The 56,243-nt window shown below is 75.5% G+C and carries 48 protein-coding genes (2 of these 48 cut by a window edge); 15 read left to right on the top strand and 33 right to left on the bottom strand.

The genetic code is table 11. From position 1 onward, the window contains the following. Window positions 1–216, top strand: partial view of a protein kinase gene (locus ACGF15_RS17520; RefSeq protein WP_392799876.1) — the end only. Its footprint begins 612 nt before the window's first position; the window shows 216 of its 828 coding nt (coding positions 613–828); its start codon lies beyond the left edge, outside the window; the stop codon is at window positions 214–216. Between the two features lie 192 nt (window positions 217–408). Here the strand turns inward: ACGF15_RS17520 and ACGF15_RS17515 are convergent, their stop codons facing one another. From ACGF15_RS17515 to ACGF15_RS17505, 3 genes are all read right to left on the bottom strand, one after another. Continuing rightward, complete coding sequence (locus ACGF15_RS17515) at window positions 409–1,782, bottom strand: AAA family ATPase (RefSeq protein ID WP_392799873.1); 1,374 nt, start codon at window positions 1,780–1,782, stop codon at window positions 409–411. 173 nt (window positions 1,783–1,955) lie between these two features. Next, entirely contained in the window at window positions 1,956–3,299 is a 1,344-nt protein-coding gene (locus tag ACGF15_RS17510; RefSeq protein WP_392799870.1) for a metallophosphoesterase, read from the bottom strand. 12 nt (window positions 3,300–3,311) lie between these two features. Continuing rightward, window positions 3,312–3,566, bottom strand: a complete 255-nt coding sequence (locus ACGF15_RS17505; RefSeq protein ID WP_256525548.1) for an SCO4848 family membrane protein — start codon at window positions 3,564–3,566, stop codon at window positions 3,312–3,314. Between ACGF15_RS17505 and ACGF15_RS17500 the strand changes: the two genes are divergently transcribed. Then, on the top strand, window positions 3,565–4,956 hold the full coding sequence (locus ACGF15_RS17500) for a D-alanyl-D-alanine carboxypeptidase family protein (RefSeq protein WP_392799867.1): 1,392 nt from the start codon (window positions 3,565–3,567) through the stop codon (window positions 4,954–4,956). The genes ACGF15_RS17505 and ACGF15_RS17500 overlap by 2 nt on opposite strands. Here the strand turns inward: ACGF15_RS17500 and ACGF15_RS17495 are convergent. The 3 genes from ACGF15_RS17495 to trpS form a co-directional block, all read right to left on the bottom strand. Further along, window positions 4,904–5,983, bottom strand: coding sequence for a YihY/virulence factor BrkB family protein (locus ACGF15_RS17495; protein WP_345614564.1), 1,080 nt, complete (start codon window positions 5,981–5,983; stop codon window positions 4,904–4,906). The genes ACGF15_RS17500 and ACGF15_RS17495 overlap by 53 nt on opposite strands. A gap of 108 nt (window positions 5,984–6,091) precedes the next feature. Next, on the bottom strand, window positions 6,092–6,670 hold the full coding sequence (locus tag ACGF15_RS17490) for a 2'-5' RNA ligase family protein (protein WP_345614563.1): 579 nt from the start codon (window positions 6,668–6,670) through the stop codon (window positions 6,092–6,094). A gap of 242 nt (window positions 6,671–6,912) precedes the next feature. Then, complete coding sequence (trpS, locus tag ACGF15_RS17485) at window positions 6,913–7,905, bottom strand: tryptophan--tRNA ligase (RefSeq protein WP_392799956.1); 993 nt, start codon at window positions 7,903–7,905, stop codon at window positions 6,913–6,915. A 396-nt stretch (window positions 7,906–8,301) separates the two neighbouring features. Here trpS and rocD point away from each other — a divergent pair, with 396 nt between their 5' ends. Continuing rightward, window positions 8,302–9,519: an ornithine--oxo-acid transaminase gene (gene rocD / locus ACGF15_RS17480; protein ID WP_345614575.1), complete on the top strand. Its 1,218-nt coding sequence runs from the start codon at window positions 8,302–8,304 to the stop codon at window positions 9,517–9,519. Here the strand turns inward: rocD and ACGF15_RS17475 are convergent. The 3 genes from ACGF15_RS17475 to ACGF15_RS17465 all read right to left on the bottom strand — a co-directional run bounded on the left by ACGF15_RS17475 (window position 9,509) and on the right by ACGF15_RS17465 (window position 12,715). Further along, on the bottom strand, window positions 9,509–10,690 hold the full coding sequence (locus tag ACGF15_RS17475) for a glutathionylspermidine synthase family protein (RefSeq protein WP_345614561.1): 1,182 nt from the start codon (window positions 10,688–10,690) through the stop codon (window positions 9,509–9,511). The genes rocD and ACGF15_RS17475 overlap by 11 nt on opposite strands. Before the next feature lie 8 nt (window positions 10,691–10,698). Then, the gene (locus tag ACGF15_RS17470; RefSeq protein ID WP_345614560.1) at window positions 10,699–10,995 is read right to left on the bottom strand and encodes a hypothetical protein; all 297 of its coding nucleotides are present in this window, start codon (window positions 10,993–10,995) and stop codon (window positions 10,699–10,701) included. A gap of 346 nt (window positions 10,996–11,341) precedes the next feature. Beyond that, entirely contained in the window at window positions 11,342–12,715 is a 1,374-nt protein-coding gene (locus ACGF15_RS17465) for a hypothetical protein (RefSeq protein WP_376427727.1), read from the bottom strand. Between the two features lie 105 nt (window positions 12,716–12,820). On the opposite strand from ACGF15_RS17465, the gene ACGF15_RS17460 reads away from it, so the two are divergent. Next, window positions 12,821–14,260 (top strand): molybdopterin-dependent oxidoreductase, encoded by a 1,440-nt coding sequence (locus tag ACGF15_RS17460; protein ID WP_392799862.1) that lies wholly within the window; start codon window positions 12,821–12,823, stop codon window positions 14,258–14,260. Window positions 14,261–14,615: 355 nt separating this feature from the next. On the opposite strand, the gene ACGF15_RS17455 is transcribed toward ACGF15_RS17460, so the two are convergent. Genes ACGF15_RS17455 through ACGF15_RS17445 form a run of 3 tightly spaced genes read right to left on the bottom strand, consistent with a single transcriptional unit; the run spans window position 14,616 to window position 16,731 of the window. Continuing rightward, on the bottom strand, window positions 14,616–15,398 hold the full coding sequence (locus ACGF15_RS17455) for a methyltransferase domain-containing protein (protein WP_345614557.1): 783 nt from the start codon (window positions 15,396–15,398) through the stop codon (window positions 14,616–14,618). Then, window positions 15,395–16,012, bottom strand: coding sequence for a DUF2064 domain-containing protein (locus ACGF15_RS17450; RefSeq protein ID WP_345614556.1), 618 nt, complete (start codon window positions 16,010–16,012; stop codon window positions 15,395–15,397). Before ACGF15_RS17450 ends, ACGF15_RS17455 begins: the two co-directional genes overlap by 4 nt. Then, entirely contained in the window at window positions 16,009–16,731 is a 723-nt protein-coding gene (locus tag ACGF15_RS17445) for a glycosyltransferase family 2 protein (protein WP_345614555.1), read from the bottom strand. Before ACGF15_RS17445 ends, ACGF15_RS17450 begins: the two co-directional genes overlap by 4 nt. Before the next feature lie 123 nt (window positions 16,732–16,854). Between ACGF15_RS17445 and ACGF15_RS17440 the strand changes: the two genes are divergently transcribed. After that, window positions 16,855–17,667: a response regulator transcription factor gene (locus tag ACGF15_RS17440; protein ID WP_362609673.1), complete on the top strand. Its 813-nt coding sequence runs from the start codon at window positions 16,855–16,857 to the stop codon at window positions 17,665–17,667. After that, window positions 17,664–18,779 (top strand): HAMP domain-containing sensor histidine kinase, encoded by a 1,116-nt coding sequence (locus tag ACGF15_RS17435; protein WP_362609675.1) that lies wholly within the window; start codon window positions 17,664–17,666, stop codon window positions 18,777–18,779. Before ACGF15_RS17440 ends, ACGF15_RS17435 begins: the two co-directional genes overlap by 4 nt. Before the next feature lie 136 nt (window positions 18,780–18,915). On the opposite strand, the gene ACGF15_RS17430 is transcribed toward ACGF15_RS17435, so the two are convergent. Further along, window positions 18,916–19,914 carry an NAD-dependent epimerase/dehydratase family protein gene (locus ACGF15_RS17430; protein ID WP_345614552.1) on the bottom strand — a complete coding sequence of 333 codons (999 nt, stop codon included), beginning with the start codon at window positions 19,912–19,914 and terminating at the stop codon, window positions 18,916–18,918. Window positions 19,915–20,169: 255 nt separating this feature from the next. On the opposite strand from ACGF15_RS17430, the gene ACGF15_RS17425 reads away from it, so the two are divergent. Further along, window positions 20,170–20,766, top strand: a complete 597-nt coding sequence (locus ACGF15_RS17425; RefSeq protein WP_345614574.1) for a DM13 domain-containing protein — start codon at window positions 20,170–20,172, stop codon at window positions 20,764–20,766. Window positions 20,767–20,830: 64 nt separating this feature from the next. Here the strand turns inward: ACGF15_RS17425 and ACGF15_RS17420 are convergent, their stop codons facing one another. Then, on the bottom strand, window positions 20,831–22,249 hold the full coding sequence (locus ACGF15_RS17420; RefSeq protein WP_362609678.1) for a PLP-dependent aminotransferase family protein: 1,419 nt from the start codon (window positions 22,247–22,249) through the stop codon (window positions 20,831–20,833). A 46-nt stretch (window positions 22,250–22,295) separates the two neighbouring features. On the opposite strand from ACGF15_RS17420, the gene ACGF15_RS17415 reads away from it, so the two are divergent. Further along, a complete protein-coding gene (locus tag ACGF15_RS17415) occupies window positions 22,296–22,793 on the top strand; it encodes a carboxymuconolactone decarboxylase family protein (RefSeq protein WP_392799856.1) in 498 nt (165 codons plus the stop codon). 11 nt (window positions 22,794–22,804) lie between these two features. Continuing rightward, window positions 22,805–23,572 carry an isocitrate lyase/phosphoenolpyruvate mutase family protein gene (locus tag ACGF15_RS17410; protein ID WP_392799853.1) on the top strand — a complete coding sequence of 256 codons (768 nt, stop codon included), beginning with the start codon at window positions 22,805–22,807 and terminating at the stop codon, window positions 23,570–23,572. A 178-nt stretch (window positions 23,573–23,750) separates the two neighbouring features. On the opposite strand, the gene ACGF15_RS17405 is transcribed toward ACGF15_RS17410, so the two are convergent. From ACGF15_RS17405 to ACGF15_RS17365, 9 genes are all read right to left on the bottom strand, one after another. Then, a complete protein-coding gene (locus ACGF15_RS17405) occupies window positions 23,751–24,044 on the bottom strand; it encodes a hypothetical protein (protein WP_345614548.1) in 294 nt (97 codons plus the stop codon). A gap of 392 nt (window positions 24,045–24,436) precedes the next feature. Beyond that, entirely contained in the window at window positions 24,437–25,396 is a 960-nt protein-coding gene (locus tag ACGF15_RS17400; RefSeq protein WP_345614547.1) for an ABC transporter substrate-binding protein, read from the bottom strand. A 73-nt stretch (window positions 25,397–25,469) separates the two neighbouring features. Next, window positions 25,470–27,467 (bottom strand): ABC transporter permease, encoded by a 1,998-nt coding sequence (locus ACGF15_RS17395; protein WP_392799850.1) that lies wholly within the window; start codon window positions 27,465–27,467, stop codon window positions 25,470–25,472. A gap of 46 nt (window positions 27,468–27,513) precedes the next feature. Then, window positions 27,514–28,614: a glycine betaine/L-proline ABC transporter ATP-binding protein gene (locus ACGF15_RS17390; RefSeq protein WP_345614545.1), complete on the bottom strand. Its 1,101-nt coding sequence runs from the start codon at window positions 28,612–28,614 to the stop codon at window positions 27,514–27,516. Next, the gene (locus ACGF15_RS17385; RefSeq protein WP_362609690.1) at window positions 28,611–30,140 is read right to left on the bottom strand and encodes a GMC oxidoreductase; all 1,530 of its coding nucleotides are present in this window, start codon (window positions 30,138–30,140) and stop codon (window positions 28,611–28,613) included. Before ACGF15_RS17385 ends, ACGF15_RS17390 begins: the two co-directional genes overlap by 4 nt. Window positions 30,141–30,162: 22 nt before the next feature. Then, entirely contained in the window at window positions 30,163–31,650 is a 1,488-nt protein-coding gene (locus ACGF15_RS17380; protein WP_362609693.1) for an aldehyde dehydrogenase family protein, read from the bottom strand. Window positions 31,651–32,059: 409 nt separating this feature from the next. Beyond that, window positions 32,060–33,049 (bottom strand): malate dehydrogenase, encoded by a 990-nt coding sequence (locus tag ACGF15_RS17375; RefSeq protein WP_362609696.1) that lies wholly within the window; start codon window positions 33,047–33,049, stop codon window positions 32,060–32,062. A 425-nt stretch (window positions 33,050–33,474) separates the two neighbouring features. After that, entirely contained in the window at window positions 33,475–34,035 is a 561-nt protein-coding gene (locus ACGF15_RS17370) for a DUF3017 domain-containing protein (RefSeq protein ID WP_392799844.1), read from the bottom strand. A gap of 50 nt (window positions 34,036–34,085) precedes the next feature. Next, window positions 34,086–34,946 (bottom strand): bifunctional methylenetetrahydrofolate dehydrogenase/methenyltetrahydrofolate cyclohydrolase, encoded by an 861-nt coding sequence (locus tag ACGF15_RS17365; protein WP_345614540.1) that lies wholly within the window; start codon window positions 34,944–34,946, stop codon window positions 34,086–34,088. Between the two features lie 377 nt (window positions 34,947–35,323). Between ACGF15_RS17365 and ACGF15_RS17360 the strand changes: the two genes are divergently transcribed. After that, a complete protein-coding gene (locus ACGF15_RS17360) occupies window positions 35,324–35,896 on the top strand; it encodes a hypothetical protein (protein ID WP_345614539.1) in 573 nt (190 codons plus the stop codon). A 148-nt stretch (window positions 35,897–36,044) separates the two neighbouring features. Here ACGF15_RS17360 and purH read toward each other — a convergent pair whose 3' ends face one another. Together purH and purN are read right to left on the bottom strand one after the other, a co-directional pair. Continuing rightward, complete coding sequence (gene purH, locus ACGF15_RS17355) at window positions 36,045–37,619, bottom strand: bifunctional phosphoribosylaminoimidazolecarboxamide formyltransferase/IMP cyclohydrolase (protein ID WP_392799841.1); 1,575 nt, start codon at window positions 37,617–37,619, stop codon at window positions 36,045–36,047. Beyond that, window positions 37,606–38,223, bottom strand: coding sequence for a phosphoribosylglycinamide formyltransferase (gene purN / locus ACGF15_RS17350; protein ID WP_345614537.1), 618 nt, complete (start codon window positions 38,221–38,223; stop codon window positions 37,606–37,608). Before purN ends, purH begins: the two co-directional genes overlap by 14 nt. Window positions 38,224–38,445: 222 nt before the next feature. On the opposite strand from purN, the gene ACGF15_RS17345 reads away from it, so the two are divergent. Beyond that, window positions 38,446–39,174: a hypothetical protein gene (locus tag ACGF15_RS17345; protein ID WP_345614536.1), complete on the top strand. Its 729-nt coding sequence runs from the start codon at window positions 38,446–38,448 to the stop codon at window positions 39,172–39,174. Window positions 39,175–39,432: 258 nt separating this feature from the next. Here the strand turns inward: ACGF15_RS17345 and ACGF15_RS17340 are convergent, their stop codons facing one another. Next, the gene (locus ACGF15_RS17340) at window positions 39,433–41,088 is read right to left on the bottom strand and encodes a DUF6350 family protein (RefSeq protein WP_392799953.1); all 1,656 of its coding nucleotides are present in this window, start codon (window positions 41,086–41,088) and stop codon (window positions 39,433–39,435) included. 183 nt (window positions 41,089–41,271) lie between these two features. On the opposite strand from ACGF15_RS17340, the gene ACGF15_RS17335 reads away from it, so the two are divergent. Next, entirely contained in the window at window positions 41,272–42,813 is a 1,542-nt protein-coding gene (locus ACGF15_RS17335) for a sigma factor-like helix-turn-helix DNA-binding protein (protein WP_392799836.1), read from the top strand. Between the two features lie 597 nt (window positions 42,814–43,410). Here the strand turns inward: ACGF15_RS17335 and ACGF15_RS17330 are convergent. Next, on the bottom strand, window positions 43,411–43,779 hold the full coding sequence (locus tag ACGF15_RS17330) for a DoxX family protein (RefSeq protein ID WP_345614533.1): 369 nt from the start codon (window positions 43,777–43,779) through the stop codon (window positions 43,411–43,413). Between the two features lie 308 nt (window positions 43,780–44,087). Between ACGF15_RS17330 and ACGF15_RS17325 the strand changes: the two genes are divergently transcribed. Beyond that, on the top strand, window positions 44,088–44,987 hold the full coding sequence (locus ACGF15_RS17325; protein ID WP_345614532.1) for a LysR family transcriptional regulator: 900 nt from the start codon (window positions 44,088–44,090) through the stop codon (window positions 44,985–44,987). A gap of 294 nt (window positions 44,988–45,281) precedes the next feature. On the opposite strand, the gene sucD is transcribed toward ACGF15_RS17325, so the two are convergent. The 5 genes from sucD to ACGF15_RS17300 all read right to left on the bottom strand — a co-directional run bounded on the left by sucD (window position 45,282) and on the right by ACGF15_RS17300 (window position 52,356). Further along, window positions 45,282–46,166, bottom strand: a complete 885-nt coding sequence (gene sucD / locus ACGF15_RS17320) for a succinate--CoA ligase subunit alpha (protein WP_345614531.1) — start codon at window positions 46,164–46,166, stop codon at window positions 45,282–45,284. Between the two features lie 21 nt (window positions 46,167–46,187). Further along, complete coding sequence (sucC, locus tag ACGF15_RS17315; protein WP_345614530.1) at window positions 46,188–47,369, bottom strand: ADP-forming succinate--CoA ligase subunit beta; 1,182 nt, start codon at window positions 47,367–47,369, stop codon at window positions 46,188–46,190. A 333-nt stretch (window positions 47,370–47,702) separates the two neighbouring features. Next, on the bottom strand, window positions 47,703–48,899 hold the full coding sequence (locus ACGF15_RS17310; protein ID WP_392799831.1) for a VWA domain-containing protein: 1,197 nt from the start codon (window positions 48,897–48,899) through the stop codon (window positions 47,703–47,705). Then, window positions 48,896–51,262 carry a DUF5682 family protein gene (locus ACGF15_RS17305; protein WP_392799828.1) on the bottom strand — a complete coding sequence of 789 codons (2,367 nt, stop codon included), beginning with the start codon at window positions 51,260–51,262 and terminating at the stop codon, window positions 48,896–48,898. The genes ACGF15_RS17310 and ACGF15_RS17305 overlap by 4 nt, the downstream gene beginning before the upstream one ends. Next, entirely contained in the window at window positions 51,220–52,356 is a 1,137-nt protein-coding gene (locus ACGF15_RS17300; RefSeq protein WP_345614527.1) for an AAA family ATPase, read from the bottom strand. The genes ACGF15_RS17305 and ACGF15_RS17300 overlap by 43 nt, the downstream gene beginning before the upstream one ends. A 273-nt stretch (window positions 52,357–52,629) precedes the next feature. On the opposite strand from ACGF15_RS17300, the gene ACGF15_RS17295 reads away from it, so the two are divergent. Both ACGF15_RS17295 and ACGF15_RS17290 read left to right on the top strand, forming a co-directional pair. Then, window positions 52,630–54,012, top strand: a complete 1,383-nt coding sequence (locus ACGF15_RS17295; RefSeq protein ID WP_392799825.1) for an SWIM zinc finger family protein — start codon at window positions 52,630–52,632, stop codon at window positions 54,010–54,012. A gap of 68 nt (window positions 54,013–54,080) precedes the next feature. Continuing rightward, entirely contained in the window at window positions 54,081–55,772 is a 1,692-nt protein-coding gene (locus tag ACGF15_RS17290; protein WP_392799822.1) for a DUF5691 domain-containing protein, read from the top strand. A gap of 432 nt (window positions 55,773–56,204) precedes the next feature. On the opposite strand, the gene ACGF15_RS17285 is transcribed toward ACGF15_RS17290, so the two are convergent. Continuing rightward, window positions 56,205–56,243, bottom strand: the 3' portion of a protein-coding gene (locus tag ACGF15_RS17285) for a cobalamin B12-binding domain-containing protein (protein WP_256525507.1). Its footprint extends 369 nt past the window's final position; only the last 39 of its 408 coding nucleotides appear in the window; its start codon lies off the right edge, out of view; it ends in the stop codon at window positions 56,205–56,207.

Genomic DNA, 56,243 nt, shown 5'->3' with positions numbered 1-56,243 from the left:
GCCGCACTGTTCATCAGCGCGACGGGATGGCGGCACGTGGCGTACCCGGACGACGCCCCCCGGGAGGTTCAGCGGCGAGCCGTCGTCGCGGGCCCTCACCGCCACGTGGACGTGCCCGGGGTGCTGGGCGTTCTCATCCCCCACATGCTCAGCCGTTCGCCCGCTGACCGGCCTACCAGCGCCGAGGTCTGCGAGGGGCTGAGCGCGGCCCTGTAAGGGTGGGTCGCAGCCCCGGTCACGCGCTTCCCCGTGGCGCGTGGGCGGGGCTTCTCCGTTCGCGCTCGTTGCGGACGAAGTACGCCACGGTCGTGGTGGAGACCTCAACGCCGCCAGCACGCTCTACAACCGGCGCTTGGCCCGCTGTACCACCGTCGCCGCATTCGGCGGAAGACGCCGCCCGCCGGACGTTCATATGAGGGACATCGAGCAGTTCGACGAATACGGACGTGTCCATGAAGTCGGCGACAAGCAGTCGGAGCCCGTGTCCCGAGGGTGGACGGCATCCGGTAGCCGCCCCTTGGTGACCGCATCGCCCAGGTCACCCGCGGCCAGCAGATCGACGTAGCCGGGCAGGTCCGTCAGACGGGTCAGCACGCTCTCGCCCGAGGCGGGATCCCTGCTGCACACCACGACGCCCGAGTGGTCCTGTGCGGCAAGGGAGTTGAACAGCGCCGGGCTGTGCGTGGTGAAGAGGACGTCGATGCTGCGGCGCTCCGACTCCTCCTTCATCAGGCGCAGTACACGCGCCGCCTGGGTCGGGTAGAGGCCGTTCTCGATCTCCTCGATCACCAGGTGCCGCTGAGCCCGCAGCGGTTCCTCGGCGCCGTCGGAGACCGGAGCACTGAGCAACGCCGTGCCGAAGGCCAGAAAGCGGAGCATCCCGTCGCTCAGGAGCCTCGCCGGCACGTCGTGCTCCTTGCCGTGATAGCCCGTCTCGCGCAGAACCAACTGCACGTCACCGAGGGGCGTGTCCACGCTGCTGATGCCCTTGACGGGGTACTCCGGCATCCCGGCCACGAGGTCGGTGAGCCTGTCGAACGCGGCGGAATCGGTCTCGCTCAACGACTCCACGGCCGCGCTGAGGTTGTCCGCACTGCGGCGGAGTTCGGTGTCCCGGGCGTTGACGTACTGCCTCATGAGGTGCGGTACCGGGTCCAGCAGGAAGACCTCGCGCAGCACCGGGAGCACCGCCCGAGCGGCTCGGTGCACCAGCTTGGCGGCCTCCGTCGTGAGGGGGAGCCGCACCGGGACCTGGCTCGTCAGCAGTCGGTCGGCGGCGAAGGGGATACCCGGGTCGAGCCCTCGGCGGCCGTTGAAGCACCGCACCTTCAGATCGCTCCGGCGGTGGTCGGGCGGATCACTGGCCAGGAGCGAGCGCCCGGCCGCGAGTCTGCGTCCGCCGTACTGCACGCCCTCCACGGCCGTCAGTTCCTCACGCAGGATCCGCACCTCGGGGCGCACCGCGACCTCCAGATCGAGGTCGAACACCTCCGCGCCGGACCGCACCCGGCAGCCCAGGGAGAAGCTGTCCCGCCCGAGGGGCGTGCACCCCTCGACTCCTCCCCGGATCGGCTCGTCCCCTCCGCTGCGCGGCCCGTCCAGCACGTCGCGGACCGGCTCGCCGAGGGCGAGGCGGGACAGCACCATCAGCCCGTCCAGGGCGTTCGACTTGCCACTGCCGTTGCGTCCGATCAGCACCGTGAGGTCGTGCAGGGGCAGGCACTGGCCGGTGAAGCTCTTGAAGGAGGTCAGGCGCACCTCCTCAAGACGGGGGGTCTCCACCGGGGCACCTCACACAGGTCGGTCGGGACGGTCCTCGCCCAGCTAAGCAGCAGTGCCGGTGCACCGTCCAACGCCGGCGGGTGACACGCCCCGACCGGCCGTGCGGCCCCGCAGGGCGGCTCCCGCGCGGCCGGGGGCCCCGGCCGGCCCCGCCGGCCCCCGCCGCCCGGGGCTCAGGCCTGGCGGGAGGCGAGCTGGACGAGGGTGATGTCCGACTCGGCGCCGACGCGGACCGGCGGGCCCCAGGCGCCCGCGCCGCGGGTGACGTAGAGCTGGGTGTCGCCGTAGTGCTCCAGCCCGGCGACCGTCGGGTTGGCCAGCGCGGCGAGGTGGTTGCCGGGCCAGAGCTGCCCGCCGTGGGTGTGGCCGGAGAGCTGGAGGTCCACGCCGTGCTCCACGGCGTCGTGGATCACCACGGGCTGGTGGGCGAGCAGGACGGCGGCGCGGGCCCGGTCCCGGTCGCCCAGTGCCGCGGCGAAGTCCGGGCCCTGGCCGAAGGACTCGCCCGCGACGTCGTCCACGCCCGCGAGGTCGAAGCCGCCCGCGATCTCGACGCGTTCGTTGCGCAGCGGGCGCAGGCCCAGCTCGCGCACATGGTCGACCCAGGCGTCGGCGCCGGAGAAGTACTCGTGGTTGCCGGTCACGAAGAACGAGCCGTGGCGGGCCCGGAGCTGCGTCAGCGGCTCGGCGGCCGGGCCGAGGTTCTCGACCGTGCCGTCGACCATGTCGCCGACGATCGCGACCAGGTCCGGCTGCGCCGCGTTGATGGCGTCCACGATGCGCTGGGTGTGGGCCCGGCCCAGGATCGGGCCGAGGTGGATGTCGCTGACGACCGCGATCCGGTAGCCGTGCGCGGCGCGCGGCAGCTTGGCCAGCGGCACGGTGACCCGCTTGACGCGGGGGCCGCGCAGTACGCCGTAGGTGCCGTGGCCGACGGTCCCGAGCGCGGCGGCCGCGGCGGCGCCGCCGACCACGCGGGAGACGAACAGGCGCCGCGAGGGACCGGCGGGCGGGTCAGCGCGGGGCGGGGCGGTGTCCGGGCCGGGGGCCGTCGCGGCGGGCGGGCCGGCCGGTGCCGGGGGCGCGGCGGGGGCGGGGGCCGCTCCGGCGCCCGCCCCCGCCCGTCCGGCGGCGGCGCCCACGGCCACCTCCGCGGGCGCGGCGGCTTCGGCACCGGGCACGGACGCTCCGCGCCCGCGGCGGGCGAGGAACCGCAGCAGCAGCGGGCGGACGGCCTCGCCGACGAGCAGCGCCAGGATCACGTAGAGCAGGACCGGGAGCCAGAGGTAGCCGGGCCAGGCCAGGACCTGCTCCAGCCAGAAGGGCGCGTCGACGCGCCCGGCGGTGAACGCGCCGACGGTCAGCACCGGCAGCACCCAGATCGCCGCCGTGCCCAGGCGGCGGACCGTGCTGCGGGGAGCGGTGGTGTCGCGGACCAGGCGGCGCCACACGTACCAGTGGGCTCCGGCGAACACGGCGACGACCAGAATGATCACGAGCACGGCGACAGCCACCATGGACGGTTTCCCCTACCCCTTGTCGGTGCGCTCACGGCGCAGGGCGCGCACCCCGCGCAACCCGATGGCCCCTACAACCGTCCCCAGGACAAAGGACGTCACGGCCAGCAGCAGATGGACCCAGAAGTAGCCGGTCGCCTCGCCCGCGTCGTCGAAGGCCAGCCCGCTCCCGTCCTTGTAGAGATTCCTGACGAAAGAGATCCAGATGAACCAGCTCCACGCCCCGAAGGCGAGCAGGAACCAGGACACCGGGCGGCTGAGCTTCATGGGTCAAGTATCGCGGGCGCCGGGCCGGCCCGTGCCCCGGGGTGCTCCGTCTCGGCGTCGGCCCCGGCGGGTCAGCGGGCCGATCTCCATATTTTCCGGTGCGCCCTGTACGTTCTCGTCCGTGTCTGCTCTGTCTGCCGCCCTCAAAGCCGCTGTGCGGCGGGCCGCGCCGGTGGTCGCCGCCGCCGCGCTGGTACCCGCCCTGACCACCGCTCCCGCGCTCGCCGCGGTGCACGACGAGAAGCCCAAGGAGAAGAAGCAGCCGCAGCCCCCCGCCGCCATGTCGACCGTCGGCGGTGTCCAGCTCGGCAAGCCGGGCACCCAGGTGAACCTCCGTGCCGGTGCGCCCGTGCTGCCGAAGGAGGTCACCGGGCGGTCCTGGATCGTCGCCGACGCCGAGAGCGGCCAGGTCCTCGCCAGCCACAACGCCCACTGGCGGCTGCCCCCCGCCTCCACCATGAAGATGCTGTTCGCCGACACGCTGCTGCCCAAGCTGCCCAAGGACGCCGAGCACACGGTGACCGACGAGGACCTCGCGGGCGTCGGGGAGGGCAGCAGCCTGGTGGGGGTGAAGGAGGACCACAGCTACTCGGTGCACGACCTGTGGCTCGGGGTGTTCCTCCACTCCGGGAACGACGCGGTGCACGTGCTGGCCGCCATGAACGACGGCATCGACAAGACGGTCCGGGACATGCAGGCGCACGCCGAGGAGCTCCAGGCCCTGGACACCACGGTGGTCTCCCCGGACGGCTACGACGAGCCGGGCCAGGTCTCCTCCGCCTACGACCTGACGCTGATCGCCCGCAGCGGGCTCCAGAAGAAGGACTTCCGGGAGTACTGCTCCACGGTGACGGCGCAGTTCCCGGGCGAGCAGAAGCCGGGCAAGAAGCGGGAGAGCTTCGCCATCCAGAACACCAACCGCCTGCTCACCGGGGAGAGCGGGGTGAGCCCGTACAAGGGCATCGCGGGCGTCAAGAACGGCAACACCACCCACGCCGGCTCCACGTTCACGGGCGTCGCCGAACGGAACGGCCGGGTGCTGCTGGTCACGGTGATGAACCCGGACTCCGAGGAGAGCCAGGCGGTCTACAAGGAGGCGGCCCGCCTCCTGGACTGGGGCTTCGCCGCCTCGGGGAAGGTGACGCCGGTCGGGGAGCTGGTCGCCCCGCGGTCGGCCGAGAAGCCGAGCGACGTCGAGCCGGTGCGCGAGGACGCGGACGGCGCGAGCGGGCCGTCCGACCCGGTGGCCGCCGCGCAGACCGGGTCGAGCGGCATGGGGATCGCGCTGGCCGTCGCGGGCGGGGTGCTGATCCTGCTGGCCGCCGCGGCGTTCCTGGTCAAGCGCCGCTGGCCCCTGCCCGACCGGGGGGAGGACCCCCCGCGTCCGTGACGGGCCGGGTGACGGTGACGGGTCCGGTGGGCGTCTCGACGCCGTCGCCGGGGCCGTCGGCCGCGTCCCGGGGCCGGCCCCCGCCGCCGCCCGTGGACCCGCCGTCGCCCTCGGAGCCGCCCTCGGCCCCGTCGGCGCCCTCGCCCCCGCCCGCGGACCCGTCGGCGTCCGCGGCCTGCCTGGAGGGGGTGGCGGTCCAGGCGGCGCAGGCCAGCAGCAGCTTCGCGGTGAAGTTGATCCACAGCAGCAGGGCGATCGGCACACCGAACGCGCCGTACATGCTCCGCGAGGCCACCCCGCTGATATAGCCGCTGAGCAGCAGCTTCAGCAGCTCGAAACCGGCGGCGCCGATCAGTGCGGCGACCACCAGGCGGCGGCGGGGCGGCCGGACCCCGGGCAGCAGGGTGAGCAGGTAGAGCAGGATCAGGAAGTTGGCCATCACGGCGACGGCGATCGCGGCCGCCCTCAGCAGCGCTCCCCCGGCGCCGTCCCCGCCGATGCCCAGCACGTCCGCGGCCCGGCCGACGGCGGACGAGCCGAGGGTGGAGGCGGCGAAGGAGGCGAGGCCGATGCCGCCGAGCCCGGCGAGCACCCCGAGGTCCTTGGCCTTGCGGACGATCGGGTTGCCCTCGTCCTCGTCGTCGCGCTCCCACACCGCGCGCAGGCACTCCCGCATGGAGCCGATCCAGCTCACGCCCGTCAGCAGCAGCAGCGCACCGGCGACCACCCCGACCGTGGCGGCGTTGCTGACCAGGGCGTCGATGTCGAGCTGGTCGGAGATGCCGGGGACCTGCTCCGACAGCTTCTCGTCCAGGGTGTCGAGCGCGTCCTGGTCCAGGGTGGCGGCCACGATCGCCGCGGCGACCGTGATCAGCGGGAACAGGGCGAGGAAGCTCAGGAAGGTGATGGCCGCGGCGAGCCGGGTCCAGTGCACCCGGTCGAGGGTCTCGTAGCTGCGCCAGGCGTGGGTGCGCATCAGGCGCTCCACGAGAGGGCCGACGACGGGGAGCTTGATCAGCCAGTCCATGCGGCTACGCCTACCCGTTGGGCACGCGCGCAGTACCCGCGACCCGCCGGGAGGGGAGGAGTCGAACAGAGCGCCGGGCGCGGCGGTGCTCCCGGGACGCCGCGGGGCTCAGGTGGTGGCGTGCTCGTCCACCGGGGAGCCCTGCGCGGGGACCCCGGCGATCCCCCCGCCGAAGGCGAAGGTGCGCAGCTTGCGCCAGACCGCGTCGGCGCCCTGCTCGTACAGGGCGAAGGAGGAGCAGGTCCACTGGGCCGCGTACTCGGAGAGCTCCGCGTAGGCCCGGTCCATGGCCTCCTCGGAGATGCCGTGGGCGACCGTGACGTGCGGGTGGTAGGGGAACTGGAGCTCGCGCACCAGCGGCCCGGAGGCGTCCCGCACCCGCTCCTGGAGCCAGGAGCAGGCGGAGCCGCCCTCGACGACCTGGACGAAGACCACGGGTGACAGCGGCCGGAAGGTGCCCGTGCCGGACAGCCTCATCCGGAAGGGACGGCCGCCCGCCGCGACCGCCGCCAGGTGCGCCTCGACGGCGGGCAGCAGCGCGGCGTCCACCGCGGTCGGGGGCAGCAGGGTGACGTGGGTCGGGATGCCGTGGGCGGCGGGGTCCCCGAAGCCCGCGCGGCGGTCCTGGAGCAGGCTGCCGTGTGGCTCCGGGACCGCGATCGAAACGCCGAGCGTTACGGTCCCCACGTCGTTCTCCTCTGCGTACTCGGTCGTCGTTCTGCCGGTCCCCGGTCCGCGCCGCCCGGGGCGCTGCCGGGTCGTTCGCGGACCGGGTGGGTCCGCCGCCAGTGTGGCGGCTCCACCCGTGTCGTGGCCAGAGCCCTCGGACTCGGGCCGGTGGTCCCGGCCCCGCCGCGGGAGTGCTCCGTGACGGGACCGTGACGGCCCGCGTCCGCGGCGGGGGCCGTCCGTGGGCCGCCCCGGTGGCCTCAGTGCTTGGCCGGGACGAATCCCACCTTGTCGTATGCGCTGGCCAGGGTCTCCGCGGCCACGCTCCGTGCCTTCTCCGCCCCCTTGGCGAGGAGCGAGTCCAGCGTCTCCGGGTCGTCGAGGTACTGCCGGGTCCGGGTCCGGAACGGTGTGACGAAGTCGACCATCACCTCGGCCAGGTCGGTCTTGAGCGCACCGTAGCCCTTGCCCTCGTACTTCTGCTCCAGTTCCGCGACGGAGGCACCCGTGAGGGTGGAGTAGACGGTGAGCAGGTTGCTGACGCCGGGCTTGGCCTCGGCGTCGTAGCGGATCACGGTGTCGGTGTCGGTCACCGCGCTCTTCACCTTCTTCGCCGTGGTCCCGGGCTCGTCGAGCAGGTTGATCAGGCCCTTCGGGGTGGAGGCCGACTTGCTCATCTTGATCGACGGGTCCTGGAGGTCGTAGATCTTCGCGACCTCCTTCAGGATGTGCGGCCTGGGCACGGTGAAGGTCCGGCCGAAGCGGCTGTTGAAGCGCTCGGCGAGGTCGCGGGTCAGCTCGATGTGCTGGCGCTGGTCCTCGCCGACGGGGACCTCGTGCGCCTGGTACAGCAGGATGTCCGCGACCTGGAGGATCGGGTAGGTGAACAGGCCGACCGACGCCCGGTCCGCGCCCTGCTTGGCGGACTTGTCCTTGAACTGCGTCATCCGGGACGCCTCGCCGAAGCCCGTCAGGCAGTTCATCACCCAGGCCAGCTGCGCGTGCTCGGGCACATGGCTCTGCACGAAGAGGGTGCAGCGCTCGGGGTCCAGCCCGGCGGCCAGCAGCTGGGCGGCCGCCAGGCGGGTGTTGGCGCGCAGCTCCGCGGGGTCCTGCGGGACGGTGATCGCGTGCAGGTCCACGACCATGTAGAAGGCGTCGTGGGTCTCCTGGAGCGCCACCCACTGGCGGACGGCACCGAGGTAGTTGCCGAGGTGGAACGAGCCGGCGGTCGGCTGGATGCCGGAGAGCACACGCGGGCGGGCCGGCGGGGCGGAGCCGTCCCCCTGCGGGCGGTGGTCTGCGGCGGGCGTCAGGTCAGAGGAGGCCATGCGGACCATTGTCTCAGGTGCGCGGCGCCGCTCGGCCGCCCGTCCCGGCCCGCGGGCGCCCCGTCCCGCACGGGGCGCGGCGCCCGGCGGGGCGGCCCCGTCCGGGCGCCGTCCGCGCGCCGGGCGAGCGACGATGGAGGCGGGGGCCCGTCCCCGCGGCCGGGTCCGCCGCCGAACGGCCCGCACCGACGATCGGAGCACCCCGTGTCGACCGCCTCCTCCCCCTCCCCGGCGCCCCTGCCCGACACGGCCGCGCCGGGCCCGACCGCCTCCGCCCCCTCCGCCGGGCCCCCTCGCCCGGACGCCACGGCCTCCGCGATCGCCGCCGCCGAGGCGCACTGCGCGCACACCTACCACCCGCTCCCGCTCGTCGTGGCCTCCGCCGAGGGCGCGTGGCTGACCGATGTGGAGGGGCGCCGCTACCTGGATCTGCTGGCGGGCTACTCGGCGCTGAACTTCGGCCACGGCAACCGGCGCCTGGTGGAGGCCGCCACCGCGCAGCTGGGCCGGGTGGCGCTCACCTCCCGGGCCGTCCACCACGACCGCTTCGGGGCGTTCTGCGCGCAGCTGGCCGAGCTGTGCGGCATGGAGAGGGTGCTGCCGATGAACACGGGCGCGGAGGCGGTGGAGACGGCGGTGAAGACCGCCAGGAAGTGGGGGTACCGGGTCAAGGGCGTTCCGCAGGGCCAGGCGAAGATCATCGTGGCGGGCGGCAACTTCCACGGCCGGACGACGACCCTGGTCGGCTTCTCCACCGACCACGCCGCCCGCGCGGACTTCGGGCCCTACACCCCGGGCTTCGAGATCGTCCCCTACGGCGACGCGACCGCGCTGGAGGCGGCGCTGTCGGCGAACACGGTGGCGGTGCTGCTGGAACCGGTCCAGGGCGAGGCGGGGGTCCGCGTGCCGCCGGAGGGCTATCTGCCCGAGGTGCGCCGGCTCACCCGTGAGCGCGGGGTGCTGTTCATCGCGGACGAGGTGCAGTCGGGCCTCGGGCGGACCGGGCGGACCTTCGCCTGCGAGCACGAGGGCGTGGTGCCCGACGTCTATGTGCTGGGCAAGGCGCTGGGCGGGGGGATCGTGCCCGTGTCCGCCGTCGTGTCCTCGGCCGAGGTGCTGGGGGTGTTCCGGCCCGGTGAGCACGGGTCGACCTTCGGCGGCAGCCCCCTGGCGTGCGCGGTGGCCCTGGAGGTGATCGCGATGCTGCGCGGCGGCGAGTACCAGTGGCGGGCCGCGGACCTGGGCGACCGGTTGCACCGGGAGCTGGGGGCGCTGCTGGAGGCGGGCGCCCTGGAGGCGGTGCGCGGGCGGGGGCTGTGGGCCGGTGTGGACGTGCCGCCGGAGGCGGGCACCGGGCGGGAGGTGGCCGAGCGGATGCTGGACCGGGGTGTGCTGGTGAAGGACACCCACGGCCCGACGCTCCGCATCGCCCCGCCGCTGGTGATCTCCGAGGAGGACCTGGACTGGGGGCTGGCGCGACTGCGGGAGGTGCTGCTGGAGGCGCTGCCCGGCGCCGGGGAGCGCCTCAGCGGATGAGGTGCGGCAGGAAGCGGGCGTAGCCGTCCGTCACCAGGCCCTCGGACTCCCGGATTCCCAGGCCGGCGGCCTCGCCGTCGACGACCCAGGCCCCCAGCACCACGCGGTTGCCGTCGAAGTCCGGCAGCGGCGCGAACTCCTGGTAGCAGCAGGGTTCGTCCCGCGTCGCGGCGGGTGAGCCGGGCGGATGGATGCTCACCCCGGCGCCCTCCCTGCCGAGCAGCGGCTTCGCCGCCCAGCCGGGCCCCGCGGCGAGTTCGCGGGGCCCGTCCAGGTAGGCGGGCAGCAGGTTGGGGTGGCCCGGGTAGAGCTCCCACAGGATCGCCAGCAGGGCCTTGTTGGACAGCAGCATCTTCCAGGCGGGCTCGATCCAGCAGGTGGAGCCGGTGCCGCCGCCGTTGTCGAGGGTCTCGACGACATGCGGGCCGAAGCGGTCCGTGACCAGCCACTCCCACGGGTAGAGCTTGAAGCAGCAGCGGATGAAGCGCAGGTGCTCGTCGACGAAGCGGCCGGAGATGTGGTCCCAGCCGATCCGCTCGACGGAGAGCGCCACCGTCTCCAGGCCGGCCTGCTCGGCGGTCTCGCGGAGGTAGGCGGCCGTCATGAGGTCCTCGCCGCACGTGTCGTCCTCGGTGTGGACGAAGTGGACGGGGCCGGGCGGGAGCAGGGGCCGGTTGCGCCGCCAGGCGGCGACGAGGCGCTCGTGGAGGGAGTTCCACTGGTCGGCGCCGGGGAAGCGCTCCTCCATCCAGAACCACTGCGGGCTGGCGGCCTCGACGAGCGAGGTCGGTGTGTCGGCGTTGTACTCCAGCATCCGCGCCGGGCCGGTGCCGTCGTAGTGGAGGTCGAACCGCCCGTACAGGGAGGGCAGTTCCTCGCGGCGGTGCCAGGACTCGGCCACCAGGCGGGCCACCTGCGGGTCGGTGACGCCCAGTTCGGCGAAGCGGTCCTTCTCCACGATGTGCGCGGCGGCGGCGAGCGACATCGCGTGCAGTTCCTCGACGACCTCCTCCAGCGCCTCCACCTCGGGCAGCGAGAAGGCGTAGTAGGCGCTCTCGTCCCAGTAGGGGCGCAGGGAGTCGTCGGGGTGGCGGGTGAGCGGGTAGACGCAGCCCTGTGCCTCGACCGTCTCCTGCCAGCCGGGGCGGGGCTCGATGGTGTGGCGTTCCACTGCGTGCCTCAGCCCCCGCCGGACCCGGACCCGGACTTGCCGAAGCCGCCGCGGCTCACGGCGGACTTGCTGAAGCTGCCGCCGGAGACCTTGCCGTTCTTCACGGTCCCGCCGTAGTAGTAGGTGCCGCTGCTGCTGCCCCCGCTGCCGCGGTTGTCGCGGCACTTGGAGTCGGGCAGCACGTCGTAGGACGAGGGGTCCACGCAGCGCCTGTCGGGCTCCGACCCGCAGGCCGTGAGCGTGGCCGCGAGCAGCCCCATCCCTCCGAGCACCACCGCGCCCGAGCGCAGTCTGCGCCGTTCCATCCCCGGTCCTCCCCCGTGTCGTGGTGCCTCCGCCGCACGCCCGTCCGATGCGGGCGGGTGCGCGGGGCAGGGGCGTGGCGGACGGCCGCGTCCGGCGCCCCGGACCCCCGATTCTGCCCGAGGAGCGGTCCACCGGGCACTGCCCGGGTCCGGCAGTCCCCGGGCCCGGTGCGCTGCGTACGGTCGGCAGCGACCCGCAGGCGCACGGGCCCGGGCGGGGCCGCGACGCACGGGCGGGGGTGCGACGCACGGGCGGGGGTGGGGCGGTCGGCGCAACGGGCGGCGCACCCGTGCCGGGGCGCCCGGGCGGCGGCACCGCCGCAGGGCGCCCGGGAGTGACCTCGCGTCACCAACTGGTCAGCAGAAGGTGGTTGACCAGCAGCGCCAGGACCGCCTGGGCCGCCAGCCACCCGCGGGGGCGGGGCAGGAAGGCGCAGGCGGGCAGCAGCCACATCGCGAAGGGCAGCCAGATCCGCTCCGTCTCCGCCTTGCTCATCCCGGACAGGTCCGCCGCGACGATCGCCAGCAGGCCCGCGGCGACCAGCACGGCGAGCCGTGCGGCGGCCGCGTCCTCGCCGCCGGTGCCGGGCGCGGTGAGCGCCCGCCGAGGCTCCGCGCGCAGCGCCGCCCCGGTGCGGCGGAGACCGGGCGCCGTGGCGAGCCCGGTGATCACCACCGCCAGCGCGAGGTTGGCCCACACCCAGTACCAGTAGGGCCGGGTGCCGCCCACACCCTGGTGGTAGCGCTCGACGAGCAGGGGGTACGCCTCCCACCAGGCGAAGCCCAGCAGGGTGAACGCCACCGGGGCCACGGCCAGCCCCGCCACCAAGTGCACGAGCAGCAGCGGCCGCTCCCTCAGCCGCCGCCGCCCGAGGAGCAGCACACCCCCGCCGAGGAGGGCGAGCAGGGTGAAGCCGTAGGAGAGGTAGAGGCACCAGCCGAACAGCAGCCCCGAGGCGGAGGCCCACCAGGGCGAGCGCCGGGTGACGGCCAGGGCCAGCAGGGCGACGGCCCAGCAGGCGGCCCCGGCGAAGTAGGCGTCGGCGGAGGTCCCCATCCACACGGCGCCGGGGACCAGGGCGAGGAAGGGCGCCGCGCGCCGGGCCAGGCGCTCGCCGGCCAGGGCCCGCACGGCCACCGCCACCGCCACGGCCGCCGAGGCGCCGGCGGTGATGACGAACGCGCCCGCCCAGGCTCCCCCGCCGAGGCCGATCCGGTCGAGCAGTACGAAGGTGAGCGTCGCGCCGGGCGGGTGGCCCGCGATGTGCGGGGGCCAGTTGTCGGGGGTGCCGATCAGGATGTGGTCGTTGAAGGTGCGCAGTGTGGCCGGGATGTCGTCGAAGCGGTCGATCACCTGGAGGTACTCGTACCGGGTCGTCAGCTTGACCGCGATGCCCCGCCACCAGCCGTCGATCAGGGCCAGCGACCAGATCCACGCCATGGCCGCCGCCCAGAGGCCCGGCAGCAGCCCGCGCCAGGGCAGCCGGTCCGCCAGCGGGGGTCCGTACGCGATCACGGCCGCGGCGACCAGCGGGGCCGCCGCGGTGCCCGGCCCGACGTGGGGGTTCCAGGTCGCGACGAAGGGCGCCCATCGCACCGACAGGTTGTGCTGGGTGTTCTGGACGTAGTGGCCGACGAGCACGGCCACGAGGACGAGGAGGGCGGCGACCGAGGCGGCTGCCAGGTCGCGTCGCAGGCACGAGCGGATCACACCCGGCACGCTAGGCCCGCGACGGCCCCCGAACGGGCGCGGCGGGGCCGGCGTCAGGGTTTCGTCATGAGTCGCACCCGCTCCGGGGCCCCCTTCGCGGCCTACGGTCGGGGCATGCACGAGCACAGGCTTCCCTCCTCGCCCCGGTTCTGGCGCAGCCCCCTGCGCGGCACCTGGTTCACCTCGGTACTCGGCGTGGTGCTGCTGGCCGGGATAACGGTGCTGTTCGTGACCGGTCTGCTGTCGTACGCCGCCTACAACCCGGACCTGTCCCGGGTGAACGACAAGACGCCCGACAAGGGCCTGCTGGGCTTCTACCTGTTCGACTGGCCCACGGACCCGGTGTGGTTGTACCGGTTCACCCAGGGCGTCCATGTGACGCTGGGCGTGGTGCTGGTGCCGGTGCTGCTGGCCAAGCTGTGGTCGGTGGTGCCGAAGCTGTTCGCGATGCCTCCGGCCCGGTCCCTGGCGCACGGGCTGGAGCGGCTGTCGCTGCTGCTGCTGGTGGGCGGTGCGCTCTTCCAGTTCGTCACCGGGCTGCTCAACATCCAGTTGGACTACATCTTCCCCGGGTCCTTCTACCGGCTGCACTTCTACGGCGCCTGGGTGTTCTTCGCCGCGTTCGCCCTCCATGCGGCGCTGCGGACGCCGACGGCGCTGCGGACGCTGCGCGCGCACCGCCGCGGGGACGCGCCGCCTCCCCCGCCGGAGGCGGGGCCGGAAGGCCCCCCGGAGGGCACCCGCGAGGCCGCCGTCCCGGCCCCCGGCGGGAAGCCGGAGGCCGGGGGCGGGAAGCCGGAGGGCGAGGGCGGGGACGGCGGCCCACCGGCGGGCCCCGACCCGGCGGACCCCGGCCCGGCGGACCCCGACCCGGCGGACCTGGCGGCGCCCCGGCCCGACGCGCCCACGGTGTCCCGTCGCGGGGCCCTGTGGTTCGTCGGCGGCGGCTCGCTGCTGCTCTTCGCCACCACGGTGGGCCGCAGCTTCGACGGCCCGCTGCGCACCACCGCCCTGCTGGCCCCCCACGGGTGGACCGACCCGGGGGACGGCCCGGGCGGCTTCCAGATCAACAAGACGGCCGCCTCCCGGGGCATCCGCCCGGCGGAGACCACCGAGGACGCCTGGCGGCTGACCGTCACCGGCCCGGCGGGCACCGTCCGCCTCAGCCGCGCCGGGCTGCTGGAGCTGCCGCTCCACAGCGCGGCACTGCCCATCGCCTGCGTGGAGGGCTGGTCGACCTCCGCCCAGTGGTGGCGCGGGGTGCGCCTGCGGGATCTCGCCGAACTCGCCGGGTACCGCCCCGAGGACCCGCCGGACGTCCTCGTGGAGTCGCTCCAGCGGCGCGGCTCGTTCCGCATCGCGGCCCTGCGCGCCAACCAGGTCGCCGACGGGCGCTCGCTGCTCGCACTGGACGTCAACGGCGAGCCCCTGACCCCCGACCACGGCTTCCCCGCCCGGGTGATCGTCCCCAACGCGCCCGGCGTGCTCAACACCAAGTGGGTCACCCGGCTGGACTTCGGCGACCTGTCCGGCTCCGACGGAGGGCGGTCGTGATGCGGTCCCTGCGGTCCCTGCGCCCGGTGCCCCCGTCCCGGGACCGGCTGCGCGCCGCGGCCGGCAGCCCACTGCAACTGGTTCTGCTGGCCGCCTCGTTCGCCCTGGCGGGCTACGCGGGGGTGCGGCTGCTGTCCGGCGACTGGTTCGGGATCCTGCTGTGGTTCGTCGGCGCGGCCCTGCTGCACGACCTGGTGCTGCTGCCGCTGTACGCGGCGGCGGACCGCGCCCTGGTGCACGGCCTCGGCGCGCTGGGCCACCGCGACGCGGTGCTGTACGTGCGTGTCCCGGCCGCCCTGTCGGGGCTGCTCCTGCTGCTGTGGTTCCCGCTGATCAGCGGCCGGGTGGCGGAACGCTACGAGGCGGGCACGGGACTGCCGGGGGACGGGTTCGCCGCCCGCTGGCTGCTCATCACGGCCGTCCTGTTCGGCGCCTCCGGCCTGCTGCTGGTGCTCCGGTTGCGCAGGGCGGCGAAGCAGCGGCCGCCGGCCGACCACTGATCGGCGGGGCCCCAGCCCAGCGCGCGGGCGTGGCGCAGCAGGGCCGGGGTGCCCAGCCGGGCCCAGGGGAAGGGTGAGCCGGCGTCGGCCCGGGGGTCGGCACCGCGTACCAGGTGGACGTCGGCGCGCTCGTCGACGTCCACCGGGGCGGTCTCCGCGATCAGCAGCCCCTCCGGGGCGACCACCTCCGACAGCCGGTCCAGCAGGGCCCGCGGGTCGCCCCCGATACCGAGGTTGCCGTCGAGGAGCAGGGCGGTGTCCCAGCGGCCCTCGCCCGGCAGCGCCTCGAACACCGAGCGGCACAGGGCATGGCCGCCGAGCGCCGCGGTGCGGGCCACCGCGGCCTCGCTGACGTCGATGCCGAGGGCGCGGCGACCGCGGGCGGCGAGGGCGCCGACGAGCCGCCCGGGACCGCACCCCACGTCGAGCACGGCGCCCTCGCAGCGCTCCAGGACCGCCAGGTCGACGGCGTCCGGGCCCGCGCACCAGCGCTCCACGTCCAGCGGCAGCAGCCAGCCGTCGCGGCGGCGCAGGAACAGCGGCCCCCGGCCGGTCCGCAGGGCGTCGGCGTAGGGCTCGGCGGACCAGGTCGAGGAGCGGGCGGCGGCCCGGGAGGGCCGGTCGTGTCGGGTGCTCATGGGTGGACCGGCCTCCTCAGCAGGGCGAGTTCGGCGGCGAAGCGGCTCTCGGGCGCCTGCCGGGCCACCGCCTCGGCGTCCTCCGCGGTGTCGACATCGCGCAGCAGCGGCAGTTCGCGCACCCGCAGGCCCGCCGCGGCGAGCCGGGCCCGCTGGGCGGCCCCGGTGGCGGGAGTGGACATGGGCACCCCGCGCAGCAGGGCCGGGTCGGGGGCGGCGAGGCCCAGGGCCCAGAAGCCGCCGTCCTCGGCGGGGCCGAAGCAGGCGTCATGGCCGTCCAGCGCTCCGGCCAGCAGCTCGGGGGCGACCTGCGGCGTGTCCATCCCGATCAGCAGGGCGGGCCCCTCGCAGGCGGCGAAGGCGGCGGCCAGGCGCGCGTCCAGGCCGCCGCCGCACTGCGGGAGGACGTCGAAGCCGGGTGGCAGCCAGGGCCCCGGCGCCCCGTCGAGGACGAGGACGCGGCGGGAGGCGGGGGCCGCGGCCACCGCCGCCAGGGTGTCGGCGAGCGCCGCGGCGGCCAGCCGGGCCGCCTCCTCGGGGGTGTAGGGCGGGGTGAGGCGCGTCTTCACCCGGCCGGGGCGCGGTTCCTTGGCGATGACGAGGAGGGTGGTCACCGCACCGCCCCCGCCGCCTCGGGCTCGGCGGGCTCGGCCTGCCCGGGGGGCTCGGCGAGCACCCGGCGCATGTCGCGGACGGCCCCCCAGGTGCCCCGCCAGGTGCCCGTCACCTTGGAGGCGCCGGTGCGCGGACGGTAGGGGACGTCCCGCTCGGTGATCCGCCACCCGGCGTCGGCGGCGCGGACGACCATCTGGAGCGGGTAGCCGCTGCGCCGGTCGGTCAGGCCGAGGGAGAGCAGCGCCTCCCGCCGTGCGGCGCGCAGCGGGCCGAGGTCGTTCAGGCGGAGCCCGGTGCGGCGGCGCAGCATCCGGGCCAGGGCGAGGTTGCCCGCCCGCGCGTGGAGCGGCCACGCTCCCCGGCTCTCGGGCCGCCTGCGTCCGAGGACGAGGTCGGCCGCGCCCTCGTGGATCCGGCGCACGAAGGGCACCAGGTCCCCGGGGTCGAGGGAGGCGTCGCAGTCGCAGAAGCACACGATGTCGGCGGTGGCGGCGGCCAGGCCCGCGTGGCAGGCGGCGCCGAAGCCGCGCCGGGACTCGTGGACCACCCGCGCGCCCAGGTCCCGGGCGATGTCGGCGGAGCCGTCGGTGGAGCCGTTGTCCACCACGATGGCGCGCATTCCCGAGGGGATGCGCGCCAGGACCCAGGGCAGGGCGGCGGCCTCGTCGAGGCAGGGGAGCACGATCTCGGCTTCCGGAGGTGTTGTGGGCGTCGTCACACGCCTCACCCTACGGACCCTAATCGGGCAAACCGGGCTCCTCGCCCTTACGAAACACGGACATCGGCCGTCCTGACCCGGTCGGGACCCCCACGGGCGGCACCGCGGTGCGAGGCTGGGCGTATGGAGCAGCAGTCCCCCCAGCAGCATGGCGCCGGCACGGCCGCGCGTGTCCTGGTCGTCGACGACGACCCGACGGTGGCGGAGGTGGTCGCCGGGTACCTCGACCGGGCGGGCTACGCCGTCGACCGCGCCGGGGACGGGCCCGCCGCCCTGCTGCGGGCCGCCGAGCACTGGCCCGACCTGGTGGTCCTCGATCTGATGCTGCCCGGCATGGACGGGCTGGAGGTGTGCCGCCGGCTCCGGGGGCGCGGGCCGGTGCCGGTCATCATGCTCACCGCGCGTGGGGACGAGGACGACCGGGTCATGGGACTGGAGGTGGGCGCCGACGACTACGTCACCAAGCCGTTCAGCCCCCGGGAGCTGGTGCTGCGGGTCGGCTCGGTGCTCCGGCGGACCCTTCCCCCACAGAGCAGCCGCCCGCTGAGCGCGGCGGGCATCACCGTCGATCCGGCGGCGCGGCGCGCCCGCAAGGGCGGGGCGGAGCTCTCGCTGACCCTGCGCGAGTTCGACCTGCTGGCCTTCTTCCTGCGTCACCCGGGGCGGGCCTGCACCCGCGAGGACCTGATGCAGGAGGTGTGGGGCTGGGACTTCGGCGACCTGTCCACCGTGACCGTCCATGTGCGCCGTCTGCGTGGCAAGATCGAGGACGACCCTGCCAGGCCCCGGCTCATCCGGACCGTGTGGGGCGTGGGCTACCGCTTCGAGGCCGGGGGCCGACCGGACGGCGGACCGTACGGCACGGACACGGACACGGACACCGGCACGGACGCGGCGTGGGACGCGGGCACGGGCGAGGACGGGGGCCGGCCGTGAGCGAGACCGTACTGATCGCCCTGTACGCCCTGATGGGGGCGGCCGCCGCCGGGGTGCTCGGCGCGGCCGTGCTGCTGCCGCTGCGGCGCCGCTCCGTCACGGCCTCGCTGGCCGTGGTCGCCACCGTCGCCGTGGCCGCGATGCTGGCCGGCACGCTCGCCGTGGCCTGGGCGATGTTCCTGTCCCCGCACGACCTGGCGGTGGTCACCACGGTGGTGGCGATGGCCGCGGTGGTGTCCCTGGCGACGGCCCTGCTGCTCGGCCGCTGGGTGGTCGCCCGCAGCAACGAGCTGCGTCTGGCCGCCCGGTCCTTCGGCGACGGCGGGGCCTTCGCCGCACCCGACGGGCCGACCACGGCGGAACTGGCCGCGCTCAGCGGCGAACTGGCCGCCACCAGCGCCCGGCTGGCCGAGTCGCGGGAACGCGAGCGGACGCTGGAGGCCTCCCGGCGGGAGCTCGTCGCCTGGATCTCGCACGACCTGCGCACCCCGCTCGCCGGCCTGCGGGCGATGGCCGAGGCCCTGGAGGACGGGGTGGCCGCCGACCCGGACCGCTATCTGCGGCAGATCAGGACGGAGGTCGAGCGGCTCAACGGCATGGTCGGCGACCTGTTCGAGCTGTCCCGCATCCACGCGGGGACCCTTGCGCTCACCCCGGCCCGCATCTCCCTGCACGACCTGGTCGGCGACGCCCTGGCCGGTGCGGACCCGCTGGCGCGGGAGCACCGGGTGAAGCTGGTGGGCACCTCCGTGGAGGCGGTGCCGGTGGAGGTGGACAGCACGGAGATGAGCCGGGTGCTGGGCAACCTGCTCGTCAACGCCATCCGCCGGACCCCCGCGGACGGGACCGTGGCGGTGGCCGCGGAACGCTCCGGCAACGGCGTGGTGGTGGTGTCCGTGTCCGACGGGTGCGGCGGCATCCCCGAGGAGGAGCTGCCGCGGGTCTTCGACACCGGCTGGCGGGGCAGCGACGCCCGCACCCCGCCCGCGGGGGCGGGCCTGGGACTCGCCATCGTCCGGGGCATCGTGGAGGCGCACCAGGGGCGGACCGCCGTCCGCAACATCCCCGGCGGCTGCCGCTTCGAGGTGACGCTCCCGGCCGCGCGGCGGTGACGGCCCGCGCGGCGGGGGCGCGGACGGTCCGGCGGACGTGCGGGCCGAACCGGGTGCGTCCCGGTCGACGGACCGGCGCGCGGCGCCTCACCGCCGCGTACTGACGGCCCGCAGCGGGCGCCCGGTGCGGGCCGCGTCACTCCTCCCTCAGCGGCGCCCGGGCGAACTCCCGCACCCCGGAGGCGAAGTCGACCCCCGGCTTCCAGCCGAGTTCGGCGCGCAGCCGGGAGGAGTCCGCGGTGATGTGCCGCACGTCGCCCAGGCGGTACTCGCCGGTCACCACGGGGTGCGGCCCCCCGTGGGCGGCCGCCAGGGCGTCGGCCATCTCCCCGACGGTGCGCGGGGTGCCGCTCCCCGCGTTGTAGACGCGCAGCCCGGGGACCGGGTCCGCCTCCAGGGCGGCCGCGTTGGCCTCCGCGACGTCCCGGACGTGGACGAAGTCGCGGCGCTGCCCGCCGTCCTCGAACACCCGCGGCGCCTCGCCCCGGGCCAGGGCGGAGCGGAAGAAGGAGGCCACTCCGGCGTACGGCGTGTCGCGGGGCATCCGCGGGCCGTAGACGTTGTGGTAGCGCAGCGACACCGCCGAGCCGCCCGTGGCACGCGCCCATGCGGCGGCCAGGTGCTCCTGGGCCAGCTTGGTGGCCGCGTAGACGTTGCGCGGGTCGGGGCACGCGTCCTCGGTGACCTGGGCCGGCTCCAGCGGGTCGCCGCACACCGGGCACGGGGGCTCGAAGCGCCCGGCCGCGAGGTCCTCGACCGCCCGCGGGCCCGGCCGCACCCCACCGTGCCGGGCGCAGCGGTAGCGGCCCTCCCCGTAGACCACCATCGATCCGGCCAGCACCAGCCGGGCCACGCCCGCCTCGGCCATCGCCGAGAGCAGCACGGCGGTGCCGAGGTCGTTGTGCGAGACGTAGTCGGGCGCGTCGGCGACGCCGCTGCCGAGCCCGACCATCGCGGCCTGGTGGCAGACCGCGTCCGCCCCGGACAGGGCCTCCGCCACCGCGGCGCGGTCGCGGACGTCCGCGGCGGCGTCCTCCCGCAGGTCGAACACGACCGGTTCATGGCCGCGCGCCGCCAGCGCCTCGACCACATGGGACCCGATGAACCCGGCGCCGCCGGTGACCAGAACTCGCATACCGGCCACGGTAGGAGCCCGGGCCCCGTCCGGGCGGCGGGCCACGCCCGCGCGTCACCGCTCCGTAAGACCGCTCCGCCCGCCCTCGGACCGCCGCCCGCCCCCGCCCGGGTCCGGAGCGGACGGGGGCGGGGCGGACGGGGCCGGGGCGGCGGCCGTAAGGGTTCCGTCATCTTCCGCGGCCCCCGCGCCGCCCCTCGGTGGCGTTGAATGGCGGGGAACGGCACACGAACAGGGAGCAGCACGATGGCAGGCATGCGGGGCGGGCGATTCGGCCGGGGGACGGTCGCGGTGGCGGCGGCGGTCGCGGTGGTACTGCTGGGGGCCGGGCTGTACTGGTTCCAGCCGTGGAAGCTGTGGCAGGACACCACGGTGGAGGAGTCCCTGCCCGGCGCGGTGGCGGCGGCGCCCCCCGCCCCGGCGGACTCCCCCGCCCCCTCCGAGGCCGCGCCCTCCGAGGAGGCCCCCGCCGAGGAGCCCTCCCCGGCTCCCGCGGGCCCGGAGACGGTGGCGAGCGGTGAGCTGATCAGCCACGAGCACACGACGACGGGCACGGTCCGCCTGGTGCGCCTCGCCGACGGCTCCCATGTGGTCCGGCTGGAGGACCTGGACACCAGCAACGGCCCCGACCTGCGGGTCTGGCTGACCGACGCCCCGGTCAAGGAGGGCAAGGCGGGCTGGCACGTCTTCGACGACGGGCAGTACGTGAGCCTGGGGAAGCTCAAGGGCAACAAGGGCAGCCAGAACTACCCTCTGCCCGAGGGCGTCGACCCGTCCGCGTACAGCAGCGTCACCATCTGGTGCGACCGCTTCAACGTCTCCTTCGGGGCCGCCGAACTGGCCCGCGCCTGATCCCTGGCCCGCCGCCCGGGGAAGCGGACCCGGGCGGCGGACCGGGCCGCGGGCCCGGTGGGGATCAGGCCCCGCCCGCGGCCCGCAGCGTGTTGCACAGGGCCCCCAGGGCGCCCGCCCAGGCGCTGTCCGGCGGTGTGCCGTAGCCGACCACCAGGCCCTCGGGGCCGCCCTGCGGGGCGTCGGGATGGCGGAAGCGGCCCACCCCGGGCACCAGCAGCCCCTGCCAGGCCGCCGCCCGCAGCGCCGACTCCTCACCTCCCGGAGGGAGTTCGAGGACCGCGTGCAGCCCGGCCGCGATGCCGCTCACCCGCACCCGCGGGGCCTGCTCCGCCAGCAGCGCCACCAGGTGGTCCCGGCGCCGCCGGTAGCGCACCCGCATGCCGCGCACATGGCGGTCGTAGGCGCCGGAGGCGATGAACTCGGCGAGGGTCAGCTGGTCGAAGGCCCCGGCGGCCCACTCCTCGTGCCCCTTCGCCCGCAGCACCTCCTCCACCACGTCGGAGGGCAGGACCATCCAGCCGAGCCGCAGCCCGGGCGCCAGCGACTTGCTGGCCGTGCCGAGGTACACCACCCGCTCGGGATCCAGCCCCTGGAGCGCGCCGACCGGCTGGCGGTCGTAGCGGAACTCCCCGTCGTAGTCGTCCTCCAGGACCAGCGCACCGCTGCGGCGCGCCCAGTCCACGGCGGCGGCCCGGCGGTCCGGGTGCAGGGCCGTCCCGAGCGGGAACTGGTGGGCCGGGGTCAGCAGCGCGGCACCCGCGCCCCGCAGCCCGTCCGGTTCGCCGATGCGGGTGCCCTGTGCGTCGAAGGGCAGCACCCGCATGGCCAGACCTGCCTGGCGGAGCACCGCCCAGTGGGAGTCGAGGCCGTAGGACTCGACCGCCGCGACCCGGACCCGGCGCCGCCGCAGCACCTCCCCCATCAGCCGCAGCCCGTGGGCGAACCCGGCGCAGACCACGATCCGTTCGGGGGCGGCCCGGACACCGCGGGCCCGGGCGAGGTAGTCGGCGAGGACGGTGCGCAGCTCGATGCGGCCGCGCGGGTCCCCGTAGCCGAGCGCCTCGTGGGGTGCGGCGTTCAGGGCCCGCCGGGCGGCGGCCAGCCACTGGCCCCGGGGGAAGAAGGCCAGGTCGGGGCTGCCCGGCAGCAGGCTGTGGGCGGGGCGGGTCCGCACCGGGCGCGCGGGGACGGCGCGCGCCGGGGGGCGGCGGGGCTCGGCCCGCCGGGCGACCCGGGTACCCGAACCCTGACGCGCCGTCAGCCACCCTTCGGCGACCAGCTCCGCATAGGCGTCCGCGACCGTGTTGCGGGCCACGCCGAGATCGGCGGCGAGCGAACGGGAGGAGGGCAACCGGGCGCCCGGGGCGAGGCGCCCGCTGCGCACCGCCTCGCGCAGGGCGTCCATCAGTCCCGAGCGCAGACGCGGGCCGCGGAGTTCCAGATGCAGGTCGGCACCGAAAGTGGCCCACTGATCCGTCATGGAAGTGGACCATAGCGCTGCGCCACACCGCTCCTAGGCTCGGGGCATGACGACCGACGCGAAACACGCCGAGCACTCCCCCAGGATCTCCGTGGCCGAGGTGGCGCCCGACGTCTACCAGGCGATGGTCCGGCTGGACGCGGCCTCCCGCACGGGACTCGACCCCGTGCTGCTGGAGTTGGTGAGGATCCGCGCCTCGCAGATCAACCACTGCGCCTTCTGCCTCGACATGCACAGCAGGGACGCGCTGGCGGCGGGCGAGTCGGTGGAGCGGATCGTCCAGCTCAGCGCCTGGGAGGAGTCGCGGCACTTCTACACGGAGAAGGAGATCGCGGCGATCGAGCTGACGGAGGCGGTGACCGTGCTGACCGACGGCTTCGTACCGGACGAGGTGTACGCGAGGGCCGCCGCCCACTTCGACGAGCCCGAACTCGCGCGCCTGATCACGGCCATCACGGTCATCAACGCCTGGAACCGCTTCGGGGTGACCGGGCGCCTCGCCCCCGGGCACTACACGCCCGGCTCCCACTCCCACTCCCACTGAAGGGCACCGCCATGGCGACCCCCACCGCGGACGCCTTCCGCGCCCTCCACACCGGCCGCGCGGCCGACGACCCCCTGGTGCTGCCCGGACCGTGGGACGCCGCGAGCGCCCGCGCCTTCGCCGACGCCGGGTTCCCCGCCCTGGCCACACCGAGCGCCGGGGTGGCGGCCTCGCTCGGGTACGCCGACGGTTCGGTGCCCGCGGAGGAGATGTTCGCCGCCGTCGCCCGGATCGTACGGGCGGTCGACATCCCCGTCAGCGTGGACGTCGAGGGCGGCTACGGGCTGCCGCCGGCCGAACTGGCCGAACGCGTCCTCGGGACCGGCGCGGTCGGCTGCAACCTGGAGGACGGCGATGCGGCGAGCGGCACCCCGGGCGACCCCCGGCGGCACGCCGACCGGCTCGCCGGGCTCCGCGCGGCGGCGGGCGGGGCGCTGTTCGTCAACGCCCGGGTGGACACCTACCTCCACGGCACCGGGGACCTGGCGGACGCCCTCGCCCGCATCGCGCTCTACACGGACGCGGGTGCGGACGGGGTGTACCCGATCCGCGCCCCCGCCGGACACCTGCCCCGGCTCTGCGCCGGGACGGAGCTGCCGGTGAACGTGCTCGCGGAGGCCGAGGGCGCCGACCCGGCAGCTCTGGGGCGGCTCGGCGCCCGGCGGATCACCTTCGGCGGGGGCCTCCAGGAGCGGGTCCAGGGCATGGTGGCCGGACTCGCCCGGGAGCTGGCACCGGGCGCGGGGCACCGGGAGGCGCCGGGGGCGCCGCGGGGGTGAGCCCCGACCGGGACGGCCTTCCGGCCGGCGCGCGGCGGATCAGAGGGGGCCGTGCGGCGGCCAGGGGCCCGGTCGGAGCGCGGTGGACGAGGCGGGGGCCGTGCGGCGGGCGGAGGCTCCGGTCGGCGCGCGGCGGACGAGGCGGGGGCCGTGCGGCTCCGGGCGGCGCGCGGCGCGCTCAACCGCAGGCGTTTAGCGCGTGCGGGAGCAGCCGGGCGGTCTCCGTCTCGTCCTTGCCGAGGTCCCGCAGCGCGTCGTGGAGGGCCCGCTGGCCCTCGCCGTCGGGCTCGGCCGCCTCGTAGGCGCGGCAGATCCCGGCGACATGGGTCGCGTCGAGGCCCGCCCAGACCTCCCCGGCGGCGTCGTCGGTGCCGGGACCGGCGGGCACCTCGGGCTCCGAGGAGCAGCCGGCCAGGGCCAGCAGGCCGGCGGCCACCAGCAGCGCGGTCCGGGTCGTACGGCGGGGCCTCACGGCGGATTCCTCCTGGCGTGTCGGGAACGGCCGGGGACCGTGGGTCCCCGGCGGGCGCACGACGACGGCCACGGCACCTCGCCGCGTTCGCGCCTCACCCGGATGCACCCAGTATGAGGGCGGCCCTCCGCCGTGCGATGCACCGCGTCCGGGGGCGCGCACCCGTCCGCCGGGGCCCGCGGGAGCGATCGGCGGGCGCCTCCGGCCCCGCGGTCGCCCCGGCGGTCGGCCCGGCGCGAGCCCGCGCCCGGGACGAGCCCCCGCGCGGCGGCCGCTCCCGCCCGCGGGGCGCGCGGTCGGGGAGGGTCCTCCGGCGGCCCGACGGCACCCCCGGAACGGGGCCGGGGCCGGGCCCGACGGCCCGGCCCCGGTGGCCGTGGAAGCGGTGCCGCCTACGGCAGCCACTTCTTCCAGGTGTCCTCGTTGGCCTCGACCCACTTCTTGGCCGCGGCCTCGGGCTCCATCTTGTCGCCCGCGATCATCTGGGCGACCTCGTTCTGCTGCTCGGTGCTCCACTCGAAGTTCTTCAGGAACTGGGCCGCGTCCCCGCCGTTCTCGGCGAAGTCGGCGTTCAGGAACTTCTGCAGCGAGGTGACCGGGTAGGCGCAGGCGACCTTCTCCGGGTCGGCGTCGCAGCCCTCGGTGTACTCGGGGAGCTGGACCTCGACCAGGTCGACCTCGGCGTTCAGCCACTGCGGCGTCCACCAGTACGTCAGGAAGGGCTTCTTCTCCTTGGCGTACTTCTTGATCGCCGTGATCTGCGCGGCCTCGGAACCCGAGTAGTTCGTCTTGAGGTTCAGGTCGAGGTTCTTGATGATCGCGTCGTCGTTGGTGACGTAGTCGGGGGAGCCCTCGAGGATCTCGCCCTTGTCGCCGCTCTCCGCGGTGCGGAACTGGTCGGCGTACTTGTTGAGGTTCTTCCAGTCCGTCACGTCGGGGTTCTCGTCCGCGAAGTACTTCGGGACGAACCAGCCGATGTGGCCCTCGACACCGAGGTCGCCGCCCTTGACGACGGTCTTCTTGTCCTCGATGTAGCGCTTCTCCTCCTTGGGGTGGCCCCAGTCCTCCATGATCGCGTCGATGTCGCCCTTGGACAGCGCGTCCCAGGCGAGCACCTCGCCCATCTGCTGCTGCTTGACCTCGTAGCCGAGTTCGCTCTCGAGGAGGTAGGCCGCGACCGCGGTGTTGGCCTGCGCGCCGACCCAGGACGGGACGGTCAGCTTGACGGTCTTGTCGCCCTTGGCGTCCTGGCTCTTGCCGGTCTCGGCGGCGCCGCAGGCGCTGAGCGCGACCATGCCGAGCACGGCGGTGGCAGCGGCGGCGACGCGGGTGGTTCTGGTGAGCTTTCGCATGGGTGGTGCTCCTGGTGTGGGACGAGGGTTGGGTCAAACGGGGGGACGGGGGGACGGGGGCCCGGCGGGCGCCTCAGCCGCGCTTGCGGGCGGACTGGGTGAGCCGGTCGAGGACGAGGCCGAGGCAGACGATGGCCACTCCGGCGGTCATGCCGAGGCCCATCTCGCCGCGGGACAGGCCCTTGACCACGTCGTAGCCGAGGGCGCCGCCGCCGACGAGGCCGCCGACGACGACCACGGCGAGTACGAGGACGACACCCTGGTTGACGGCGAGGCGGAGCGCCGGCCGGGCGAGCGGCAGCTGCACCTGGAGCAGCTGCTGCCGGGTGGAGGCGCCCAGCGAGCGGGCGGCCTCCATCGCCGCCGGGTCGACCTCGCGCACGCCCTGGGCGGTGATGCGCACCACGGCGGGCAGGGCGTACACGACCGCGGCGATGATCGCCGAGGTGCGGGTGACGCCGAACAGGGCGACGACGGGGATCAGGTAGACGAACTGCGGCATGGTCTGCATGGCGTCGAGCAGCGGCCGCAGCCAGCGTTCCAGCCGCCCGGCCCGGGCGCACAGCACACCGGCGGCCACGCCGAGGATCAGCGTCACGACGAGGGCGGCCAGCACCTGGGAGAGCGTGTCCAGGGACTTCGTCCACACACCCAGCACGCCGATCAGCGACATGGCGGCCGTCGCGGTGAGTGCGGAGACCCAGGAGCCGACCAGCCAGGCGATCGCGGCGACCAGCAGCAGGACGGACCACCAGGGCAGCCACATCAGGCCGTCGCGCAGGGGGTTGAGGATCCACAGGGTGAAGTTCTCGGACCAGACCTCGGTCCCGCCGAGCAGCGGCACGCCCGAGGACAGGTTGTCGGTGACCCACGCCTGCGCCTGGTTGACGGGCGTGGAGATGGTGACCGTCCAGCCCTCGGGCCAGGCGGCGCCGACCGCGAACCGGGCGGCGACGGCCGCGGCGACGCCGCCGGCGACCAGGGCCCAGGCGGAGCGGCCGTGCAGCAGGCCGGTGCCCGGCGCCCCCTGGCCGATGCGGTCCCCGGCCGCGCCGGTGGTGCGGTCCAGCCACACGGCGATGAGCACGATCGGGATGCCCGCCGCCAGCGCCTTGCCGACGTCGACGGTGGACAGCGCCGAGTAGACCTCTTCGCCGAGACCGCCGGCGCCCACCAGCGCGGCGATGACCACCATGGACAGCGCCATCATGATCGTCTGGTTGAGGCCCAGCAGCATCTGCTTGCGGGCCAGCGGCAGCCGGGCCGTGCGCAGCCGCTGCCAGGGGCTGGTGCCCAGCGAGGTGACCGCCTCCAGCACCGACGGATCCGCGCCGCGCAGCCCGAGCGCGGTCAGCCGGGCCATGGGCGGTGCGGCGTAGATGACGGTGCAGAACAGGGCCGCGGGCGTGCCGGTGCCGAAGATCAGCACGAACGGGAGCAGATAGGCGAAGGCGGGCAGCACCTGCATGGTGTCGAGGACCGGGCGCAGGGCGCGGTCCACCCGGTCGGAGAGCCCGGCGAGGAGGCCGATGGCCATGCCGAGCAGGGCCGCCAGGGTGACCGCCACCACCATCAGCGCGAGGGTGAGCAGCGTGGCGTCCCACATGCCCAGCAGCCCGCAGACGGCGAAGGCGCCGAAGGCGGTGGCGGCGACCTTGGCGCCGGGGCGGCCGAGTCCGGCGGCACGCCAGGCGAACAGCACGGCAGCGGCCAGGACGCCGGTCCAGCCCATGGCGTCGAGCACGTCGTACACGCTGCCGACGGCGTCGGTGGCCGTGTTGGACAGGTGCAGCAGGAAGTACAGGAACAGGGGGTGGGTGTCGCGGTTGTCGATGACCCACCGGTTGGCGTCGTCGAGCGGGGCGGAGATGTCCGCGGTCAGGCTCTCGGGCCAGGCGCCGGTGCCCCACAGCAGTGCGGCGGTCGGTACGACCACGGCCGCGACCAGGGCCAGGACCGCGAGCTTCCCGCGCAGGGGGTGGCGCAGCAGCTCGGCGAGGGAGGGGCGGGCGGCGGTGGCGGCGGGGGCCGCCTTCTCGGGCGCGGGCGGCGCCGTGGCGGTGGCGCTCATGGCGTCCACCGCCCCTCGGGGGCCGCGTGGGTTCTGGGATGCGGTATCACGCGGCCACCTCCTCGCGGCGGTCCGTGCCCGCGACCACGGTGAGCAGCGCGGTGTGGTCGACGACGCCGAGGCAGCGGCCGTCCTCGACGACCCGTGCCGTCTCCCCGGTGCGGGCGACGGCCTCGATGGCCTCGAAGACGGTCGCGCCGGGCGGCAGCGCGGGGCCGGAGTCCGCCTCGCCGGAGAGCGGCGGGCGCATGGCGGTGCGGACGGTCATGACCTGCTCGCGGGGGACGTCGCGGACGAAGTCGCGGACGTAGTCGTCGGCCGGTGCGCCGACGATCTCCTCCGGGGTGCCGAGCTGCACGACGCGGCCGTCGCGCATCAGGGCGATGCGGTCGCCGAGCTTGAGCGCCTCGTTGAGGTCGTGGGTGATGAAGACCATGGTGCGGCCCTCCTCGCGGTGCAGCCGGACGACCTCCTCCTGCATGTCGCGCCTGATCAGCGGGTCGAGCGCGCTGAACGGCTCGTCGAACAGCAGGACCTCGGGGTCGACGGCGAGGGCGCGGGCGAGGCCGACGCGCTGCTGCTGGCCTCCGGAGAGCTGTCCGGGGCGGCGGTGCTCCAGCCCCTCCAGGCCGACCTTCGCGACCACCTCGGCGGCGCGGGCGCGGCGCTCGGAGCGGGAGACGCCCTGGACCTCCAGGCCGTAGGCCACGTTGTCGAGGACCGAGCGGTGCGGCAGCAGGCCGAAGTGCTGGAAGACCATGGAGGCGCGGTGGCGGCGCAGTTCGCGCAGCCGGGAGGCGTCCATGGAGAGCACGTCCTCGCCGTCGATCTCGATGGCTCCGGAGGTGGGCTCGATCAGCCGGGTGAGGCAGCGCACCAGGGTCGACTTGCCGGAGCCGGAGAGCCCCATGACGACGAAGACCTCGCCCTTGCGGACGTCGAAGGAGACGTCGCGCACGGCCGCGGTGCAGCCGGTGCGGGCCCGCAGTTCGGCGGCGTCGAGGGCGGCCAGCTCCGGGTCGCCCGGCACGCGGTCGGCCTTGGGGCCGAAGACCTTCCACAGGCCGCGCACGGAGAACACGGGCTCGTCCGAGGGGCCGTCCGCGGCCGTGTCCTTCGCCGCCTCGGATGCGGTCGGTGCTGTCATCGGTTGCCTCCCAGCAGGTCCGCGCACTTCTCGCCGACCATGAGCACGCCGATCATCGGGTTCACGGCGGTCATGGTCGGGAAGACGGACGCGTCGGCGATCCGGATGCCCTCCAGGCCCCGGATCCTCAGGTCGGGTGCGACGACCGCGAGTTCGTCGTCGGCGGCGCCCATCCGGCAGGTTCCGGCCGGGTGGTAGACGGTGTGCGCGACCTTGCGCGCGTACTCGCTCAGCTCCTCGTCGGAGGTGACCTCGGGCCCCGGGCAGACCTCCCGCTTGAGCCAGCCGGCCAGCGGCTCGCGGGCGGCGATCTCGCGGGCGATGCGGATGCCGTCGACGAGGGTGCGGCCGTCGTAGTCGTCCTCGTCGGTGAAGTACCGGAAGTCGAGGGCGGGCTTGACCTCGGGGTCGGCGCTGGTGAGGTAGAGCCGGCCGCGGCTGCGCGGCTTGGGGATGTTCGGGGTCATCGACACGCCGTGCGCGGGGCGTTCGTAGCCGAGGCGCTCGGGGTTGTCGGTGAAGGGCACCTGGTAGAAGTGGAACATCAGGTCCGGGCCGCGCTCGGAGTCGTCGCGGCGGACGAACAGCCCCGCGTCGGAGTCCATCGCGGAGTTCTCCGGGATGGGCCCGTGGGTCTCCCAGACGACGACCGACTCGGGGTGGTCGAGCAGGTTCTCGCCGACGCCGGGCAGGTCGTGCACGACCGGGATGCCGAGCTTCTCCAGGTCGGCCCGGGGGCCGATGCCGGAGTGCATCAGCAGGCGCGGCGTGTCCACGGCGCCGGCGCACACCAGCACCTCGCGCCGCGCGCGCACCAGGCGCTCCTCGCCGTCCTGGGTGCGCACGTGCACGCCGGTGGCGCGGGTGCCGTCCAGCTCCAGCCGGAAGGCCCAGGTCTCCAGGGCGATGTGGAGGTTCGGCCGGTCCAGGAAGGGGTGGAGGTAGGCGACCGAGGCGGAGGAGCGCTTGTTGTTCTCCGGGTGGTAGGCGAGGTCGAAGAAGCCGACGCCCTCGTGGAAGGGCTTCCGGTTGAAGCCCTCGACGCGCGGGACGCCGAGCGCGCCCTGGGCGGCGTCGACGAAGTCGCGGGCGATGGCGTTCCGGTCGGCCTCGTCGACGGGGACGATGTTGTTGCGCAGCTTGGGGAAGTACGGGTCCATGGACGCCGCGTCCCAGCCCTCGGCCCCGGCCTCGGCCCACTCGTCCCAGTCGGAGGGCAGCGGCTTGAAGGCGATGAGGGTGTTGTGGGAGGAGCAGCCGCCCAGCACCCGGGCGCGGCTGTGGCGGATGTGCGAGTTGCCGCGGGGCTGCTCGGTGGTGGGGTAGTCGTAGTCCAGCTCGCCCCCGAGCAGGCCCATCCACCGGCGCAGCGTGAGCACGTCGTCGCGGCCGACGTCGCTGGGGCCGCCCTCGATGACGGCGACGGTGGTGCCGGGGTCCTCGGTGAGCCGGGAGGCGATGACCGAGCCGGCGGTGCCGCCGCCGACGACGACGTAGTCGTAGAGGTCTTCCTGGTGGTCGTTCATGTGCGTGTCTCCCTCTCTCCGGTCAGCCCGCGAACCAGCGCACGGGACGCGGAGCGAGGTTCTGGTAGATGTGCTTGGACTCCCGGTACTCGGCGAGGCCGGTGGGGCCGAGTTCGCGGCCGATGCCGGACTTGCCGAAGCCGCCCCACTCCGCCTGCGGCAGGTAGGGGTGGAAGTCGTTGATCCAGACGGTGCCGTGGCGCAGCCGGGCGGCCATCCGGCGGGCGCGGCCCGCGTCGGCGGTCCACACGCCGCCGGCCAGGCCGTACTCGGTGTCGTTGGCGAGGGCCACGGCCTCGTCCTCGGTGCGGAAGGTCTCGACGGTGAGGACCGGGCCGAAGACCTCCTCGCGGATGACGCGCATCCCGCGGTGGCAGTGGTCCAGCACGGTGGGGCGGTAGAAGTAGCCCGGCCCCTCGGGCCTGACGCCGCCGGCCCTCAGCACGGCGCCCTCCTTCAGGGCGGAGGCCACGAAGTCCTCGGTCTTCGCCAGTTGCGCGGCGGAGACGAGCGGGCCGCACTCCACGCCCTCGTCGGTGCCGCGGCCGAGGCGGATCAGCTCCGCGCGGCGGGCGAGTTCGGCGACGAAGCGGTCGCGGACGGACTCCTCGACGATCAGCCGGGACCCGGCGGAGCAGACCTGGCCGCTGTGGATGAAGGCCGCGTTGAGGGCCTGGTCGACGGCGGTGTCGAAGCCCTCCGGGGTGGCGCAGGCGTCGGCGAAGACCACGTTGGGGTTCTTGCCGCCGAGTTCGAGGGCGACCTTCTTGACGGAGTCGGCGGCGGCCTTGGCGACCTTGGTGCCGCTGATCAGGCCACCGGTGAAGGAGACCAGGTCGACGTCGGGGTGCTCGGCGAGCCGGGCGCCGACGGTGGCGCCGGGGCCGGTGACGATGTTGGCCGCGCCGAGCGGCAGCCCTGCCTCCATCAGCAGCTCGATCAGCGCGACGGTGGTCAGCGGGGTGATCTCGCTGGGCTTGATCACGAAGGTGTTGCCCGCGGCGAGCGCCGGGGCGATCTTCCAGCTGGCCTGGAGCAGCGGGTAGTTCCACGGCGTGATCAGCGCGCAGACGCCGACGGGCTCGTGGACGACGACGCTGTGGATCTCGTCCGACCCGGCGTCGACGACGCGGCCGCCGCCCTCCCCTGCCACGAGGTCGGCGAAGTAGCGGAAGGCGTCGCGGACGCAGTCGATGTCGACGCGCCCCTCCTCCAGGGTCTTGCCCGCGTCGCGGCTCTCCAGGGCGCCGAGCTTCTCGCGGTCGCGCTCCAGCAGGTCGGCGACCCGGCGCAGCAGCGCGGCGCGCTCGGCGACCGGCGTGCGCGGCCAGGAGCCGTCGTCGAAGGCCGCCCGCGCGGCGGCGACCGCCTCGTCGGTGTCCGCCACGCCGCCCTCGGCGACGACGGCGAAGACGCTCGCGTCGACGGGGTCGATGATCTCGCGCGTGGCGCCGGAGACGGCTGCGCGCCACTCTCCGCCCACATGGATGCTCTGTTGTGCTGCCGACACGTCGCGTTATGGCCTTTCGTTACCGATTCGTCCCCCTGCCGGGCACGACCCGGCGGTCTGGCCGCCTGCCCCGGGACCGAAAAACCATGCGCAGCACTTCACGGAAAGTGGCCTGTTTCACTTTCAAGCCGCTGAAGAGAGAGGGTTTGGGGCCCTTTTGTATTGATTCATTCCGCCGTTGGGTCACCACGGGTCGAGCAAGGTCCGCACCGCTCCCGCGGGCGACCCGCGTCCCGGGAGCGGCACCGCCGGCGGAGCGGGGCGGCCGGGGGCTCTCCCGTCAACCCTCCGCACACGGCTCCACCCCGACGGGCGAGCCGCGCACGGGCGGACACGCAAACGCACCGCCCCCGTCGGCCGGAGCCGGCGGGGGCGGTGCGTGTGCGTGCGGGGCGGGCGGAGGGGCCCGTCAGATGAGGCCGAGGCCGCGGACCGCGTCGCGCTCCTCGACGAGCTCCTGCACCGAGGCGTCGATGCGCGCACGGGAGAACTCGTTGACGTCCAGGCCCTGCACGATCTCGTAGGAACCGCCCGCGCAGGTGACGGGGAAGGAGGAGATGATGCCCTCCGGGACGCCGTAGGAGCCGTCGGACGGGATGCCCATGGAGGTCCAGTCGCCCTCGGCGGTGCCGTTGACCCAGGTGTGGACGTGGTCGATGGCGGCGTTGGCGGCCGAGGCGGCGGAGGAGGCGCCCCGGGCCTCGATGATCGCCGCACCGCGCTTGGCGACGGTCGGGATGAACGCGTCGGCCAGCCACTTCTCGTCCGAGACGACCTCGGCGGCGTTCTTGCCGGCGATCGTGGCGTGGAAGATGTCCGGGTACTGGGTCGCGGAGTGGTTGCCCCAGATGGTGAGGCGCCTGATGTCGGAGACGTCGGCGCCCGTCTTCGCGGCCAGCTGCGAGATGGCGCGGTTGTGGTCCAGGCGGGTCATCGCGGTGAAGCGCTCGGCCGGTACGTCCGGGGCGGCGGCCTGGGCGATCAGGGCGTTGGTGTTGGCCGGGTTGCCGACGACCAGGACCTTGATGTCGTCCGCGGCGTTGTCGTTGATGGCCTTGCCCTGCGGCTTGAAGATGCCGCCGTTGGCGGAGAGCAGGTCGCCGCGCTCCATGCCCTTGGTGCGGGGGCGGGCGCCGACGAGCAGCGCGATGTTCGCACCATCGAAGGCCACGTTCGGGTCGTCGGTGATGTCGATGCCCTTGAGCAGGGGGAAGGCGCAGTCGTCGAGCTCCATGGCGGTGCCCTCGGCGGCCTTGATGCCCTGCGGGATCTCCAGCAGGCGCAGCTTGACCGGCACGTCCGCGCCGAGCAGGTGGCCCGAGGCGATACGGAAGAGCAGCGCGTAGCCGATCTGGCCGGCCGCGCCGGTCACGGTGACGTTGACGGGAGTGCGGGTCATGGCGATCTCCGTAAGACAGCTGGCGGTGGGGGCAGCGCTGCCCCTCGAACGGGAGGTCCCGGCCACGCCCCGACCTGAATCTTGACGTGAAGAGACTTCCGGCGGACCAGGCTATCCGACCGGGGCCCCCGGCCGCCCGCGGCCCCGTGCACCGGGGCTCGTCCGTATCGGCGGCCGGGGCGGGCGCCCCGCCCCGCACCCGCTTGTGGCAGAACGATCACACAATTGCGGAATGGTCACTTCCGCGCCACAGCCGCAGGACCGGCCTTGAAAGCCTCTTGGCACGTCCATGACCCTGGATGCACGACGGCGCCCGTCCTCCCTCGGGGGAGAGGACGGGCGCCGTTCCCGTGCCGTGGGGCCGCGGCCCGGCCGCGGGGCGCCGGTCGTCAGCGGGGCGCCGGTCGTCAGCGGGGCGCCGGTCGTCAGCGGACCGTGAACTGGACCGCGTCCTCCAGGATCGGGATGTCCAGCCACGGGTCCGGCTGGGCCACCAGCGCCAGCAGCACGATCGCCGCGCCCAGCACGCCGTAGGTGATCATGTCCGTGAAGCGGGAGCGGACGGCCAGCATCCCGACCGGCCCGAGCACCCGGCGCAGCACGGCCCCGGTGAGCAGGGCGACGCCGATGAGGAGCGTGCCGATCCGGAAGGCGTCGGCGAAGGCGTCGGTGCCGACGACGACCAGGCCCGCCCCCGTCATGCCGAGGACGGTGAGCAGGGGCCACTGCCGGACCGGGGCGGGCGCGTCGCCCGGGGCCGCGCGCCCGCCGCCCTCGGGGCGGGCGGTGTCGCGGGTCACCGCGGGCGGGCGGCGCGAGGCGGGGTGCCCGCCCGGCGCTTCGGCCTCCGCCCGCCCGGCCGCGTCCGCCGCCTCCGCGGACGGCGCTCCGCGCCCGACGGCGGCCGGGGGGCGCCCGGCCTCGCGCGCGGCAGCGGGCGGCGCGGGCGTGTCCGCGCCGGAGACCTCGTTCGATTCTGCGCCCATCGCGTCAGCCCTCCGCCCTTCCCTGTCGGCCCGTGCGGCCCTCGGCCCTCTCAGCCCTCGGCAGCGGCGCGTTCGGCCGCCTCGACCACGTTGACGAGCAGCTGGGCGCGGGTCATCGGCCCCACGCCGCCCGGGTTGGGGGCGACCCAGCCCGCGACCTCGGCGACACCCGGGTGCACGTCCCCGACGATCTTGCCGTTCTCGTCCCGGCTGACGCCGACGTCCAGCACGGCCGCGCCGGGCTTCACGTCCTCCGGCTTGACCAGGTGCGGCACACCGGCGGCCGCCACGATGATGTCGGCCTGCCGCAGGTGGGAGGAGAGGTCGCGGGTGCCGGTGTGGCACTGCGTCACGGTGGCGTTCTCCGACTTGCGGGTCAGCACCAGCGGCATCGGCCGCCCGATGGTGATGCCCCGGCCCACGACCACCACGTGCGCGCCCTTGATCTGCACGTCGTGGTGGCGCAGCAGCTGCACGATGCCGTACGGGGTGCACGGCAGCGGGCCCTCGATCCCGAGCACCAGCCGGCCCAGGCTCATCGGGTGGAGCCCGTCGGCGTCCTTGGCCGGGTCCATCAGCTCCAGGACCCGGTTGGCGTCGATGCCCTCGGGAAGCGGGAGCTGCACGATGTAGCCGGTGCACTCGGGGTTGTCGTTGAGCTCCCGGACGACCGCCTCGATCTCCTCCTGGGTGGCGGTGGCGGGCAGTTCGCGCTGGATGGAGGCGATGCCGACCTGGGCGCAGTCCCGGTGCTTGCCGTTGACGTACCAGCGGCTCCCCGGGTCGTCACCGACCAGCAGGGTGCCGAGCCCCGGGGTGACCCCCCGCTCCTTGAGGGCCGCCACGCGGGCGGTCAGGTCGGACTTGATCGCGGCTGCGGTGGCCTTGCCGTCGAGAATCTGGGCAGTCATGGGGCCATCCTCCCGGATGGACCCGCCCCGGTTCCAATCCGGGCCGCCCACGTCTCGCCGTACGGGCCCGGCGGGGCCGCCGGTGGGACAGGGGACGTCCCCGTGCCCGGTCGTCCCGCCGTACGGGCCCGGTCGTCCCGCCGTAGGGGCGCGGCGGGGCCGCCGGTGCGGGCAGGCCCGCGCACGGAGGGCCGCTTCCGCCGCCCGTGCGGGGTTGCATCCGCACAACGGAGGCGGTAAGCGACTGGACAACGCGGCGGCGCTGATACGACGATGAGGCGCGCAGTGCCGCGGGCAGTGCCGGGGGGCAAAACCGCATACGCAGCAAGGATCCTCCGCTCGGACCGCGCCGTCCCCGCATTCCAACGGAGGAACCCATGAGCTTCGGCGACCCGAACAACCCCTACGCCCAGCAGGGCCAGCAGCCGGGCCAGCAGCCCGGCTACGGCCAGCCGCAGGGCGCCCAGCCCGGCCAGGGCTACCCGCAGGCCCCGCCGGTCCAGAACTACGGCGCCCCCGGCTACGCGGCGGCCGGTCCGACCGAGATGCCGGGCATCACCAAGGCCGCCCGCATCTTCCTGTTCGTGATCGTGGCCTGCCAGGTGGTCGTCGCCGGCCTGTACGGCTACTACATCTCCGAGTTCGACGCGAACGCCACGGGGCTGGACGGCACCGAGGCCGAGGTCTTCGCCGACATCGGCAAGGGCCTGCTCGGCTTCCTGCTGGGCCTGTCGCTGGTCTTCGCCGCGCTCGGCCTGGTCCTCGCGCTGAAGTGGACCAGCGGCGGCAACACCGTCCGCGTGTGCGCCATCGTCTACGGCGCCTTCGCGATCATCAGCGGCCTCTTCACGATTCCGGTGGGCCTGATCACCCTGATCGTGGCGATCCTGCTGATCGTGTTCGCCGCCAAGGGCGACACGGCCGAGTGGTTCCGGCGCCCCCGCCACTGAGGCGCCCATCGGACGGAGAAACGTTCCGTCTGTGACGGCGGAGGCCGTGCGCCGCAGCTGCGGCGCACGGCCTCCGCCGCGTTCACGCTCCACCGGGGCGCGGCCCGGCGGCCGGGGCCCGTGCGGGCCCCGGCCGCCGGATGCCGGCTCAGTGGAAGAAGTGGCGGGTCCCGGTGTGGTACATCGTCACGCCCGCCTTCCGCGCGGCCTCCACGACCTGCTCGTCGCGGACCGAACCGCCGGGCTGGACCACGGCCCTGACACCCGCGGCGGTGAGGATCTCCAGACCGTCCGCGAAGGGGAAGAAGGCGTCGGAGGCGGCGAAGGAGCCCCGGGCCCGCTCCTCGCCCGCGCGCTCGACCGCGAGCTTCGCGGAGTCGACGCGGTTGACCTGGCCCATGCCGACCCCCACCGAGGCGCCGTCCCTGGCCAGCAGGATCGCGTTGGACTTGACGGCGCGGCAGGCCCGCCAGGCGAAGGCCAGCTCGGCCAGCTCCCCCGCGGACAGCGGCTCGCCGGCGGCGAGCGTCCAGACGGCCGGGTCGTCGCCCTCGGCCTGGAGGCGGTCGGCGACCTGGAGCAGCGCACCGCCGTCGATCGGCTTCAGCTCGACCGCCGCCGACGGCGCGCCCTCCGCCCGCAGCACACGGATGTTCTTCTTCCTGGCCAGGACCTCGACCGCGCCGTCCTCGTAGCCGGGGGCGACGATGACCTCGGTGAAGATCTCGGCGACCTGCTCGGCCATGGCGACCGACACCGGCCGGTTCACGGCGATCACGCCGCCGAAGGCCGAGAGGGGGTCGCAGGCGTGGGCCTTGCGGTGGGCCTCGGCCACGTCCGCGCCCACGGCGATCCCGCAGGGGTTGGCGTGCTTGATGATCGCGACGCACGGCTCCGCGTGGTCGTAGGCGGCGCGGCGCGCGGCGTCGGTGTCCGTGTAGTTGTTGTAGGACATCTCCTTGCCGTGCAGCTGCTCGGCCTGGGCCAGACCGCCCTCGCCGGTGACGTACAGCGCGGCGCCCTGGTGCGGGTTCTCGCCGTAGCGCAGCACGTTCTCGCGCTCCCAGGTCGCCCCCAGGAAGTCGGGGAAGGCCGCGTCGTCGGCCGGGGCGTAGTCGGAGGCGAACCAGGAGGCGACGGCCACGTCGTAGGCGGCCGTGTGGCGGAACGCCTCGGCGGCCAGCCGCTTGCGGGCGGCCAGGTCGAAGCCGCCGCCGCGCACGGCGGCGAGCACGTCGCCGTAGCGGGCGGGGCTGGTGACGACCGCGACCGAGGGGTGGTTCTTGGCCGCGGCGCGGACCATCGACGGGCCGCCGATGTCGATCTGCTCCACGCACTCGTCCGGCGAGGCACCGGAGGCGACGGTCTCCCGGAACGGGTAGAGGTTCACGACCACCAGGTCGAAGGGCTCCACCCCCAGCTCGGCCAGCTGCGCGCGGTGGGCGTCCAGGCGGAGGTCGGCCAGGATGCCCGCGTGCACGCGGGGGTGCAGGGTCTTGACCCGGCCGTCCAGGCACTCGGGGAAGCCGGTCAGCTCCTCGACCCTGGTGACGGGCACACCGGCCGAGGCGATCCTCGACGCGGTCGAGCCGGTGGACACCAGCTCGACGCCGGCCTCGTGCAGCCCTCGGGCGAGCTCCTCCAGACCCGTCTTGTCGTAGACGCTGACCAGCGCGCGACGGATGGGCCTGCTCCCGGAGGTACCGGAGTTATTCACCGACATGAACCTTTCGTCCCTCAATGCGGTAGCCGTGCCGGGCGAGGCGCCCCACGACCTCGACGAGCAGCGAGCGCTCGACGTCCTTGATGCGCTCGTGGAGAGCGTCTTCGTCGTCCGTGTCCCGCACCTCGACCACGCCCTGGGCGATGATCGGGCCGGTGTCGACGCCGTCGTCGACGAAGTGGACGGTGCACCCGGTGACCTTGGCGCCGTACGCGAGCGCGTCGCGCACACCGTGGGCACCGGGGAAGCTGGGCAGCAGCGCGGGATGGGTGTTGACCGTGCGCCCGCCGAAGCGGGCGAGGAACCGCTTGCCCACGATCTTCATGAAGCCCGCCGAGACCACGAGGTCCGGCTCGTGGGCGGCGGTCGCCTCGGTCAGGGCGGCGTCCCACTCCTCGCGGCTCGCGTGGTCCCTCACCCGGCACACGAAGGTCGGCAGTCCGGCCCGCTCGGCGCGCTCCAGGCCGGCGATGCCGTCCCGGTCCGCACCGACGGCGACGACCTCGGCGCCGTACCCCTCGGGATCGGCGGCCACGGCGTCGAGCAGGGCCTGGAGGTTGGTCCCCGATCCGGAGACCAGGACGACGAGGCGGGCGCGGGCCACGGGGGACTCTTTTCGCGTTGCGTGCGGCTTTGTACGGTCGTACGAAGGCTTCGCGTTCCCGGATACGGGGAACTCTACGAAGGGGCCGACCGTCAGCAACGATACCGGCATACAGCACGGCCCCCGCGGGACGGGGGCGTGGCCGGAAGGTAGCGTCTGGGGGCAGAGCCCGCGCCCGGGCGGGCTCGACCACGGGCTTGACGAGGGGAAGACGTTCACCAGATGCCGGACCGACGCCACCGTACGGACCTCCTGTTGCCGCGGGAGCGCCAGTCCACGGACGAGGACAACCCTTTCGCGCCGCCGCCCGAGGGCCGGGCCGACCAGCCCTGGCAGCCCCGCCGCCCCTCCGGCGACGACTCCTCCGACGCACCGGACTCCGGTGAGGGCTCCGAGGGCTCCGAGGGCTCCCCCGGCCGCCGCGGCAGATGGAGCGACCGGCAGCCCGGCCGCTCCGGCGGAGGCTTCGGCGGGCGCCCGGGCGGGCAGCGCGGCGGGGGGCAGGGCCCGGAGAACCCCGGCGGGCTCCGCTGGGACCCGACCGACCCGGTGCAGCGCCGGGCCCGGTACGCGTTGCTCGGCGGCATGTGGGCCTTCTTCTTCGCCGTCTTCCGCTTCTCCGAGATCGCGCTGCTGCTCGGCGCCCTGTCCCTCTACTGGGGCATCAGCTCGCTGCGCGCCAAGCCCTCCTCCGAAGGGCGCGGCGAGGGTGCCGCCTCCGGCGGCGCCCGCCCCGCGGGCCCGCCGAGCCGCCCGCAGACCACGGCCGCGATCAGCGGCCTGGCCATGGCGGGCCTCGCCCTGCTGATCGTGGCGGCCTCGTTCACCGCGCAGCTCGTGTACCGCGACTACTACACCTGCGTGAACGACGCGCTGACGAAGTCGGCCCAGGTCTCCTGCAACGACCTGCTGCCCGAGCCCCTGCAGGGCTACCTCGGCGTCACGGAGTGACACCCGGGGGCACCGCTCCCCCACGACCGGCTCGGCCCGGCCCCTCGACGGGGCCGGGCCGAGCGGCGTTCGGGGGCGGGGCGCGGCCGTCGGGGGACAGGGTGCGGAACGGCGCGCGGCGTCGGACGGGGCACCGGGGCGCGGGCCTCGCGGCTCGCGAGCGGGGGCGGAGGCTCGGCGAGGACGGCGGCGCGGCTCGCCGGTGAGCGGCCGGGACGGGGCGCGATGCGACTCCGGGACGGCCGGGCGGGGTGGTGGTCAGGCGGGGGCGTTGGGGGGCGACGGGGGCGCCTCCGCGACGGACGGGGGCGAGGCAGGGGCGAGGGCGGGACCCGCCGGGGCGGGCTGCGGACCGGGGGGAGCCTGGGGATCGGAGGCAGCCCGGGGCAGGCGGGACGGCCCGGGCGCCGGTGGCACGGGCCCGGACGGAACGGCGGACGGCGGAGGCGCGGGGACGGCGGCGGCCCGCTCGGCCCAGGCGTCCAGCGGGAGGAAGTCGTAGGGCTCCAGGTCGTCGTCCAGATCCTCCAGGGGGCCGTCGCCCCGCCCCTCCCCGGGCACGGCCGCGACGGCCGGGCCCGCTGCGGAGGGGGCCGGGGCGACCGCCCCCTGCCCGTCGCCCGATACGCCGCCCCCCTCGGGCTCGGCGCCGCCGCCCGCGCCGGACCGCACCCGCCACGCGCGTACCGCCAGGGTCACCGGGAGGGCGACCGAGGCGGTCCAGAGCGCCGCGGCCCCTCCCACCAGCCACCACACCGGGCCGAACACGGCCAGTCGGCCGCTGCCCAGCGGCCCGCCCGCCGCGGCGGCGAGCAGGGCGGTGGCCGCACCGCATCCCAGGGCTCCGAGGACGACGGCCAGCACCGTGGCCGGGACCGTCCATGCCTGGTCCGGGTCCCCGTAGCGGGGCGCGGCGCCCTCGGTCGCCCGCCAGGCGACCAGCAGCCCGGCGGCGAGCGGCACGGAGACCGCCGCCGCGTGCAGCGCGGTGCCCGGTCCGGGGCCCGGGGCGGCGGCGAGCAGCGGGAAGTCCGGAACGGCCGGGGTGCCCGTCAGCCCGAGGGGGGTCGCCGTGGCACCGGCCCCCAGGGCGAAGCCGGGGCCCAGAGCATAGGCGGCCCCCCACACCGCGGCGTTCGGCAGCAGCGCGAGGGCGAGCAGGCCGACCGCGGCACGCCCCGACCAGTCGCCCGCGAGCCCGAGGAAGGCCTCCCGGGCGGCGCCGCCGTGCCACACCAGGGAGGTGAGGACCAGGACCGCCCCGCCGCCCACCAGCACCAGCGTCGCCTCGGCGGCGGAGCGCAGGACCACCGCGGAGCGCGAGCGCGCCAGCGCCACGCGTACCCGCCGCGGCAGCCAGGCCGGCGCGGGGCCGAGGGGGCGGCCGCGGGCGGCCCAGGCTCCGAGCAGTGCCGCGGCGGAGGCCAGCAGGGCGAGGTGGGCCAGGGCCTCGGCCGGGTCCGCGGCCAGCTGCCCACCGGCCACCCAGAAGGCCAGCGGCGTCCCGACGAGGACGTAACCGGCGACCACTCCCCCGACCACCAGGGGCACGGCCGGTTCGGGGTGCCCCTCGGCCGGCTCCAGGGCGTCACGTGCCGCGCGGTGCACGAGCCAGCCGGGAAGGGCGAGCAGCAGCAGCGGGGCGAGGCCCATCGGGGCGGGGGTCCCGGAGAGCGTGTCGGAGCGCACCAGGTCCGTTCCGTGGGCGAGCAGCCAGAGGGCCCCGGCGGTGCGCAGGGCCGTGCCCGAGCCGCCGTCCGGGTACGGCGAGCTGATCCACAGCACCGTCACCAGCACCGTCAGCAGGCCGAGCCCGAGCCCGGCGGCCACCACGCCCCTGACGCATGCGGCGACGGCGCAGGAGGCACCCTGGCGGGCCCTGCCGGTCTGCGGCCGGGCGCTCTGGTCGGTCATCGGGGTCACGTCGACATGCTGCCAACGACACGCGCTTCCTCCGCGTAACACCGCAATGCCGGAAGTGTCGCACAAGATACTTTTATGCAATTTTCCGATCGGTGGGCGCAGTTCGGCACACGCCTCCGCCGCCCCTGATCCGCCCCGCCCTCGTCCGCCGCCGCGCCCCGATGGAGCCCTCGTATGACACAGAGCACCGCTCACTCCGCATCCGGGTCCTCCCTGCCTCCTCCCAAGGAGCGGCGGAGGCTGCGTGAGGCGAAGTCGCTGACCGAGGCCCAGCTGGCCGCCGAGATGGGCGTCACCAAGGCCACCATCCGCTCCTGGGAGACGGGGCGCACCACCCCCCGGGGACGCAAGAGGGCGGCGTACGCCAAGGCACTGGCCTCCTTCGCGGAGGAGGCGCCGAGCGCGCACCCCGCCGGGGCGGGCACGGCCCGCGCTTCCTCGCAGAGCACGCGGGCGGCCACCGCGGCGACGGAGACGGAGGCGGCCGAGGAGCCGTCGCAGGGCCGTGGGACGGCCGCCCGGCCGGCACCGGGGCGTTCCGTACGGCAGGAGGACGGCGGCGGGGACCGGGCCGGCACCGGGGCGGAGCCCGGCGCCGGGAGCGCGGACGGCGGCGCGGACGGTGCCGGGAGCCCGGGCGGAGGCACGGACGGCGGCGCGGCGGCGGTGTCCGCCGGGAGGACGCCGGAGGCGGACGGCGGACGCGTCCCGGACGGCGACGGGAAGGACGCGTTGGCCCCCGGGGGCGGCGGTGCGGGCGATCCGGCGCGGGACCGCACCACTCGCGCCCCGGCCACCGCCCCCGAGCAGGACGGCGCCGATCCCGACGACCGCGACAGCGACAGCGACAGCGACAGCGACAGCGACAGCGACAGCGACGAGGATCGGGCAGCCCGGGAGGTGTCCCCGGTCGCCACCAGCCCGGAGGAGGCGTTCGACCAGTTGTACGCGCGGGCCGCGGACGCGCTGGTCCGCCAGACGCACCTCCTCACGGCGCGCCGCGGGCTGGCCCATGCGGCCGTGGAGCAGGCCTTCCAGCTGGCCTGGCACCGCTGGCCCGAGGTGGCCGTCGACCGCGATCCCACCGGCTGGGTGCGCGCCGCCGCCCACGACTACGCCCTGTCCCCGTGGCAGCGCCTGCGCCCCGCGCACCGCCACCCGGACGAGCCCCCGGCGGACCCCGGTCACCGGGAGCTGCTGGAGGCCCTGCACGCCCTCCCGCCCGTGTACCGGCGCACCCTGCTGCTCTACGACGGCCTGGGGCTCGACCTGCCCGAGACCGCGGCCGAGACCGAGGCCAGCACGCCCGCGGCGGGCAACCGGGTCCTCCACGCCCGGCAGGCGGTGGCCGAACGGCTGCCCCACCTCGCCGACACCGTCCAACTCCAGGAGGCGCTGCGCGTCCTGGCCGACGGCGTCCCGGCACCGCTGCCCGCCCCGGGGCCCGCCGTGCGCACCGGCTGCGAGCGGCGGGCGGAGCGCTGGACCCGGGTGGTCGTGGTGGCGACGGCCCTGATCGTGGCGACCACGGGGGTGGCCCTGCTGACCTCGCCCCGGCAGTACGAACCGCCGGTCCCCCCGAGCCGTCAGGTCGAGGGCGTCCCGGCCCCCCACCCGGGGCCGCAGAAACTGAGCACGAAGGAGAAGAAGCTGCGCGACCGCCTCCGTGCCGACCCCGCGGCGGGCCCGGCACGGCTCACCCCCGGGCTGGGCTGACGGAACCCGCAGGGGGCTGGCACTGCACAGGAGAACGGGGACGGCAGTTGTTCACCACTTCGGGCTCTGGCTCACATTCCGGGGAGGGCTGACTGGTGTGATGTCACCAGCTCTCCAGGCCGTGAGCAACGGACAGTCGGAGTCACGTGCCCACGGCCTCGGTGGCCTGCGACGCACCGTTGCGCGGCTTCGCTCAGGTTGCGCCAAGGACGCCACCTGTCCGCTACCTGCACCACCTGTGGTGCCCCGGCCGTGGCGCCTTCGGCGAAAACGGTGCACGATCGCGGCGGACCACCTCCACTTCGGGCCGTTTCGCGAGCCGAACCGCGAAGCTGGACGCCTCCCGGTCGGGCAGCAGGTCCACTGGACGTCGGCTTTCGACGTCGACCAGGACATCCTGCGTCCCTCCCGAAGTGCTGGTCGTCCGCCGTGCGCCGGGCGTGGGCTGGGCGGAGGGGCAGGCACTGGGCGTCTTGCCGGGCGGAAGGGGCGGGGCACCGACCGGCGCAGGAAGTCGGCGCAGGGAAGCGGTGCGGGGACCCGGCGCGGGGACAAGGTGCGGAGACCCGGCATGGAGACCGCGGAACGCGACAGTCCTCAGCCTCCGTGGGCGGCCGGCACCGTGGCAGCGAGCACGAGCGCCGCGGCCGACAGGGCCAGGAAGAGCAGCGGGCCCGCGATGTTGTGGAAGACACGGGCGCGGACGTGGCACACGAGGGCCCCGATGAAGAAGAGCACCAGTCCCGTGGCGGCGGCCGTGCCAATGGTGGTGAAACCGAGGAGGCCGAGCAGCAGCCCCAGGGCCGCGGCGCCCTTCAGCGCGCCGAGGACGGGCAACCAGGACGGCGGGACGCCGACCGCGGCGGCGTTGGCGACCACGAACCGCGCCCTCAGGAAGTTGGCGGCGGCCTCCACGGCGTTGGCCGCGATGGTGATGACGGTGACGACTGCGTAGGCGGTGAACACAAGGGCCTCTGTTCGGCTCGGAGGGCAAGGACGGGGACGGACCGGCGTCGATCGGGCAGGGTCGTTGCAGGAACGGGACGGCGAGAGCAGGGGACGGTGGACGCGTCGGCGCCGATCCGGAAACGGCGGGGACGAGCTGCGGACCGGGACCGGTCCTCGGACCGCGACGGCGACCGCGACGGATGCGCGGAGACGGGGGCGTGGCAACGGCCCGCGGTGTGCGGTCCGGGGGCGGCCGCCGTGCAACACGTCCAGCCTGCCGAGCGGCCTGCGGGGGCGTCCAATACCCGTTTCCATAACCTGGCGGCATGGATGTGGACACCCGGTTGCTGCGCTCCTTCGTCGCCGTGGCGGAGGAGGGGAGCCTGACCCGCGCGGCGGAGCGGCTGTTCGTGTCGCAGCCCGCCCTGACCAGGCAGGTCCGACAGCTGGAAACCCTGCTGGGCGCGGTGCTGTTCACGCGCTCCCGGGCTGGTATGGCGCTCACCGAACCGGGCCGGGCCCTGGCGCGGCGGGTCCCGTCGCTGCTGGCGGACTGGGACGGGATGCTGAGGGAGACCAAGGGCGCGGCGAGCCGGGCGGAGCGGGTACTGAGAGTGGGCTTCCTGGCCAGTGCGGCCAACGAGTCGACACCCGGCATCATCGCGGAGTTCGCCCGGCGCCGGCCGGGCTGGCGGGTGGAGATGCGGCAGGCGGCCTGGTCGAACCCGAGCGCGGGACTCGCCGACGGGGACGTCGACGCCGCCCTGCTGCGGCTGCCGTTCCCCGGCCAGGGCGCGCTGCGCGTGGCGGAGTTGCTGGAGGAACCCCGGTGGGTGGCGCTCCCCTCCGGTCATCCGCTGGCCGCGCGTGAAGGGCTGTCGTTCCATGAGCTGTGGGACGAGCCGTTCGTGGCAGCGCCGCCGGATACCGGCCCCTGGCGCGACTACTGGCTGGCGGCGGACGAGCGCGGCGGCCGGCCCGTCCGTATCGGTGCCGTCACCGACCAGCCGGACGACTGGCTCAGTGCGATCGCGAACGGCTACGGGGTCGCGCTCGCGCCCGAGTCGGCCGCCCGTTTCTACGCCCGGCCCGGGGTCGCCTACCGTCCGGTGAGCGGTGTCAGCCCCAGCCGGGTCGCGGTGGCCTGGGCTCCCGTGGACGACGGCAACCCCGTCGTGCGGGACTTCGTTGACTGCTGCCGCGAGGCGGTGGCGGGTCCACGGTGACCCGTCTCCCGAAGGGCCGGGGCCGGCTCGCGCATGGTGCGGAGGAGGGGGCGCGGAACGGCGCGTCCGGCGGAACGACGGCGCTCACCGGGTGCCCGGACACGAGCGGTTCCCGGCAGTGGACGGGGACCGGGCGACGGTGAAGGGACGAAGTCACGCGGCGGGCCCCGGGATACGGGCCACAGGCCCGTCCGCGCCCCGGGACCGCGGCCCCGGGGCAGGCGTGAGGGCCCGCACCCGGCGCTCCGGGTGCGGGCCCTCACGGGTGCCGCGGCTTCCCGCCGCGGCGCGGACTCAGCCCGCCAGGATGGCGCGGGCCAGCTTGGCCGTCTCGGTCGGCGTCTTGCCGACCTTGACGCCCGCGGCCTCCAGGGCCTCCTTCTTGGCCTGGGCGGTGCCGGAGGAGCCGGAGACGATGGCGCCGGCGTGGCCCATGGTCTTGCCCTCGGGGGCGGTGAAGCCCGCGACGTAGCCGACGACCGGCTTGGTCACGTTGGCCTTGATGAAGTCGGCCGCACGCTCCTCGGCGTCGCCGCCGATCTCGCCGATCATGACGATCAGGTCGGTGTCCGGGTCGGCCTCGAAGGCGGCGAGCGCGTCGATGTGCGTGGTGCCGATGACCGGGTCGCCACCGATGCCGACCGCGGAGGAGAAGCCGATGTCCCGCAGCTCGTACATCATCTGGTAGGTCAGCGTGCCGGACTTGGACACCAGGCCGATGCGCCCGGGCTTGGTGATGTCGCCCGGGATGATGCCGGCGTTGGACTGGCCCGGGGTGATCAGACCGGGGCAGTTGGGGCCGACGATGCGGGTCTTGTCGCCCTTGGACTTCGCGTAGGCCCAGAAGGCGGCGGAGTCGTGGACGGCGATGCCCTCGGTGATGACGACCGCGAGCGGGATCTCCGCGTCGATGGCCTCGACGACGGCGGCCTTGGCGAAGGCCGGCGGCACGAACAGGACGGAGACGTCGGCGCCCGTCTTCTCCATCGCCTCGGCGACGGAGCCGAAGACCGGTACCTCGGTGCCGTCGAAGTCGACGGAGGTGCCGGCCTTGCGGGGGTTCACACCGCCGACGATGTTGGTGCCGTCGCCCAGCATCAGCTTGGTGTGCTTCATGCCGGTGGCGCCGGTCATGCCCTGGACGATGACCTTGCTGTCCTTGGTCAGGAAGATAGCCATGGTTCTACAGTCCCTCTTCCCTTACTTGGCCGCAGCGGCGAGCTCGGCGGCCTTGTCGGCCGCGCCGTCCATGGTGTCCACGCGCTGCACCAGCGGGTGGTTGGCGTCGGAGAGGATCTTGCGACCCAGCTCCGCGTTGTTGCCGTCCAGGCGGACGACGAGCGGCTTGCTGACCTCCTCGCCCTTCTCGGCGAGGAGGGCGAGGGCCTGGACGATGCCGTTGGCGACCTCGTCGCAGGCGGTGATGCCGCCGAAGACGTTGACGAAGACCGACCGCACGTCGGAGTCGCCGAGGATGATCTCCAGGCCGTCGGCCATCACCTGGGCGGAGGCGCCGCCGCCGATGTCGAGGAAGTTGGCGGGCTTGACGCCGCCGTGGTTCTCGCCGGCGTAGGCGACGACGTCGAGGGTCGACATCACCAGACCCGCGCCGTTGCCGATGATGCCGACCTCGCCGTCCAGCTTGACGTAGTTGAGGTTCTTGGCCTTGGCCGCAGCCTCGAGCGGGTTGGCTGCGTCCTTGTCCTCCAGCGCCTCGTGCTCCGGCTGGCGGAAGTCGGCGTTGGCGTCCAGCGAGACCTTGCCGTCGAGGGCGATGACCTCGCCGCCGGCGACCTTGGCGAGCGGGTTGACCTCGACGAGCAGCGCGTCCTCGGCGACGAAGGTCTTCCAGAGGGTCACCATGACCTCGGCGACCTTCTCGGCGACCTCGGCGGGGAACTGCGCCTGGGCGACGATCTCGCGCGCCTTCTCGATCGAGACGCCCTCGTTGGCGTCGACCGGGACCTTCGCGAGCTTCTCGGGGGTCGTCGCGGCGACCTCCTCGATGTCCATGCCGCCGGCCACGGAGGCCATGGCGAGGAAGGTGCGGTTGGTGCGGTCGAGCAGGTAGGAGACGTAGTACTCCTCGACGATCTCCGGAGCGGTCTCCGCGATCATCACCTTGTGGACCGTGTGGCCCTTGATGTCCATGCCCAGGATGTCGGTCGCGCGGGCGACGGCCTCGTCCGGGGTGGCGGCCAGCTTCACGCCGCCGGCCTTGCCGCGGCCGCCGACCTTGACCTGCGCCTTGACGACCGACTTGCCGCCCAGCCGCTCCGTCGCCTCGCGCGCCGCCTCAGGCGTGTCGATGACTTCACCGGCCAGCACCGGTACACCGTGCTTGGCGAAGAGGTCCCTCGCCTGGTACTCGAACAGGTCCACGCGCGTCCGTCCCTTTTCTGAAGATCGCGGTTCGTTGTCTGCGTGGGCGTGCCGCGAAGGGCAACGTGACGAGCGCTGTCACAAGGGAGGCACACACGGTGTCCGTGGGCGCGGCATGTCCGCCTGGCAGGTTATCCCCGCATCAGGCGCTGCCCTAAATCGCAGATCACACCCGGGCGGTGATTACGGTCACAGCCCGGCGCCCGCTCCCGGGCGCCGCCGGCCCGCCCGAACACCGCCGGCGCGCCCGCCCGGGTCCCCCGGAACCGGGCCGCCGCCCCGTGCTCCGGAGCGGTGCGCGCGCGGCCTCGGGCCGGGCACGGGCGCGACGACTCAGCCCCCTGACGGGACGGGCAGCGGCCGCTTCTCGATGGCGGCCGCCATCACCTCGGGGAAGTGGTCCGGGGTGCAGGCGAAGGCCGGGACCCCGAGCCCTGCCAGCGCCGCGGCGTGCTCCCGGTCGTACGCCGGGGTGCCGTCGTCCGAGAGCGCGAGGAGGGCCACGAACTGCACGCCGTCGGCGCGCATCGCCGCGACCCGGCCCAGCATCCCGCCGGGTATGCCGCCCTCGTGGAGGTCGCTGACGAGGACCACCACGGTGTCCGCCGGGCGGGTGATCAGACCCTGGCAGTAGGCGAGCGCGCGGTCGATGTCCGTGCCGCCGCCGAGCCGGGTGCCGAACAGCACGTCCACCGGGTCGCCCAGATGGTCCGTCAGGTCGGCCACCGAGGTGTCGAAGGCGACCAGCCAGGTCCGGACCGAGGGCATCGAGGCGAGGACGGCCCCGAAGACGGAGGCGTAGACCACCGAGGCGGCCATGGACCCCGACTGGTCGACGCAGAGGACGACCTCCTTCCGCGGCCCCTTCGACGCCCGCCCGTAGCCGACGAGCCGCTCGGGCACGACCGTGCGCTGCTCGGGGAGGTAGGTGCGCAGGTTCGCCCGGATGGTGCGGTCCCAGTCGATGTCGCGGTGGCGTGGCCGACGCGTCCTGGCCGAGCGGTCCAGCGCACCCGAGAGCACCGAGCGGGTGCGGGTGGCGAGCCTGCTCTCCAGGTCCCGGACGACGGCACGCACCACCGCGCGCGCCGTCTCGCGGGTCTGCTCGGGCATCGCCTGGCGCAGGGAGAGCAGTGCGCCCACGAGATGGACGTCCGCCTCGACGGCCTCCAGCACCCCGGGCTCGGCCAGGAGCCGGGCGAGACCGAGCCGCTCGATCGCGTCGCGCTGCAGCACCTGGACGACGGGGCTCGGGAAGTAGGTGCGGATGTCGCCGAGCCAGCGGGCGACGGACGGCGCCGAGGCGCCCAGTCCGGCCGAGCGGGCCGGACCGCGCCCGTCGGGCCCGGGGGGCATCCCGTACAGCGCGGCGAGCGCGCCGTCCACGGCCGCGTCGGGCCCGGTGGGGCGGTGGCCGGTGCCGTCCTCCGCCTCACCGCCGAGGACGAGCCGCCAGCGCCGCAGCCGCTCCCCGTCCTGTCGCGCCTCGCTGCCCGTGTCCTGTCGCGCCTCGCTGCCCGTCGTGCTCATCCGCTCGCCTCCGCGTGCCCGTGGTGCCCGGCGCCGGTGGGGGCGGCGGTGCGGTCGGTCCCGAGCAGCAGGTGCAGCACGGGCAGGACCGCGTCGGCGCGGTCCGCGTCGGTGGACGTCCCGAAGCCGTCCGGCGGCAGGGCGCCGGGGACGCGGCCGAGGGCCGCGGGCCCGCGGCCCACCCGTTCCCCCAGGGAGCGCCGCACGCCCGCCTCGTAGGCGGCGAAGGTGCGGCGCAGCAGCGGCAGGACGGCCGTGAAGGCGTCCGGCGGCACGCTCGTCAGCCAGCCGTCGACGAGGGCGAGCAGGCGTTCGTCGTGGAGCAGCAGGAGCCCGCCGCCGGACGCCCCGCCCGCGAAGCCCTCGATCCAGCCGGCCGCCTCCGCGGGCGGTGCGGCCGGGGAGAGGGCGAGCTCCATGGCCCGGGCGGCCTCGTCCCCGGCGAGGTGCCCGCCGTCGAGGAGGAGCCGGAAGGCCCGACCGCGGATCTCCCCGGGGACGGTGTCCCGCGCCGCGAGTCCGCGCAGCACGGTCCACCAGCGCCCGGTCGTGCCGCCCTCGCCGGGCAGCAGCCCGACCGCGGTGTGCACGGCGTCGATCCGGGCGCGCATCGCGGCCGCGGCCTCGGCGCCCAGTCCGGTGCAGGCGGGGGGCAGGCCGACGCAGACGCGCTCGGCGAGCCCCGTCGCCGCGCGGGCGAGCGCGGTGGTGTCGGTGGCCCGCACGTCCCCGTAGCGCAGGGAGCGGGCGAGCGCCGGGAGGGCGTCGGCGAGCCGGCCGACGTCGCTGTCGAGTGCGGCGCGGTCGGCGAGGGCGGACACCACCACCGGGAGGGCGCCGGCGAGCCCTCCGAGCAGGCACTGCTCCACGAGCCCGGCGACCTGGTGGAGGGAGGTGGCCGCCCGGGCCGAGGCCGCCGCCCGGGCCGAGGCCGCCTCTTCCGCGGTGGTGCCCCAGACGCCCGCCTCGGCGACCTTCACCGACAGCTCGGGCCGCCAGCGCAGGCTCCAGGTCTCGCGGAAGGTGCCGGTGCCGACGCGCCCGGCCACCGGTTCGCCCCAGTCGACGCCGAGCAGGCGCAGCCGGTGCAGCAGGCGGCTGCGCCCGGCGTCGTTGTCGCGGCGGAGGTCGAGTTCCAGTGTCCGCTCGGCAGCTTCGGGGCGGAGCCGGAGGCGGCGCTGGAGCCGGGCCAGGTCGCGCTGGAGCGGGACGGCCGGGGCGTCCTCGGGGACCTCGCCGAGGACGTCGCCGACCACCAGCCGGTCCGCCACGAGCCGCAGCGGGAGGTCGGAGCCGTCGCACATGACGGCGCGGACGGCGTCCGTGGTCTCGCCCAGTCCCGCCAGCGGACGGCCGCGGACGGCGGCCAGGGCGTCGGCGAGCCGGACCGCCTCGATGACCTCCGCGGGGGACACGGGCCGCCCCTCCTCCCGCAGGAGCCCGGCGACCCGGGTCATCCACCGCTCGACCGGCCGGTCCGGCGCCGCGAAGAGGTGGCCGTACCAGCCGGGCGAGGTCACCCCGGCGCCGTAGCCGGAGGAGCGGGCCAGCCTGCGGTGCGTCCACGGCACCCAGCCGGCCTCCGTGCGGACCCTGGGCAGGCCCTTGAGCAGGGCGCGGTCCGTGCCGACGGGGACCGTACGGGCGAGGGCGGGGACGTGCCAGGCCCCGCAGACGACGGCCACCGCGTCCCCGTACTCCCTGCGGGCGGCGCGCAGCGAGAGACGCATATGGGCCTCGCGGGCCGCGTCCCGGGGACGGCCGCCGTCGCCGTGCGCCTCGCGCAGGGCCGACATCGCCTCCCCGAGGGCGGCGAACGGCGCGAGGGGGTCCCCGGCGCCGCCGCGGTGCTCGACGACGTCCTCCCACCAGCGTTCGGGGTCGTCGTGGCCCGCGGCGTGCGCCAGGGCGCGCAGCGGGTCGATCCGCGCGGCCGCCCGCCCGTGGCTCCCCCCGTCGCCGCCCTCCGCCCCCGCGGCCCCGTCCGCCGCCGGGGCCTCGTCCGCCGCCAGCAGATGGGCGGCCGGCAGGTCGACGAAGCGGACCGGCACACCGCGGGCGAGTGCCCAGCGGATCGCCACCCACTCGGGGCTGAAGGCGGCGAACGGCCAGAACGCCGAGCGGCCGGGGTCGTTCGCCGCGTGGACCAGCAGGGCGACGGGGGGCCGCATCCCCTCGGCCGCTGCCAACGGCAGCAGGGCGTCGCCCTCGGGCGGCCCCTCGACCAGCACCGCGGGCGGCTCGGCGGCCTCCAGCGCGGCCCGCACGGCGCGGGCGGAGCCCGGCCCGTGGTGCCGGACGCCGAGGAGCAGGGGGCCGGTCACCCGTCCACCTCCCGGCAGGCGCGGTAGAGGTCCTTCCACCCCTCCCGCTCGCGCACCACGGTCTCCAGGTACTCCTGCCACGCCGCACGGTCGGCCGCCGGGTCGCGGACGACCGCGCCGCGGAGTCCGGCGGCCAGGTCCTGGGGGCGGAGCACTCCATCCCCGAAGTGGGCGGCGAGCGCCAGACCGCCGGTGACCACGGAGATCGCCTCCGCCGTCGACAGCGTGCCGGAGGGGGACTTGAGCCGGGTGCGGCCGTCGGCGGACACGCCCTCGCGCAGCTCGCGGAAGACGGTGACCACCCGGCGGATCTCCTCCAGCCCCCCGGAGGCGGGCAGGTCGAGCGAGCGCCCGATCTGGCCGACCCGCCGGGCCACGATGTCGACCTCCTCCTCCGGCGTGGCGGGCAGCGGCAGGACCACGGTGTTGAAGCGCCTGCGCAGGGCGCTGGAGAGGTCGTTGACGCCGCGGTCCCGGTCGTTGGCCGTGGCGATCAGGTTGAAGCCGGGAACCGCCTGGACCTCCTGGCCGAGCTCCGGGATCGGCAGCGTCTTCTCGGACAGCAGGGTGATCAGGCCGTCCTGGACGTCGGCGGGGATGCGGGTGAGTTCCTCCACGCGGGCGGTCATGCCCTCGGCCATGGCCCGCATCACCGGGCTGGGCACCAGGGCCTGACGGCTCGGCCCCCGGGCGAGGAGCCGCGCGTAGTCCCAGCCGTAGCGGACGGACTCCTCCGGGGTCCCGGCCGTGCCCTGCACCAGCAGCGTGGAGTCGCCGCTGACCGCGGCCGCCAGGTGCTCGGAGACCCAGGTCTTCGCCGTGCCCGGGACACCGAGCAGCAGCAGGGCCCGGTCGGTGGCGAGCGTGGCGACGGCGACCTCGACCACCCGCCGCGGGCCCACGTACTTGGGCGTGATCACCGTGCCGTCGGAGAGGGTGCCGCCGAGGAGGTAGGTGGCGACGGCCCAGGGCGACAGCCGCCAGTTGGGCGGGCGGCGGCGGTCGTCCCGGGCGGCGAGCGCGGCGAGTTCGGCGGCGAAGGCCTCCTCCGCGTGCGGGCGCAGCACTCCGCCCGGGGCCGGGGCCGGTTCGGCGGCCGCCGGGGTGTTCGGCACGGTGGCGGGCACGGTCATGGATCCCCCTCCAGATCGTTCGACCCGTTGCGCGTTCCACGGTGCACCACGCCACTGACAATCGGCTCCACACCGCCGGGGGCGGCCGGTCCCTGCGGGCCGCCCCGAGCGCAGGCCGGCCTCTCCAGGGGGGCCGGAGCGGCGCGCCGCATGGGGCGGCCGTCGGCCCGGGCTCTCCTGCGGGGGCGCCGACCGCCGCTCGGGAGCGGGCCGTTCGCGGCGGACGCTGCAGGCCGGGAGGCATTGTCAGTGGCGGGCCCTAGCGTCGGGGGCATGCTGCGACTCAACGGGGAAGCCCCCGGGCAGGAGGTGCGCCGGACTCCCGAACGGGGGCACCGGGCGGCTCCTGACGCCGCCTCGGACCAGGCCGCCGGATACGCCGACCCCAACGCCTGGTCCGCGGCGGGCCGCGACGCGGCCGGGGTGCTCTGGGGGCTCTACGGGCAGGGGGGCGCGCCCGGCCTGCGCGTCGTCGTCGACACCGCCGCGGAGGCGGCGTGGTGCGCCTGCGCGGAGGCGGCACCGCCGTGCGGGCATGTGCGAGGGCTGCTGCTTCGCTGGTGCGCCGGGCCGTCGGCCCTTCCCCGGTCGACCGCCCCGGGCTGGGTCGCCGAGCGGCTCGGGGAGGGGCTCGGCGCGCCGGACGACGGCCGGGCAGGGGGCTCTTCCCCGGCGGGCGCACCCGGCGGCGGCTCCGGGCGGACGGCCGACCGGGAGGCTCGCAGACGGGCCGAGCGGCGCGCGGCGCGCATCACCGCGGGGGCGACGGAACTGGAGCAGCGGCTCGCCGACCTCCTGCACGAGGGGCTGGCCTCGGCGGAGCACGCCGGGGGCGGGCTCTGGGAGGAGGCGGCCGCGCGGATGGTCGACGCCCAGGCCCCCGGACTGGCCGCGCGGGTACGGGAGTTGGGGACCCTGCCGGGTTCGGGCGCGGACTGGCCGGTCCGGCTGCTGGAGGAGTGCGCCCTGCTGCATCTGCTGAACCGGGCCTGGCTCGGCCGGGACCGGCTGCCCGGGCCGCTGGCGGCCACGGTCCGCACCCGCGTCGGGCTGCCGTCCGCCGCCGACGGGACCGCGGTGGCGGACTCCTGGCTGGTCCTCTCCCGGCAGGACACCTCCGAGGGCGGCCTGACCACCCGGCGCATCTGGCTGCACGGCCGGGAGTCGGGGCGCACCGTGCTGCTCCTGTCGTTCGGTGCCGCGGGGCGCGCACCCGGTCTGTCGCTCCCCGTCGGCCGGGTGCTGCGGGCCGCGGTGACCCCGCACGGCGGATCGGGTCGGCTGCGCGGCGAGTTGGCCGAGCCGCACGGCCCGCCCACGGCCGCCGACCGGCCACCGCCCGGCGGTACGTCCTGCGCCGCGGCGGCCGCGGCCTACGGCAGGGCGCTCGCGGACGATCCCTGGGCGGAGTCGCGGCCCGTGGTCCTCGGCCCCGTCGTCCCGGTGCCGGCCGGCGAGGGCTGGCAGCTGGCCGACGGGGAGGGCGCGGACGCCCTGCCGATCGCCCCGGCGGCCGCCGCGGGCCCCGGGCTGTGGCGGCTCGTCGCGCTGTCGGGGGGCCGGGCGGTGACCGTCTTCGGCGAACTCGGGCACCGGGGGTTCGTCCCGCTCGCGGCCTGGACGGACCGGTCCGCGGAGGTGGTGGCCCTCACCTGACCGCCCCGCACGTCCGGCCCGCCCCGGGCCGGTTGCCCGCACCGGTACGTCCGAAGGAGGAGCACGTCATGCGCCAGGCCGCCCCGGCCTCACCCTGGGAACAGCTCGTGGTCTCCGCGCTGCTCGGCACGGCCCGCCGCCCGCCGCCCCCGGAGCTGGTGACGCCCGGTCCGCGGGCGCCGCTCGCCCTGCTCGACGCCGCCGCGCTCCGGACCGTGCGCCGCAGGGCGGGGCTTCGGCCGGGTCCGGCCGCCGGGGAGCGCCCCGCGCCCGCCCCCGAGGACTCCCGGCCCCCGCTGCCCGAGGCGGCACGGGAGAGGCTGGCCCGGCTCCTCGCGGACCGCTCGGCGCCCTCCGGCCCGGGGGGCCGCCGGGGCACCGCACCGGACCTGACGGAGCTGCTGCCGCAGTGGCTGTCCGCGGCCAACGCCCGGGGCTACCAGGCTCCCGCCGCCCTGCTGCCCGCGCTGCTGGAGGCCGGGCGGGCCCGTACCGACCTGCGGGCGCAGGTGCTGGTCCTCGCCGGTCCGCGCGGGCTGTGGCTCGCCCGGCTCAACCCCGCATGGCGCTACGCCCTGCGGGCGGGCTCGCCCGCCTTCCTCCTCCCGGGAGCCGAGGCCCCGGAGGCGGTGCGCCGGCTGTGGGACGAGGGGCTGTTCGCCGAGCGCGCCGCCCTGCTGGTCTCGCTGCGGCGGCACGACCCCGGGGCGGCGCGCACGCTGCTGGAGTCCACCTGGGCGACCGAGCGTGCGGAGGACCGGCTGATGTTCACGGACTCCCTGCGCACGGGCCTCTCGGCCGCCGACGAGCCCTTCCTGGAGCGGGCGCTCTCCGACCGGAGCCGGACGGTGCGCGCGACGGCGGCCGAACTCCTCTCCGCGCTCCCGGAGTCGGCCTTCGCGGCGCGGATGGCGGCCCGCGCCGTGCCCTGCGTGGCCATGGACCGCACCGGCTGCGGGGAGGCCGTCCTGGTCGAGGCGCCGCACGAGTGCGACGCGACCCTGCAGGCGGACGGCGTGGTGCCCCACGCGCCCTCGGGGCGGGGGGAACGCGCCTGGTGGCTGGGCCAGTTGGTGGAGTGCGCACCGCTGGCGGTCTGGACACCGCGCCTCGGAGGGCGCAGCGCACGGGAGATCGTGGCCCTGCCCGTACGCGACGGCTGGGCCGAGGAGCTGCACGCCGCATGGTGCCGGGCGGCGGTCCGGCAGCGCGACGTGCCGTGGGCGCGGGCCCTGCTGGGGGAGCCGGCGTCGCCGCCGTCCACCGGCCCGGGAACGACCTCGCAGGCGGAGCGGGCGGCCTTGCTGGCGGTCCTGCCCCCCGGGGAGCGGGCGCGCTGGACGGGGGCGTTCATCGCCGCGCACGGGCTCTCGGAGGCGTTCCAGCTGCTGGGGGCCTGCGAGGTTCCGTGGGCGGAGCCGCTGGGCCGGGCGGTCGTGGACGCCCTGGACATCGCACGGGACGCCGGAAGCTACCCGTGGAGCTTCAGCGGGGTGATGGGGCTCGCCGAGCGGTGCCTCGACCCGGCCGCGGCCCGGCAGCTGGAGGCGCTCACGGCGGTGCCGGACGAGGGGGAGGACGCCTCCCCGGGGGCCGGCGGCTACTGGTCGGAGGCCTTCCGGCGGCTGGTCTCGACCCTCCGCCTGCGGGCCGCCATGCACGAGGAGCTCTCCGGTTCGGAGGCCGGCATTCCCGGCCCCGGGACGGTCGCCGGGCGGCAGGGGCGGGGCGCCGGCACCGCGGACGGGCGGGGGGCCTGATGCGCGGCACCGCCGGTGCGGGGCCGCGGGCACGGGTGCGGCGGGCGGGCCGCTCGGGAGGGGGCGCGGGAGGGGCGCGGGAGAGGGCACCGATGCCGGGTGCGGGAAGGAGGGCACGGGCGAGGAGAGGAGTGCGGCGGGCCGGACGGGGCCGGGCCGCGGCCGGCGGGCGGGAGCACGGGCACGGGGCCGCCGGAGGGGGCCGGGCAGCCGCCCGGGGCGGCCGACGGGCCTCGGGCGGACCGGCGGGCGCAGGGGTGCCGATCCGGTGCGGCCCGCGGCGCCCGCCGACGGGCGCGGCCCGGGCCGCCGGAGGGACGGGCGCCGGTCTCCCCCGCAGCATCCGTCCGGGAGAGCCCGGGCGGCCCGGAGCGGCGGTGACGGCCGTCGCGTGCCCGCGGCCCCGTCGCGTGCCGCGGCCCCGGACGGCGGCTACGCGGCCGCGCGGACGTTGGCGTTGACCCAGTCGAC

This window comes from Streptomyces sp. NPDC048001, assembly GCF_043203115.1.
Taxonomy (GTDB): domain Bacteria; phylum Actinomycetota; class Actinomycetes; order Streptomycetales; family Streptomycetaceae; genus Streptomyces; species Streptomyces sanyensis.
Note: the sequence above shows the minus strand (reverse complement) of the source record. Positions and strands in the feature narration are given on the sequence as shown.

What these genes read in the sequence shown, in the direction of transcription:
- ACGF15_RS17310 (WP_392799831.1), bottom strand. Translation starts at nt 48,899, where the DNA reads ATGAGCACGACGGGCAGCGAGGCGCGACAGGACACGGGCAGCGAGGCG.
- ACGF15_RS17460 (WP_392799862.1), top strand. Translation starts at nt 12,821, where the DNA reads ATGCACGAGCACAGGCTTCCCTCCTCGCCCCGGTTCTGGCGCAGCCCC.
- ACGF15_RS17430 (WP_345614552.1), bottom strand. Translation starts at nt 19,914, where the DNA reads ATGCGAGTTCTGGTCACCGGCGGCGCCGGGTTCATCGGGTCCCATGTG.
- ACGF15_RS17295 (WP_392799825.1), top strand. Translation starts at nt 52,630, where the DNA reads ATGCTGCGACTCAACGGGGAAGCCCCCGGGCAGGAGGTGCGCCGGACT.
- ACGF15_RS17395 (WP_392799850.1), bottom strand. Translation starts at nt 27,467, where the DNA reads ATGAGCGCCACCGCCACGGCGCCGCCCGCGCCCGAGAAGGCGGCCCCC.
- ACGF15_RS17400 (WP_345614547.1), bottom strand. Translation starts at nt 25,396, where the DNA reads ATGCGAAAGCTCACCAGAACCACCCGCGTCGCCGCCGCTGCCACCGCC.
- ACGF15_RS17340 (WP_392799953.1), bottom strand. Translation starts at nt 41,088, where the DNA reads ATGACCGACCAGAGCGCCCGGCCGCAGACCGGCAGGGCCCGCCAGGGT.
- ACGF15_RS17325 (WP_345614532.1), top strand. Translation starts at nt 44,088, where the DNA reads ATGGATGTGGACACCCGGTTGCTGCGCTCCTTCGTCGCCGTGGCGGAG.
- ACGF15_RS17345 (WP_345614536.1), top strand. Translation starts at nt 38,446, where the DNA reads ATGCCGGACCGACGCCACCGTACGGACCTCCTGTTGCCGCGGGAGCGC.
- ACGF15_RS17290 (WP_392799822.1), top strand. Translation starts at nt 54,081, where the DNA reads ATGCGCCAGGCCGCCCCGGCCTCACCCTGGGAACAGCTCGTGGTCTCC.
- ACGF15_RS17505 (WP_256525548.1), bottom strand. Translation starts at nt 3,566, where the DNA reads ATGAAGCTCAGCCGCCCGGTGTCCTGGTTCCTGCTCGCCTTCGGGGCG.
- ACGF15_RS17500 (WP_392799867.1), top strand. Translation starts at nt 3,565, where the DNA reads ATGGGTCAAGTATCGCGGGCGCCGGGCCGGCCCGTGCCCCGGGGTGCT.
- purH (WP_392799841.1), bottom strand. Translation starts at nt 37,619, where the DNA reads ATGTCGGTGAATAACTCCGGTACCTCCGGGAGCAGGCCCATCCGTCGC.
- ACGF15_RS17375 (WP_362609696.1), bottom strand. Translation starts at nt 33,049, where the DNA reads ATGACCCGCACTCCCGTCAACGTCACCGTGACCGGCGCGGCCGGCCAG.
- ACGF15_RS17495 (WP_345614564.1), bottom strand. Translation starts at nt 5,983, where the DNA reads ATGGACTGGCTGATCAAGCTCCCCGTCGTCGGCCCTCTCGTGGAGCGC.
- ACGF15_RS17300 (WP_345614527.1), bottom strand. Translation starts at nt 52,356, where the DNA reads ATGACCGTGCCCGCCACCGTGCCGAACACCCCGGCGGCCGCCGAACCG.
- ACGF15_RS17335 (WP_392799836.1), top strand. Translation starts at nt 41,272, where the DNA reads ATGACACAGAGCACCGCTCACTCCGCATCCGGGTCCTCCCTGCCTCCT.
- ACGF15_RS17425 (WP_345614574.1), top strand. Translation starts at nt 20,170, where the DNA reads ATGCGGGGCGGGCGATTCGGCCGGGGGACGGTCGCGGTGGCGGCGGCG.
- ACGF15_RS17370 (WP_392799844.1), bottom strand. Translation starts at nt 34,035, where the DNA reads ATGGGCGCAGAATCGAACGAGGTCTCCGGCGCGGACACGCCCGCGCCG.
- ACGF15_RS17455 (WP_345614557.1), bottom strand. Translation starts at nt 15,398, where the DNA reads ATGAGCACCCGACACGACCGGCCCTCCCGGGCCGCCGCCCGCTCCTCG.
- ACGF15_RS17420 (WP_362609678.1), bottom strand. Translation starts at nt 22,249, where the DNA reads ATGACGGATCAGTGGGCCACTTTCGGTGCCGACCTGCATCTGGAACTC.
- sucD (WP_345614531.1), bottom strand. Translation starts at nt 46,166, where the DNA reads ATGGCTATCTTCCTGACCAAGGACAGCAAGGTCATCGTCCAGGGCATG.
- ACGF15_RS17470 (WP_345614560.1), bottom strand. Translation starts at nt 10,995, where the DNA reads ATGGAACGGCGCAGACTGCGCTCGGGCGCGGTGGTGCTCGGAGGGATG.
- ACGF15_RS17390 (WP_345614545.1), bottom strand. Translation starts at nt 28,614, where the DNA reads ATGACAGCACCGACCGCATCCGAGGCGGCGAAGGACACGGCCGCGGAC.
- ACGF15_RS17415 (WP_392799856.1), top strand. Translation starts at nt 22,296, where the DNA reads ATGACGACCGACGCGAAACACGCCGAGCACTCCCCCAGGATCTCCGTG.
- ACGF15_RS17510 (WP_392799870.1), bottom strand. Translation starts at nt 3,299, where the DNA reads ATGGTGGCTGTCGCCGTGCTCGTGATCATTCTGGTCGTCGCCGTGTTC.
- ACGF15_RS17365 (WP_345614540.1), bottom strand. Translation starts at nt 34,946, where the DNA reads ATGACTGCCCAGATTCTCGACGGCAAGGCCACCGCAGCCGCGATCAAG.
- ACGF15_RS17360 (WP_345614539.1), top strand. Translation starts at nt 35,324, where the DNA reads ATGAGCTTCGGCGACCCGAACAACCCCTACGCCCAGCAGGGCCAGCAG.
- ACGF15_RS17410 (WP_392799853.1), top strand. Translation starts at nt 22,805, where the DNA reads ATGGCGACCCCCACCGCGGACGCCTTCCGCGCCCTCCACACCGGCCGC.
- ACGF15_RS17385 (WP_362609690.1), bottom strand. Translation starts at nt 30,140, where the DNA reads ATGAACGACCACCAGGAAGACCTCTACGACTACGTCGTCGTCGGCGGC.
- ACGF15_RS17440 (WP_362609673.1), top strand. Translation starts at nt 16,855, where the DNA reads ATGGAGCAGCAGTCCCCCCAGCAGCATGGCGCCGGCACGGCCGCGCGT.